This window comes from Kitasatospora sp. NPDC088160, from assembly GCF_044741445.1.
Lineage (GTDB): Bacteria > Actinomycetota > Actinomycetes > Streptomycetales > Streptomycetaceae > Kitasatospora.
Map to the genome: position 1 here is coordinate 99,400 of NZ_JBIUSS010000020.1, position 57,671 is coordinate 157,070.

The 57,671-nt window shown below is 70.1% G+C and carries 46 protein-coding genes and 2 pseudogenes (1 of these 48 running past the window's edge); 39 read left to right on the forward strand and 9 right to left on the reverse strand.

The genetic code is table 11. From position 1 onward, the window contains the following. Positions 1-344 precede the first annotated feature (344 nt). The 7 genes and pseudogenes from ACIOGZ_RS28765 to ACIOGZ_RS28795 all read left to right on the forward strand — a co-directional run bounded on the left by ACIOGZ_RS28765 (position 345) and on the right by ACIOGZ_RS28795 (position 6,678). On the forward strand, positions 345-1,514 hold the full coding sequence (locus ACIOGZ_RS28765) for a HesA/MoeB/ThiF family protein (protein ID WP_400988048.1): 1,170 nt from the start codon (positions 345-347) through the stop codon (positions 1,512-1,514). Further along, positions 1,511-2,722 (forward strand): hypothetical protein, encoded by a 1,212-nt coding sequence (locus tag ACIOGZ_RS28770; RefSeq protein ID WP_400988050.1) that lies wholly within the window; start codon positions 1,511-1,513, stop codon positions 2,720-2,722. The genes ACIOGZ_RS28765 and ACIOGZ_RS28770 overlap by 4 nt, the downstream gene beginning before the upstream one ends. Before the next feature lie 30 nt (positions 2,723-2,752). Further along, a complete protein-coding gene (locus tag ACIOGZ_RS28775; RefSeq protein WP_400988052.1) occupies positions 2,753-3,379 on the forward strand; it encodes a hypothetical protein in 627 nt (208 codons plus the stop codon). Further along, on the forward strand, positions 3,336-3,860 hold the full coding sequence (locus ACIOGZ_RS28780; protein WP_400988054.1) for a hypothetical protein: 525 nt from the start codon (positions 3,336-3,338) through the stop codon (positions 3,858-3,860). The genes ACIOGZ_RS28775 and ACIOGZ_RS28780 overlap by 44 nt, the downstream gene beginning before the upstream one ends. 153 nt (positions 3,861-4,013) lie before the next feature. Continuing rightward, positions 4,014-4,359: pseudogene (locus ACIOGZ_RS28785) on the forward strand (helix-turn-helix domain-containing protein). Positions 4,360-4,362: 3 nt separating this feature from the next. After that, positions 4,363-5,139, forward strand: coding sequence for a hypothetical protein (locus ACIOGZ_RS28790; protein ID WP_400988057.1), 777 nt, complete (start codon positions 4,363-4,365; stop codon positions 5,137-5,139). A gap of 93 nt (positions 5,140-5,232) precedes the next feature. Then, on the forward strand, positions 5,233-6,678 hold the full coding sequence (locus ACIOGZ_RS28795) for a hypothetical protein (RefSeq protein WP_400988059.1): 1,446 nt from the start codon (positions 5,233-5,235) through the stop codon (positions 6,676-6,678). Here the strand turns inward: ACIOGZ_RS28795 and ACIOGZ_RS28800 are convergent, their stop codons facing one another. From ACIOGZ_RS28800 to ACIOGZ_RS28810, 3 genes are all read right to left on the reverse strand, one after another. Next, complete coding sequence (locus tag ACIOGZ_RS28800; protein ID WP_400988061.1) at positions 6,679-7,161, reverse strand: hypothetical protein; 483 nt, start codon at positions 7,159-7,161, stop codon at positions 6,679-6,681. 1,020 nt (positions 7,162-8,181) lie between these two features. Beyond that, positions 8,182-9,435: a hypothetical protein gene (locus tag ACIOGZ_RS28805; protein ID WP_400988063.1), complete on the reverse strand. Its 1,254-nt coding sequence runs from the start codon at positions 9,433-9,435 to the stop codon at positions 8,182-8,184. A 128-nt stretch (positions 9,436-9,563) separates the two neighbouring features. Then, positions 9,564-10,799, reverse strand: coding sequence for a hypothetical protein (locus ACIOGZ_RS28810; protein ID WP_400988065.1), 1,236 nt, complete (start codon positions 10,797-10,799; stop codon positions 9,564-9,566). Positions 10,800-10,934: 135 nt separating this feature from the next. On the opposite strand from ACIOGZ_RS28810, the gene ACIOGZ_RS28815 reads away from it, so the two are divergent. Further along, positions 10,935-11,096 carry a hypothetical protein gene (locus ACIOGZ_RS28815; protein WP_400988067.1) on the forward strand — a complete coding sequence of 54 codons (162 nt, stop codon included), beginning with the start codon at positions 10,935-10,937 and terminating at the stop codon, positions 11,094-11,096. Between the two features lie 2,704 nt (positions 11,097-13,800). Here ACIOGZ_RS28815 and ACIOGZ_RS28820 read toward each other — a convergent pair. The 3 genes from ACIOGZ_RS28820 to ACIOGZ_RS28830 form a co-directional block, all read right to left on the reverse strand. Continuing rightward, complete coding sequence (locus ACIOGZ_RS28820; protein WP_400988069.1) at positions 13,801-14,871, reverse strand: hypothetical protein; 1,071 nt, start codon at positions 14,869-14,871, stop codon at positions 13,801-13,803. Positions 14,872-14,875: 4 nt separating this feature from the next. Further along, entirely contained in the window at positions 14,876-15,769 is an 894-nt protein-coding gene (locus ACIOGZ_RS28825) for an AAA family ATPase (protein ID WP_400988071.1), read from the reverse strand. A gap of 2,177 nt (positions 15,770-17,946) precedes the next feature. Then, entirely contained in the window at positions 17,947-20,658 is a 2,712-nt protein-coding gene (locus ACIOGZ_RS28830) for a protein kinase (protein ID WP_400988073.1), read from the reverse strand. A 338-nt stretch (positions 20,659-20,996) separates the two neighbouring features. On the opposite strand from ACIOGZ_RS28830, the gene ACIOGZ_RS28835 reads away from it, so the two are divergent. Further along, positions 20,997-22,223: a hypothetical protein gene (locus ACIOGZ_RS28835; RefSeq protein ID WP_400988074.1), complete on the forward strand. Its 1,227-nt coding sequence runs from the start codon at positions 20,997-20,999 to the stop codon at positions 22,221-22,223. Continuing rightward, positions 22,195-22,575, forward strand: a complete 381-nt coding sequence (locus ACIOGZ_RS28840; RefSeq protein ID WP_400988076.1) for a hypothetical protein — start codon at positions 22,195-22,197, stop codon at positions 22,573-22,575. Before ACIOGZ_RS28835 ends, ACIOGZ_RS28840 begins: the two co-directional genes overlap by 29 nt. 16 nt (positions 22,576-22,591) lie before the next feature. Here the strand turns inward: ACIOGZ_RS28840 and ACIOGZ_RS28845 are convergent, their stop codons facing one another. Beyond that, a complete protein-coding gene (locus ACIOGZ_RS28845) occupies positions 22,592-23,539 on the reverse strand; it encodes a hypothetical protein (protein ID WP_400988079.1) in 948 nt (315 codons plus the stop codon). A 768-nt stretch (positions 23,540-24,307) separates the two neighbouring features. Between ACIOGZ_RS28845 and ACIOGZ_RS28850 the strand changes: the two genes are divergently transcribed. The 5 genes from ACIOGZ_RS28850 (at position 24,308) to ACIOGZ_RS28870 (ending at position 28,634) form a co-directional block, all read left to right on the forward strand. After that, positions 24,308-25,558 carry an MFS transporter gene (locus ACIOGZ_RS28850; protein ID WP_400988081.1) on the forward strand — a complete coding sequence of 417 codons (1,251 nt, stop codon included), beginning with the start codon at positions 24,308-24,310 and terminating at the stop codon, positions 25,556-25,558. 172 nt (positions 25,559-25,730) lie between these two features. Beyond that, positions 25,731-26,429 carry an HAD hydrolase-like protein gene (locus tag ACIOGZ_RS28855; protein WP_363633029.1) on the forward strand — a complete coding sequence of 233 codons (699 nt, stop codon included), beginning with the start codon at positions 25,731-25,733 and terminating at the stop codon, positions 26,427-26,429. 93 nt (positions 26,430-26,522) lie between these two features. Next, positions 26,523-27,038, forward strand: a complete 516-nt coding sequence (locus tag ACIOGZ_RS28860; protein ID WP_363633028.1) for a hypothetical protein — start codon at positions 26,523-26,525, stop codon at positions 27,036-27,038. A gap of 388 nt (positions 27,039-27,426) precedes the next feature. Beyond that, positions 27,427-28,242, forward strand: a complete 816-nt coding sequence (locus ACIOGZ_RS28865; protein ID WP_400988083.1) for a hypothetical protein — start codon at positions 27,427-27,429, stop codon at positions 28,240-28,242. 65 nt (positions 28,243-28,307) lie between these two features. Beyond that, complete coding sequence (locus ACIOGZ_RS28870; protein ID WP_400988085.1) at positions 28,308-28,634, forward strand: cupin domain-containing protein; 327 nt, start codon at positions 28,308-28,310, stop codon at positions 28,632-28,634. A gap of 118 nt (positions 28,635-28,752) precedes the next feature. Here the strand turns inward: ACIOGZ_RS28870 and ACIOGZ_RS28875 are convergent, their stop codons facing one another. Then, positions 28,753-28,971, reverse strand: coding sequence for a hypothetical protein (locus tag ACIOGZ_RS28875; RefSeq protein WP_363633022.1), 219 nt, complete (start codon positions 28,969-28,971; stop codon positions 28,753-28,755). 48 nt (positions 28,972-29,019) lie between these two features. On the opposite strand from ACIOGZ_RS28875, the gene ACIOGZ_RS28880 reads away from it, so the two are divergent. After that, positions 29,020-30,018, forward strand: a complete 999-nt coding sequence (locus ACIOGZ_RS28880) for a DNA adenine methylase (RefSeq protein ID WP_363633020.1) — start codon at positions 29,020-29,022, stop codon at positions 30,016-30,018. Position 30,019: 1 nt separating this feature from the next. Beyond that, positions 30,020-30,956: pseudogene (locus ACIOGZ_RS28885) on the forward strand (IS481 family transposase); the annotation flags it as partial. Between the two features lie 486 nt (positions 30,957-31,442). On the opposite strand, the gene ACIOGZ_RS28890 reads toward ACIOGZ_RS28885, so the two are convergent. Continuing rightward, the gene (locus ACIOGZ_RS28890) at positions 31,443-31,853 is read right to left on the reverse strand and encodes a DUF6924 domain-containing protein (RefSeq protein ID WP_363633019.1); all 411 of its coding nucleotides are present in this window, start codon (positions 31,851-31,853) and stop codon (positions 31,443-31,445) included. Positions 31,854-32,335: 482 nt separating this feature from the next. On the opposite strand from ACIOGZ_RS28890, the gene ACIOGZ_RS28895 reads away from it, so the two are divergent. From ACIOGZ_RS28895 to ACIOGZ_RS29000, 22 genes are all read left to right on the forward strand, one after another. Next, on the forward strand, positions 32,336-33,061 hold the full coding sequence (locus ACIOGZ_RS28895; RefSeq protein ID WP_400988088.1) for a hypothetical protein: 726 nt from the start codon (positions 32,336-32,338) through the stop codon (positions 33,059-33,061). 194 nt (positions 33,062-33,255) lie between these two features. Continuing rightward, the gene (locus tag ACIOGZ_RS28900; RefSeq protein WP_363633016.1) at positions 33,256-34,527 is read left to right on the forward strand and encodes a hypothetical protein; all 1,272 of its coding nucleotides are present in this window, start codon (positions 33,256-33,258) and stop codon (positions 34,525-34,527) included. Beyond that, positions 34,524-35,540, forward strand: coding sequence for a PD-(D/E)XK nuclease family protein (locus ACIOGZ_RS28905; RefSeq protein WP_400988090.1), 1,017 nt, complete (start codon positions 34,524-34,526; stop codon positions 35,538-35,540). The genes ACIOGZ_RS28900 and ACIOGZ_RS28905 overlap by 4 nt, the downstream gene beginning before the upstream one ends. A 331-nt stretch (positions 35,541-35,871) precedes the next feature. Beyond that, positions 35,872-36,627: a hypothetical protein gene (locus ACIOGZ_RS28910; RefSeq protein ID WP_400988091.1), complete on the forward strand. Its 756-nt coding sequence runs from the start codon at positions 35,872-35,874 to the stop codon at positions 36,625-36,627. Between the two features lie 482 nt (positions 36,628-37,109). Beyond that, positions 37,110-37,580 carry a hypothetical protein gene (locus tag ACIOGZ_RS28915; RefSeq protein ID WP_363631581.1) on the forward strand — a complete coding sequence of 157 codons (471 nt, stop codon included), beginning with the start codon at positions 37,110-37,112 and terminating at the stop codon, positions 37,578-37,580. Positions 37,581-37,965: 385 nt separating this feature from the next. After that, positions 37,966-39,060, forward strand: a complete 1,095-nt coding sequence (locus ACIOGZ_RS28920; RefSeq protein WP_400988093.1) for a hypothetical protein — start codon at positions 37,966-37,968, stop codon at positions 39,058-39,060. Positions 39,061-40,657: 1,597 nt separating this feature from the next. After that, a complete protein-coding gene (locus tag ACIOGZ_RS28925) occupies positions 40,658-41,233 on the forward strand; it encodes a hypothetical protein (RefSeq protein ID WP_400988095.1) in 576 nt (191 codons plus the stop codon). A gap of 1,063 nt (positions 41,234-42,296) precedes the next feature. After that, on the forward strand, positions 42,297-43,121 hold the full coding sequence (locus ACIOGZ_RS28930) for a GGDEF domain-containing protein (RefSeq protein WP_400988097.1): 825 nt from the start codon (positions 42,297-42,299) through the stop codon (positions 43,119-43,121). Between the two features lie 545 nt (positions 43,122-43,666). Continuing rightward, complete coding sequence (locus ACIOGZ_RS28935; RefSeq protein ID WP_400988099.1) at positions 43,667-44,566, forward strand: hypothetical protein; 900 nt, start codon at positions 43,667-43,669, stop codon at positions 44,564-44,566. 267 nt (positions 44,567-44,833) lie between these two features. Next, on the forward strand, positions 44,834-45,457 hold the full coding sequence (locus ACIOGZ_RS28940) for a hypothetical protein (RefSeq protein WP_400988101.1): 624 nt from the start codon (positions 44,834-44,836) through the stop codon (positions 45,455-45,457). A gap of 636 nt (positions 45,458-46,093) precedes the next feature. Then, the gene (locus tag ACIOGZ_RS28945; protein ID WP_400988103.1) at positions 46,094-46,927 is read left to right on the forward strand and encodes a hypothetical protein; all 834 of its coding nucleotides are present in this window, start codon (positions 46,094-46,096) and stop codon (positions 46,925-46,927) included. Between the two features lie 557 nt (positions 46,928-47,484). Then, positions 47,485-49,581, forward strand: coding sequence for a hypothetical protein (locus ACIOGZ_RS28950; RefSeq protein WP_363631594.1), 2,097 nt, complete (start codon positions 47,485-47,487; stop codon positions 49,579-49,581). Positions 49,582-50,449: 868 nt separating this feature from the next. Then, positions 50,450-51,058 carry a hypothetical protein gene (locus tag ACIOGZ_RS28955; protein ID WP_363631596.1) on the forward strand — a complete coding sequence of 203 codons (609 nt, stop codon included), beginning with the start codon at positions 50,450-50,452 and terminating at the stop codon, positions 51,056-51,058. Between the two features lie 418 nt (positions 51,059-51,476). Beyond that, positions 51,477-52,229 (forward strand): hypothetical protein, encoded by a 753-nt coding sequence (locus tag ACIOGZ_RS28960; RefSeq protein ID WP_363631597.1) that lies wholly within the window; start codon positions 51,477-51,479, stop codon positions 52,227-52,229. A gap of 370 nt (positions 52,230-52,599) precedes the next feature. After that, positions 52,600-52,830, forward strand: a complete 231-nt coding sequence (locus ACIOGZ_RS28965; protein WP_400988105.1) for a hypothetical protein — start codon at positions 52,600-52,602, stop codon at positions 52,828-52,830. Positions 52,831-53,002: 172 nt separating this feature from the next. Beyond that, entirely contained in the window at positions 53,003-53,284 is a 282-nt protein-coding gene (locus ACIOGZ_RS28970; RefSeq protein WP_400988106.1) for a hypothetical protein, read from the forward strand. A gap of 1,190 nt (positions 53,285-54,474) precedes the next feature. Beyond that, positions 54,475-55,218, forward strand: a complete 744-nt coding sequence (locus tag ACIOGZ_RS28975; protein ID WP_400988108.1) for a hypothetical protein — start codon at positions 54,475-54,477, stop codon at positions 55,216-55,218. A gap of 120 nt (positions 55,219-55,338) precedes the next feature. Continuing rightward, positions 55,339-55,800 (forward strand): hypothetical protein, encoded by a 462-nt coding sequence (locus ACIOGZ_RS28980; protein WP_400988110.1) that lies wholly within the window; start codon positions 55,339-55,341, stop codon positions 55,798-55,800. 367 nt (positions 55,801-56,167) lie between these two features. Next, entirely contained in the window at positions 56,168-56,668 is a 501-nt protein-coding gene (locus tag ACIOGZ_RS28985) for a hypothetical protein (RefSeq protein ID WP_400988112.1), read from the forward strand. 43 nt (positions 56,669-56,711) lie between these two features. Then, on the forward strand, positions 56,712-56,882 hold the full coding sequence (locus ACIOGZ_RS28990; RefSeq protein ID WP_400988114.1) for a hypothetical protein: 171 nt from the start codon (positions 56,712-56,714) through the stop codon (positions 56,880-56,882). Positions 56,883-57,347: 465 nt separating this feature from the next. Next, a complete protein-coding gene (locus ACIOGZ_RS28995) occupies positions 57,348-57,485 on the forward strand; it encodes a hypothetical protein (RefSeq protein ID WP_400988115.1) in 138 nt (45 codons plus the stop codon). Between the two features lie 24 nt (positions 57,486-57,509). Next, positions 57,510-57,671, forward strand: the 5' end (the start) of a protein-coding gene (locus ACIOGZ_RS29000; protein ID WP_363631610.1) for a hypothetical protein. It continues 327 nt past the right edge of the window; only the first 162 of its 489 coding nucleotides appear in the window; it begins with the start codon at positions 57,510-57,512; the stop codon falls past the right edge of the window.

A 57,671-nucleotide genomic window follows, 5' to 3' on the forward strand; every position in this document is an offset into this window, starting at 1 on the left:
GGGGGGGGGTGGGGGGGTTGGGGGGCCGGCCTCTGGGGGTTTGGGGGGGGGGGGGGGGGGCCCCCCCGGCGGGGGGGGGGGGCCCCCCGGCGCCGGCCCCCCCCCCCCCCCCCCGCTCCGGTCGAAGCGCGCTAGCTGCGCCCCTCCCGGGTGGTCGATCAGCCCCCGCTGGGGCCGCTGACCGCGGTGGTCTTCTTCTTGTCGAGCGGCTTGATCTCGATCTTGTTCATGCCGTCCCCCAATCTCGGGTGTGATAGTCAACCGTGAACGCACGGTTGACTATCCGCCAGTAGTACATATGTGATTCGTTGAGTCAAGTGTTCATCGGGGTACGGGGGTTGTCCATGATGCGACCGAAGGTCAAACCGGAGCATTCCGGCTATCGAGCACAGGATGGGACGGTTCGGCTGGGTAGCGTCGTCTACGGCATCGGGGTCGAGATCGAGGACCCCACGGGCTGGGTCTGGTCCCTGGTGGAGGCGATGGATGGCACCCGCACGGTGACCGAGCTCGCCGACGGGGTCGCCACCACGCACCCGCAGGTGAACGCTGCCCACGTCGCCCAGGCGGTCGCGGACCTGTACGAGGCCGGCCACCTCGAGGACGCCGACGCCCCCGCACCCGCACTCACGCCGCGGCAGGTGGACCGCTACAGCCGAGGCGTTCCACTGCTGCGCTGGCTGGACCGGACGCCCCGGCGCAGCGCGTGGGAGATGCAGGAGGCGCTGGACCGTGCTCGGGTGCTGCTGGTGGGGCTGGGCGGTACGGGCGGGTACGCGGCGCAGGCGCTGGTCACCTCGGGGGTGGGACATCTGCACTGCGTGGACCCCGATGTGGTGGGCTTGTCGAACCTGAACCGGCAGCCGCTGTACCGGGAGCGGGACATCGGGCGTTTCAAGGCCGAGGTCGCCGCGGAGGACCTGGGGGCGCTGAACTCCGATGTCGAGGTCACGTGCGAGCGGCGCCTGGTGGAGGGCCCGCAGGACGTTGCGGACCTGCTCGGTGGCGGGGCGGGGCCCTACGACCTGCTGCTGATGTGTGCCGATCAGCCGCCGCAGATCCGCCGGTGGGCCAATCAGGCGTGCCTGGCCTCGGGGACCGCGTGGGTGGACGGCGGCTACCGCGGTCCGCTGGCCACGGCCGGAGTGCACGTTCCGGGGGTGGGGGGCTGCTGGGAATGCGTGCGCGACGGCGAGATCCGCCGACGGGACCTGGGCGTGGCGCCCGGGGAGGACCCGGCGGCCGCGTCACCACGCATGCCGTGGAACCCGACGACGGCCATCACCGCGGGGCTGTCCGGACTGCTGGTCGCCCACGCCGCGATCAGCCTGCTGACCGGGGCCCCGCCGTTGGAGCCCGGCTTCCTCTTCGGTGTCAACCTCGCGGCCCTGGAGGACCCGGTACTGCTGCGCTCTGCCCGGCTGCCGGACTGCCCGGCCTGCGGGGACCGGGTCAACGGGACCATGGACCGAGCCGGCGCCGGGGCGCGGGCCGTCAGCGGGACTCCCGAGTGAGCGCTGCCACCGGGCCGTCGCCCGTGACCGGCGACAGCCGGGTGCGCCTACACCCGCTGCAGACCAGGTCCGCCGGTGACACGGTGATCGTCGGCCGGATGGCCACCGGCAACCTCATCGAACTGCCACCGGTAGGCGGGCGGGTCATCGAGCTGCTCGGCCACGGCCTGACGGTCCAGGAGTGCGCCCGGCGTCTGGCCTCCGAGTCGGGCGAGGACCTCGACGTCGCCGACTTCGTCCACGCCCTGGCCGCCGTCGGCTTCGTCGACGCCGTCGACGGGGTGCCGGTGCCGGGACCGGCACCCCGGCGGCCAGCCCTGCCCTGGATCACGCCCCGGCGCGCGGCCTGGTCACTCAGCCCGGCCCTGCCCTGGACGGTGGGCCTGCTGACCGCAGCCGCGGTAGCCGTCGTGATCTGCGAGCCCGCCCTGGTCCCCGGCTACCGCGCCCTCCTGTGGAGCCCGCATGGCAGCCTGGTGCTGCTCGCCGTCTTCGGCGTCGGCTGGCCGTTGGTGCTCCTGCACGAGCTCGCGCACCTCGTCACGGCCCGCGCAACCGGCGTGCCGGCCCGGGTGGAGCTCGGCACCCGCCTGCAGTTCCTCGTCGCCCAGACCGACATGAGCGGCATCGAACTCGCCCCGCGCCGACACCGGCTGACCGCCTACTTGTCCGGCATGGCAGTGAACCTGGTCGCCGCGTGCGTGGGCGTGTTGGGGGCCGCCGCGGCCGGGCCCGGGCCCCTGCGCACGGCCCTGCAGATCCTGGTCCTCCTGTCGCTGCTGCCTCTGGCCTGGCAGTTCCTCGTGTTCATGCGCACCGACGTCTACTACGTTCTGCAGGACTTCACCGGGTCGGCCGACCTCTACGCCGAGGGCCTCGCCTACACCCGCTACGTGGCCGCACGTCTGCTCCCTCTGTCCCGGCGGGTGCCGACGGACCCCACCGCGGGCCTTGGCCCACGCCAGCGCCGTGCCGCCCGCCTCTACAGCACCGTCCTGGTGGCGGGCACGGCAGCATGCCTGACTGCCCTCGCCTTGGTGACCGCGCCAACGGACCTGGCCCTGCTGGTGCGTGCCGCCGCGCAGTTGGGACCCGGGCACGGGGCGCTCGAGCGGCTGGACGGCGCGACGGTCCTGGTGCTGCTTGGCGGCGCCCAGGCGCTGTGGGTACGGACCAAGTGGCGCCACCTGCGCCGACGGCGGCCGTAGACGGTGAGCGCGCCCACCGAGAGTCGGGCCGTGCTGCTGCTGTGCGACCCCGGCTCGCACGGGGCGGCCGGGCGGCGGCCGCCCCGTGCGAGCGCGGGGGCCCGCTGGGCCACAGCCCGCCGTCTGCTCCACGACGACACCATCCGGACCGAAGACCGCCTCGCCGGCCTGCTCTTGCTCCTCTATGCCCAATGGCCGGCAGCGATCTCCCGCCTGACCGTCGACCACATCGCGCAGGGCAACGGAGCGGTCCGCATCCGTCTCGGCGACGTCCCGGTCGAACTGCCTGAACTCGTAGCCGACTTGGCCGTTCGGCAGGTCACGGTTCGCCGCAGTCACGCCGTCCTCGCGCGCACGGATTCGCCCTGGCTGTTCCCCGGCGGCCAGCCCGGCCGCCCGATCAGCGTCTGGGCCATGGGCGAACGGCTCCGCAAACTCGGCATCAGGCTGGCCGAGACCCGCTCGACCGCCCTGTTCCAGCTCGCCACCGAGCTGCCCGCTGCGGTCCTCGCCCGGACGCTCGGCATCGACATCACCGTCGCCGTCAAATGGCAGCGAGCCGCCGCTGGCGACTGGGCCGCCTACGCCGCCGAGATCAGTAACCGCTCCAGCCGTGCTCACCAGCAAGGAGAAGAAGACCGACATGCCTCTCGATGACCAGCGCACGTGGGCCCTGCTGCGAGAACTCGATGACCCGGACCACATGGAGTTTCCACGCGGCTACGACCACGCGGCCACTCGGGCTCGGTTCGACCACCTCGCAGCCAGGCTGGATCAGCAATTCCGCTGCACCTGCTCCGTCGACCGAGGCGTCCAAGACGCCAGCCATCACGGGACGATCGTCATCCCCACCACCGCGACGGCCAGCGGCGACCACATCGCCATCTGTGTCAGCAACTTCGGAAACCTCGTTGCTGTGACCCTGGGGAACCCTGGCAGCTATGACGAGGAGGAAGAAGACACCCTCTTTGAGTCTGCCGACCGGCGCCGGATCGACGACGAACTCGAAGCGCTCGGTTACGTCACGGTCTCCGAGCACCTGCTCTGGACCCGATACGACGGGGTCAGCAGACTCGCCGCCTACTACCCTCCCGAGCACCCGCCGACCTGGTGGATCCGCTTCTTCGACTACCTGTAAGTCAACCCCAAGCAGCGCTACACGGCAGGCATTCGGACGGTTCCAATACCCGACTCCACCATTAGCTGCCGTCCAAGCGGAGCCGGAGCACGCCAACCTGGCTGCCAGCGCTCTGGCGGCACAGCGTCTCGTCATGGACAAGGGGAACCTGCGGTGAAGTGGAACCTGCGCTGGGCCGCGGCCAAGCGTGACATCTGGCGCCCGACCGACCTGCTCGCCGCGTTCAAGCAGGTCGGCTTCAACCCGTCGCTGAGCAAGGTCTCGGCGATGTGGGGATCCACGCCGATCTCGGTCCGCCTGGACGACCTCGACATGATCTGCCAGGCGCTGAACTGCACGGTGGCAGACCTGCTCGAGGCGGAACCCGTCGAGGTGCGGAGGCCCTCCGACCAGGATCTGCCGAAGGCTGTCGGTGAGTCCGGGTCGGGCGGTGGAGCGGTGCGGCCGACTCCCCGCCAGCCCCCGGGGCGACGGACTGCGGTCGCTGCCGCCGAACTGATCCATGACTGGTCTCCCCCGTCCCCGGCAGTGCCTGGAGTGCCTGAACTGGGGCCTCAACTACAGCTACTGCGACACCTGCCGCCGCTGGCGCCAGAAGCAGCCCACCACAGCCGGCTGTCGGCGCTGCCGGCGCACCGCCCGGGTCAGCACGTCCGAGCACGTCTGTCGGCCGTGCCTGCGGGCCATCCGCAGCGAGCGGGACTTCGAGTGGCTGGCGGATCCCGACGGCTGCCGACCGCGCGATCGCCAGCTCTCGCTGATCTTCCCCGGCCTAGGTGGCGAGCGCGAGGCTCAACCGCTCAGCCGTCCGGGTCGTAGCTGGGACACGGCGCGATTGATCCAGCGGCTCGGTGGAGGCCAGGAGGAGCAGGACGATCCGACGTTCAGCCCGCCGACTTCGCCGGGGCAGATGCTCCTGTTCAAGCGTCGGCGGGTGCTCGGGCACCTGGCCGAAGCACGGATCAGAGCGCGCGCTCTGGCGGACTGGGACCGGGTGGAGCCCGTTCTCGTGCAGCGGGCGGCTGACCTCGGGCACGGCGAAACGTGGGTCCGGCAGGTTGGCGGGGCGGTCAGGGTGATGCTGGCGCTCCGGGAGTCCGACGGTGGGGGCCTCATACCGGTGGAGGCCCTGGAGAGCATCTCCGCCATGCGGCAGGCGGTTGCCGAAGTCCTGCAGCAGGCCGGGATCCTGGACGTCCCGGACGGATGGACGGCGCCGCCGATGATCCGCGGAATTCGGCAGGCTCGACCGCAAAGCTTCCGGTCGTGCCAGGCCTAGGGCATCCGAAGTTTCTGCCCCGGCTGCCGAGGCTGGCGGGACAACGCCGACCAGTTCGACGTCGGCGACTGCACGCGGTGCAAGCGTGAGGGCGTGCTGCTGCGGGACGACCTCTGCCGAGGGTGCTGCCTGGACATCACCCTCAACGGCCTGCAGACGCGCCACCAGCCCTGGCGGCAGCTGATGCTCGGAGCCCCGTTCACGTTCAACACGACGGTCCACCTCGCCTACGTGCGCCACGAGGCCGGCCTGCCCGGCTTCCAGCCGCACTGGAAGCGCTCGCCGGAGCCGGAGCGGACCACCTCCGCACACCGTCTGATACCGGGCCAGGATCCGCTCTTCCCGATGGCTCGGGACTGGAGCAGGATCGCTTCCCGTCACCTGACCGAACTGCCTCTGCTGACCTCCGGCGACGAGGAGCTCGTCACCGCCCTCCTCGAGGAAGCGCAACAGCTGCGGTGGCGCGAGGGGCCCCGCGACAAGTGCGTCCGGGCCCTGCGAGTCCTCGCATCCTGGCTCGGCACCGACGCCCCGATACCCGAGGAGGACATCCGGACGCTCTCGGCCGCGACCCCCCGAAGCGGGCCGGGGCCACGTCTCGCCCAGTTCCTCGCCAGACGGGACAGGCTCATCCCGGCCCAGCGGCAGAACACCGACGCCGTCCGCGTCGAGTCCGCCATCGCGCAGTACAGCGGCAACATCGCGGACGAGCTCCGCACCTGGGTGAAGGTCCTGCGCGGGGGCGGGCGGTGGGAGCACCCGGCCACCACCTGGGCGACCATTCGCCGCTACCTGGGCAACCTGAAGCCCGTTCTCGCCGGCTGGCAGGCGGCCGGCGTGTCGAGCCTGCGTGAGATCGGCAGAGAGGAGGTGGACAACGCGCTCAAGGCTCGCAAGGGACGCACCGCCGAAGGCTTCCACAGTGCCGCGCGCAGTCTTTTCCGGGCCCTGAAGCAGGAGCGCGTGATCTTCGCGGATCCCACCCGCGGCGTCACCGTCACCGCGGTGGAGAAGGTCCCGCGCTCGATTCCGTCCGACTCGTTGAAGGGCATCATCGACCGCACGCCGATGACCGCCTACAAGCTGATCGTCGCCCTGGTCGCCGTCCACGCCCTCGGCTTGAACGAGATCACCCGGCTCCCGGCCAGCGCGCTCAACCTCTCCGACGGACGGCTGACCGTTCGGCGCCCGGGACGCAGGCACGTGGTCTACCTTGACGAACTCACCTACGAACTGGCAGCCGAGTGGATGCGCGAACGGCACCAGCTCTGGCCCATGTCGAGCAATCCGCACCTGATCGTGAACCGGTTCACCGCCATGAACACCGACGCCCCGCCCATCTCGCGCAGCACGATCAAGGACGTGTTCACCGCGCTCGGGCTGAGCGGGCAGAAGGTCCGCATCGACCGGATGCTCCACGAGGCCCAGCTCACCGCGGACCCGCTTCACCTCATCAGGCTGTTCGGGATCAGCGAGGTCACCGCAGTCAGGTACATCCACGCTGCCCACCCCGAACGCACCGGAAAGACCCTGCGCTGATCAGCGAGCCGGGAAGGAGTCCAGAGCAAGATCCCATCGGTCGGCCTCGCGAAGCAGTGCTGCAGTATCCAGCCGCATCTCCACGAAGTACTGGTAGATGTCCGCCCCGTCATCTCCCTGCTGCCATGGGGGCGCTGCCTCAAGGGAGAGGTGAACGCGAATCACTGCCCCGCTGTCGCTTCGATCAGCGAGGCTCATGGCAAGGACCGGTTCGACGAACCATGTGTCCGGAGACAGCCAGCCTTCGGCATCGGGCCCCGTCACCGCCACCGTCCCGGCGGCCACCGCCCGCAGCCACGCGGACACCTGGCGGGCTTCATGAGCCAGCAGACATGGATCAGTAAAGGACCAACTGCCCTCGGGAGTGGCCACCGACCCGCCAATGACCAGCCAGTTGTCGTCGTAGGAGTCGCCTCGGACCGCAGCAAACTGATAGCGCAACGGACGGAGCTCAACGCTGTTCGCGTGATCACTCAAAAGCACGGCCACACGATGTCACGGCCCCGCCGCTCAGTGCGGCTCATTAAATGATCACCTGGATCGGTCCGCTGTATCAGACGTCATGCCGTGCCCCGTCGAAGGCGTACGTCCGGACCGGGTCAAGGTGCAGTTCGTATGGCCCGGAGCAATCTGCAGCGAGAGTGGCGATCCGGACCCCACACGGGCAGGCTCGGTTGGGTCCTTCGGTTCCGTTCGGGCCGCAGCAACCGGTGCTGTTCTCCCACCCTGGCAGCGGCTGCAGGCCGGGGGCGTCATCAGGGTGGACAACGACCGTGTCGCGGTCGCCAGCCGAGACTACGAAGCCTTCCTCGGTGGCCATGAGCGGTCCCCGAGGATAGCCCGGTACCGGGTTGTCTTGGTCTTCCTGCCGGACGAAAGGCGCTCCCCACGGCTCGGGCTCGATCGCATAGTGACCCCGCGGCACAGTCGGAGACGCCTGGCGTGCTCCCTTGGGCCGAGCACTGTCGAGGTCCGGGACGATCGGAACGTCGGACAGCGCCGTCAAGTCCGGCGTGAGCGCGATGCCGCACTTGGAGCAGTAGAAGACCGTCATGGGACCCGTTGTAGTCGCAGATCCATAGGCTCCGCACCCCAATTCGCCTCGGCCACCCACCGTTGCCGACAGCGAACCCGTCTGCATGACGACATATCTGACGGACGACTCCCCTGCCGTCGGAGTGCCGCCCGCGCGCCAACGGCGCCACCGCCACCGGACCGGCACCGGCACCGGCACCGGCCACCACGGATACCTCCCCGGCAAGGCGACGGCCCGCCGCCGCGCGAGGGCCCGGGCGCGCCACCGTACGTTCGCCTGCCTGCGGTCCCGTGCCCCTCCACCAGGGGCGGCGACCGGCACGCCAGCCCGCACGTCCGGGTATCGGCGGGCCTCGACCCCACCAGCGCAGGGGCGCGAACCACGCCCACGACACCACCTCCTCCGGGCGGTGACCGGTGCGGCAGGAGCGCCAACACGCCACCACTGCAGCAGAGTTCGGTCCGTCATCACGCCGCCTCCCAGGACTCGGCCGACGCTTCTACCCAAACCGGCCGACCGGGATCGCTCACATCCCAGCCCGCCCACGCCGGGTCCAGCAACTCACCGGACTCCACATCCACCACTCCCTCCGGCACCAGCCGCAGCGGCGGCCGCGCCGGTGCCCGCCGCTCCTCACGCTGGCGCGCCCGCAGCTCCAGCAGCATCCGGTAGCCCTCCCGCTGCCGGGCATGGGCCTGCCGGCGCCGCTCACCCAGGCCCGCCGTACCGCGGGCCCGCGCCGCCGCCCCCAGCAGGTCCTCCTCCGCACGCACCCCGACCGGACCGGCCAGCACGGCGGGCAGGTAGACCAGACCGTCGGCCTCCACGACCAGGCCGTCCGCGCCCAGGCGGTCCAGGCGGCGGCGCACCGTGGTGCGGTGCAGGCCCAGCACCGCCGCCAGCTCCTGCGGGCTACGGCCCTCCACCGGATCCAGGCACGACAGCAACCTCGCCCCGTTCCCGCCGTGCCCGAAGTGGTGGAACGCGTCATGGGCCTGAATCCTCGCCAGCGACAAGGTGTCCCGCCCCGCCAGCTCTGCGCCGGGCCCGCCCTGCGCGGTGTGCAGGCCCGGGACACCTCCCGCCCCCCTCTCCCCGTGGGCTGGCTGGTGTCCCGGGCCTGCACGACCGCCGTCACCCGCACCCTCGGGAATCCGCAGACTCCAGGCCCCACCCACGTTCGGGCCCGCGTGAGAGGACCGCCGCACCAGCCAGCCCGCACGCTCCAGCCGCAGGTTGCTGCCCTCCACCGTCGACCGGGCGCAACCCATCAGCTCAGCCAACTGCCGAACGGAGGCGTGGTGGTCGAGCCCGCCGGCACGCTGCGCCAGGCCCAGGCGGGCCGTCAGGTTCCGCTCGTCCACCCCGCCCCGACTCGACCGCCAGAGGGTGCTCTCCACCGCGGCCCGCACCCGGGCCACCTCCACCAGCGCGTCCGCCCGGCACGTGATCGACCCCGACGACCCCACGAAGGCCCGCGCCCTCTCGAGCATCTGGCCCAGCTTGCCCTCGGCGTACCGCTCCCCCTTCGACGACCGCAACGACCGCGCCCACGCACCGCCCGCCGTCGGGCGCAGCACCAGCGCCTCCCACCACTGCGCGAACGTCCACTCCCGGCCCGGCTGGGACACCGACACCGCGAGCGCCATCGTCAGCCGGTAGCCGCTGTCGCCACCATTGCGGCCCTGGTAGCGGCCCTCGACATCGCCCTCCAGCAGCATCCGGCGCGCCCGCACCGACAACCCCGGAAGGCCCTCCACCCACGCCTGCAAGCGCCGGCTCGGACGCCGAACCCGCCCAGACGACCGGGCCGGACAACCACCGGACCAAGCGTCGCGAATCTGCCCGCTCACGCCGCCAGCACCTCCTCCGACAGCGGCCGAGCCGCCCACTGCGACAACCGATCCCGCCACCCGCCCACCGAGCGCTTCGTCGGGTCAGCAGCCGCAAGCGCGGCCCGCACCTGAGCCAGCCGTTCGTCGGCCAGCGCCCGCGCGCACCGCTCACGCGCCTGCTCGGCCACCACCCGGGCACGACCGGAGTCACCGCAGCGGGCCCGCTGCGCGGCGAACACCCGCCCGGCCTCCACCACGGCAGCCGGCGAACCCAACAGCCCCTCGAACAGCTGCCGCCGCTCACCCGCAAGCAGCTCCTCCGCGGCCTCGCGCCGCACCCACGCCCGCTCGGCCCCGAACGCGTCAGCCCCGAGCCTCCCGGCCACGGCCCCCTCCAGCCGGGCCACCAAGCGGGCCCGACACGCCTCCACCCGCCCGGCCACCAGACCCGGATCGCCCAGCTCGCCACCAGCCGCGGTCGCGAGCTGCGCCGCCTCGTCGAGGATCCGGCGCACCTGGCGCACCTGGGAGCACACCAGGCACAGCCCACCCGCCTCCGCCACCCCGCAATCCACACACGGCAGCGCCGCCAACCCGGCCTCCACCGACGCCAGTTCCTCACGCCGACGCGCCCAGGCCTCATCACGCGAAGCTCGCTCCCGCACCGCCCGCTCACGCCGAACCGCGTCCACCGCTGCCTGCCGCGCGACCTCCCGGCCCAGCCGCAGCTCCACCTCCACCCGTAGCCGCTCCGGCGCAACACCCGCCAGCTCCACAGCAACGGCCTGCGCCACCCGGTGCCGCAGCGCCCGACTGTCCGCTACCAGCAGCTCACAGCTCGGGCACACCAGCCCGGTGTCCATCCGTACCCGGTCGTCACACACCGCCGCGTAGCACTCCACCCGCTGCGGCAGGCCACGCCGCAAGAACCAGCCAACCGGCGAGAACACCGGCACACCAACCTGCGCAGCCAGCCGCCGCTCCAGCCGAGCCGCCAACACCCCGGCAGCCCGATCCACACCCACCAGACCCGCCAACAGCCTTAGCTGCTTACCGATCGCCGCCCGCACCCGTCGACGGCCGCCGTCGTGCCGAATCCGGGCCCACTCCAGCAGCACCGGAGCCAGCACGACGTCCAGACCCTGCGGCACCGAGACCCGGACCCAACGGCTGGCACTGCGCTGGACTGGCTGCTGTTCCCCGCGAAGCGGGCCACCCGGGCCACCAACGATTCCAGGCAGGACGAACATCCCGCGCCCGGTACCCCGGTCCTCGCATGCGCCCGCGCGCTCCGGCAACGGAGAGCACCCCGACGCGGCTGCGCCGGAAAAGCACAACGAACCAGCACTAGAGAGACCCTGAGTAACCACCACCGCGTGGTGGGCGTGGAGTCCCGCACTACCGGGGCGCAGCCCGAGAACAGGCCCGACTGCCGCATCAGCGGCCGGGAGGCCAGGCGCAGCAAGGTCTCCGGCCGCACCAGCGGTTTCGTGATCGCCAACCGCATCAGCGGGGCGCTGGTCGGGGGCCTCCCCGGCCGCCTCTGACCCGGCCTGCGAGGCCTCGGCATCGGTGGCAACAGCTTGAACTGCCACACCCTCAACGGCACCCCCAGTATCAGCAGTCTGTCGGTGCTGCGGCAGCGCCAGGCGAACCCCGTGAGCGCGGGCAACCGCGGGAACCAGCAACCGACCACGCCCCAGCACCCCAGAGGCCGTCTGCGTCCGGCACACCAGAACGACCCCAGCCCGTGACAGCCGGCTCAGCACCTTCGAACCACCCGACACCGAGCAGCCCAACACCCGTGCCACCGTCGCTGCACACCGTCCGCGCCCGGCCGCCACCGACCCGCCGACCAGTGCCGACCGCCCGTCCTTACGCGTCCGCAGGACCAGCAACAGCAGCGCCAGACGGTCTGTCGCTGCCCCCGCGCCCCGGCGTCCGGCCAGCATGCCGGGCTCCGTGACCGGGCCGTCCTTCGGTGCCCACCCAGGCCCGAACAAGCGCTCGCACAAGCGGAGGAGCGTCGCGAGGTCCCGGCGCAGCAGATGCAGGGGATGATCACCCGGGACCTCACGGGCGGCCCGCAGCGCCGTCAGCTTGCACACGAGGCCGGTGATCTGACCGAAGTCATCCGTCTCAGTGCGGTACTCAAGCGCGCCTGTCCGGCGCAGCGCAGGCAGAACGTTGTGCTGGATGTGGGACGCACCGAACCCGAGCCACCGTCCGAGCTCACCCTGCCGGATCCGCACATCGCAACGGAAAGCAGGAGACTTGGCGAGAAGAACGACAGCGGCCAGACGGGCCGCGTCGGAGAGGCCCGCCAACTGCTGAGTCTCCAGCAGGAAGCGGACGGCACCCCAGAGGCGCCGACGCATGGCAGGTCCGAGCAGCAGCGGATCGCTGGGTGCAGCGGTCCAGGGCGAGGTGCTGCAAGAGGTGGAAGAGGCTGGCGAAGAGGCCAAGAGGTCAGGTGTGGCCAGCTCAGATGAACTGGAAGCAGGCATGACTGAGCCAGCCCTCGAGTGGGTAGCTATGACGCGCTCCGGGCAAGAGGGGGGGATGAGGGGAGAAAGAACCAGCACCCGGACTTCTTGTCAGGCAGCGTGACCGGGTGAAGGTGTATGCAGTTGTTCTGGGTCTACCTCCCTCGCGATAGAGATCAGCCCAACTGGCCTCAGACACCTGCGGGTTGTACCGACGAGGCGGTCGCGGCGAGGGCACCTTGATTGGAGCTGGCCAGCTCTCTCAGGCCGCTGCTATGGCTTATGCACTGCTGGCGTTTTCTCGATCGCTAGGCGAATCTAGGCCCGAAAGATCAAGTGATGGCTGGGATGAGCAGTGCGGCATGTTCTTGGGTGCCAAGACCAGCGAACTGCCTGTTGACCAGGAGAGCGAAATGGAGCTCCTCCGCTGTCAGCTCCGCGTGTCGGAACTGCAGAAGCCGGCTACGAAAGCTGTGGCGGCACGCCGCAGGACGCGCGGCAAGGTCAGTCGCGCAAACTTGACTAGTGGGAGCGTGTGAGCTGCCAAGAGCTACGGCGTGCGACTCCGTCTTGAGGTGTTCATTGCTACCTAGAGCTCCGTGGTGGGATGGGACACAGGTAGCCGAGGCTCCACCTCGTGGAGACAACTCGGCTAGGGGCTCTGGTAACCTCGGATTTGGCGAGTAAGGCTACGAGCCTGCACGGGACGGCGCCCACCCTGTTTGCGGCAGTGGTGGGTGCCGTTTCTCTTTATGCTGCTATGTCCATCTGCCCCTCACCCCCGGATGTGGCAAGCCGCCTCTGCAGATTCGCATGCCAGGCCCCGATAGGAAGCACCTGGAATGGGTCGTGTGAGAGGGCTTCGTCCTCGCAGAACTCAAGAAGCTGGTAGTCGTGGGTGATGAGCTTGGCTCCAGTGGGGTGCACGACCAGACGGGATCGCACCGGGAGCGGCTCATCTGTAACTCTAAGTAGCCTTTGGGCCACTATGGCGAGAGCTTCGTAGTCCCGCCTGATCGCGGCGGTTGTGCGTTCGTCCTGCTGAGAATCGCGATTAGTAGATCGAGTTGAGCCAAGGGCGTGCGCAACCTGGGCGAGGACTACGTCGTGAGGCCGGAGCTGGCCGGCCTCGGGCAGAAGGCCGATGCGTGCCAGGTTCTTTAGCGTGCCTGGGCTAACACCTGACCACTCCGAAACCGTGCGCTGGGAGATGGTCCCGTCTGAACGCACCGGCGAACGGCGTGCCAACTGATCCTCCATTCTGGCTTGACCGGCAGACGGTTCCGAAGGCACGCCAAACCTGGGCCATGCCGATCGAGCGCGTCGGACCGTCGTACATCCTCTGACGAGGATCATACGACCCTCGGGCAGTTGAGATGCCACCACCTAACGTGGCGTGTCGCTCTATAGTCAACAATCAAGGCACCGACACGCCGCGAGAAACCTAGCCCCCATCACTCGGCCGACGAAAACGTGCAGTTCAGGGCACTTGTTGCCGCGCGGGGTGCGAGAGCGTCGGCGCGAGGCTGGTGGGCGGCCGCACGAAGTTGACCGAGCTGATGGGCAAACAGGCAAGCTGCCATAGTAGGGATGGTGCACGAGGGTCGCGCAGTCAACCCTCGGTCTGGCCTTGGTAGCGCGGCACCGTCAGTTGCTTTGGGTATGAGTCATCCTGGAAGCGGTCGGCAGAGCCTCAAGGTAGCTAGCAGTAGAAACGCGTCGAGGCGGCCCCCATCAGGGGGCCGCCTCGACGCGTGGAGAGTGACTAGAGAGTGCTGCGAGGGCTGAGGGTGCTCAGGTACGCCTCAACGATGACGTTGATCATGTAGCCGTGGAGGCCGTTGGCCTTGGCGAGTACGAGTTCGTCGAGCATCTCATCGAGCCAGTCGTTGTTGGCGACGGTGATGGTGAAGTGGTTCGGGTCCTCGAATGGGTCGTCTTCGCCAAGCAGGCGCTCACGAAACGCGTCGGCTTGCTCGATCAGGGTCGTGACATCGGCGTTCCGGCCGAACGTCAAGGCGGCGTCGACGTAGTGGCTCGGCTTGAGGTCCTTAAGGCCAAGCAGACGCTTGTCGGCGAGCTGCTGGCGTGTGAGTGCTCCGGCGAGCTCCTTGTTGAGTCGCACGTTGCGCTTGGTGCGGCTCAACCTTCCAGGTGCTGCGGACTTGGCGATTCGGTAGCTGTTTACCAGCAGAAGGTAGCCGTCAGGCAACCCATGCACCTTCTTCGCAAGCGCTGGGGGAAGGGCGTTTGGTGCTGAGACTTCGAGGGTGAAGCTGTTGCTCCTGAACGTTGAGGTGACAGCTGCGACGTTTGCTCCCGGAACCGCTGGGAGTGTGGATTCGACAGCCAAGCCTGTGGCAAGTTCAGGCTCAGCTGCAGGTACGGACGATTCGGTGACCGGGGTGGTGGGTGCCGTCACCGGTGCCGGCGCAGGCACCGGCTCAGCTGCAGGTACGGACGATTCGGTGACCGGGGTGGTGGGTGCCGTCACCGGTGCCTGGGTGAAGTTTGCGGGCTCTTCCGTGGGGCGCTGAGCGGGTGTTGGCGATGAGGTTGTTACCACAGCGGGGGCTGCACCGTGCTTCTCAGGGGCAGGCGCTTCTGTGGACACGGGAAGGCTCTCGGCCTGCTGCGCAGGGATGAGATCAGCAGGATTCGAGATTGTTTCCGATGCGAAGGTCGGAGACACCCCTTCCAGGGGTGGAGCGAGCGTGTTGTTGATAGCAGCCAGCTGACCGGACTGTGAGAGGTTGTTGAGCGCGTTGAAGGCCCCAGTGGTCTTGGCCGCAGCCCTCTTCTTCGCGGAGCGTCCAGAGGAGTTGTTGGTGGTCATGGCTCTACTCCTCTCCGCGCGTCAGGGCTTCGAGGACGTCATGGGGCACTCCGAGAGCCTCGGCGAGAACTGACGAGAAGTGCGTAAAGTCGTCGGGGAGCGTCCCCCAGGTGTCTGCGATTCCCTCAAGCATTGGGACGGTCGATTCGAGAAGCGACACGGTCTGGAGCCCGTCGGGGAACTCGGGCCGGCGCCCCTCGATCGTGTCCTCGATGAAGTCCTGTGCCTTCGAGTAACTCACACGCTTCGGGTAGGAGCGGGCGAGTAGGACATGAAGGTCGATCTCCTCGCCCATCTCCTGGAGGAGCTGGAACGTTGTGGCGAGCTGCACGATGTCCCCGACGTGCTGCTGTGTGGGCACGATCCCACGCTTCGTCAGCGCCCACGCTGCCTTGAGGACCCCCGTGTGAGTCGGGCCCACGTCAATGACGAGGTGCTTGTAGCCCTTCGCCATGAGATCTGTGACCTGCTTGGTCATGAGTGAGCCGGAGTACTGCACAACGGTCACGGACGACGGCCACGCTTGGCCCACCGCGGCCTGCCACTTCAGGCACGTCTTGTTCGTCTCGTCGGCATCCACGAGGAGGACATGCTCCCCAGTGAGCGCCAGCATCAGTGAGATGTACACCGAGAGCGTGGTCTTCATGACCCCACCCTTGGCGTTGCCTGAGGTGATCCGGACTCCACCCTCGGTGTTGATTGCGACGATCACCGCGGTGCGAAGGGGTTCCGGCAGGCCCTCGACAAGCTCGCGCACGTTGGGGTGGATGTGGTCGGGGAGCGTAAGGGACGGCCCGCTGGTTTGCGGGGACTGGTCGTCGCTTTCGAGGAAGGGGGCCTCGGCGGGGGCGGGGACGGTCGCGCCCTGGAGTGAAGCCTCGGCTGGATGCTTGCTCATGCGATGTATGCCTTTGTTCTGCGATGGGCGAGTGGCTACTTGATCTAGTGGACGGGCTGCTTGGCGCAGTACCCACTGCTGGACCTTGCGGCTCCAGCTGAAGCTCCTCATTGCGGTGAGGGTGGTGCGCGAGAGTCGTTGGCTCGATTGGTTGGCGTCGGCGCTGGCCGGGTGAGCTCAACTGTCCCTTGTTCGTGCATGCCATGTACTGACCGGCGTGATTGCAGATCAGTTGGCCCTACTTGCCTCAGCTGGCGCGCCTACGCTAGCAGAGCTACGGCCAGAGCAGCGGATGCCGGGTCCCAGTTTGCACCTTTTGTAGTGCCCGAGCTGGTTCCTTGGATCGGGAGGGACGCCCGTTTCCGATCGGGATCTGGCTGGCGCCCCCATCACCTATTCGGCAATGACGCCTCATGTTCTGCGACTCGGATGAGCCCACAGGCACTCCGCCCTTCCGTCGTGTCCCTGTGTCCCTACCTGTGTCCCTACCCGTGTCCCAGATTGTGAACATGTGAAAGCACTGATTGGCCGACACTCGAGCCAGCTGGTGGCGATCCTCCCGGATTTTCAAGACGCCATGCCGATATGGGGCTGATTCACAAAATCACTTACTGGGACACAGGCGGGGACACAGGCGGGGACACAGGGACACGACGGCCCTGATGGGGAAGCTATGTGACGGATTGCGCAGATCGCGACGGACGTTGCGAGATCGTTGGGCTGGGGCTTCGTTGGAGGCTCTGGCTTCCGGCGGGCGACACATCGAGTTGCGAATCAGATTGACCTCGAAGGCTTGACGTATAGTGATGAAGGGGCGGCCCTTGAATGCAGTGTGTAGGTACCTCTTCTCGTTGGCGTGCCATACGGGGGGATGCCGAGTGGCCTGAGATGTGCTGCTGGTGCTTGCCTCGTTCGGGTCTCGGTGGTCAGCTCACCTATGCGGGAAGCGTTGCCGAGGGCAGTGCTCCTTCCTGGGGATCCGCTAGTGCCGACGTTCGGGCTGCTGGCCATCCGGTGCCTAGCCCTGGAAGTGGCCAGGGCTAGAGTTGAGTTTGCCGCTGGTGGAGTGTGCCGGTCTGGGCTGCGTGTCGGCATGGAGTCCGGCGTTCAGTGCGAGCTGTTCACCCTGAGGTCTAAGGGCAGCAGTGCTTTAGCGAAGAGGCGCGTCGATCAGATGCTCGCCCATGGCAAGATGCCCACCGGCGGGCCGGGGCTGGGGTGAACCACCAAGAGGCGACTAGCAGGGTGTTGCGGGACCCTGATCAACCTGTTGGAGTCAATAGGACACATCGTCCGCTGTCCCCCGCTAGGGCGAGCAGCTGCAGCTGGCGTCGGCTTGCAGCGTGCGACTACGACGGGTGTCACGGTGAGTTTCACGTCGAGCTCCGGGGCCAGGGCTTTAAGGGGACGGGCTATTTAGGCGGGCGGCGGTTTCAACAGTCGCTGCGCTGTGGCCTGAGTGGCGAGGAGCGTTGTGCTGTGTGTGACCCAGAAACGGGCATCGTCATCATCGTTGGGGCAGAGGCCCACGGCGGCCTCCAGATTGTCCAGGCGGTCCTCGGCGTGACGATGGCCCACGTCGGCGTGCCCGGGCACTGGCACGGCGAGCAGGGACGCGAGATGGCCGGCGAGGCTCGCCCAGGGCGTCGGGCCGAAACCACCGGTCGCCCGATGTCCCGTCGGTGGGGGTGAGGACCACGAATACCGGGTTGGGCAGGTCCGTGAAGTCGTTGCCCTGGCGGGTCGTCTGCTGCTGACCCTCTGGAGTGTCGACTCTCAGCCCGATGACCAGCGAGGCTACGGGGCTGGTGGACGACCAGGTCGGGCCGGCTGCTGGCACCGCGGACCTGCTGGTACACGTGTGCTTTGACCAGTTGGGGATCGTCGGCCAGACCGACCAGACCCGCCAGGGCACGCAGAGACCTGAGCGGCCTAGCGCCGAGGCCATAGACCCCACTGGGTCCAGCAGGAACTTCAGGTAGTGCCCATGGTTGGTTTCCCGGCGCTGCTCCCGAAGGTTCTCCGCGCGCTCGGCCCGCGTCCGCCGAGCCTGGACCGGAGCAGGGCCGGCACCGCAGCCTCGACCTCCGTCTAGCGACTATTGCCAGCGGTGGCACCCAGGCCCCGTGCGCGGAGCTGTCGCTCTCGGGAGCGGCCTGTCGTGCCGCAGGCGGCGCTCACGCCTGGTCCTGGGTGACGTGGTGGATGGCGGAACGGATTGTCAGGTCCGTGATGTTCTCGCCGGTCAGCTGGCGATAGTGACGGGCCGACAACGGGAAGCGGCGCAGCACGCCGGCGACCCCGGCGGCGGCGTTTCCTTGGAGGGTGCGCAGCCATCGCAGGGTAGCGTCCTGTGGGGTCCACTGGTCGACGGTCTCGTCCCATGAGCACAGTGCGGTGGTGGCTTCGGTGAGCAGGTGCAGGTTGCCGACGTCGGCGGCGGTTCGTGCGGTGTCGAGGAGCCAGAGCATCACGCGGTCGATGGTGGCGAAGCTGGGCCAGGGGTCGGTGTGCCGGTGGGAGGTCATCGCCTGCAGCACGGCGCTGGCCCGGCTTGGGTTGCGTAGCAGTGGGGGGCCGGGGTGCTCGAGTTCGGTGAGGACCTCGAGGTAGAGCTGGGTGTCTGCGGGGTTTGCGGCGGCCAGGTCCAGGAGTTCATCGGCCGCGCCCGGGGTGTCGGTGTTGGCTTCGGTGAGCAGGCGTTGGGCCCGGATGGTGGGCAGTTCGCGGGCGGCGGTGGTCTCGCGTTCGACGAGGTGGAGGAACGAGGCGATGTCCTGGGGACGGTGGGTGGCGTCGAGTTGGGTGGCCTGCTGGACGATGTGGCGCCACGGCCCTGTTGCGGGGAGGAGGGGCACATTTGTGCGGGGATCCTCGCCGGTGAGGGCCCAGCCGATGACCTGGCTGAGGCCGTAGATGTCGCTGGCCGGGCCGGCGTCGTGGGCGCCGGTGGGATGGCTGAGTTCGGGTGCGGCGAAGCCCGGGCTGCCGACGCCGAAGCGGGTGCGGTCGGGGCTGGTGGTCTGTCCTCGGGGCCGGCGCACCAGGCCCCAGTCGGCGAGCCGCCAGCGCCCGTCCAGGAGAAGGATGTTGGCGGGCTTGACGTCGCGGTGGACCCAGCCGTGTGCGTGGGCGGCGGCGAGCGCGGAGGCGACGGCGTCGACCAGGACGCGCAGTTGGGCGGGGTCGCGGAGTTCTGTCCAGCGTTCCTCCGCTGTCGCTTCGGCAAGCGGCATGATGAACCAGGAGTGATCGGCCGCGGCGTCGAGGACCGGCATTACGTGCGGGTGGCCGCCCAGGCGCCGGCCGATCTCAATCTCCCTGGCCATCCGCGCCACCGCGTTGGGCACGTTGGAGCCGCGCCGCTTGAAGGCGACCTCGACTCCGGTGGGCTTGTGGGTGGCGCGGGCGACGTCGCCTTGTCCGCCGACGCCGATCAGGTTGGCTGGGCGCCGGTAGTGCCGCTTGTTCCCGGCCGCGAGTTCGGCTACCGCCCGGTACGGCTCCCTGCCCGGCCGCGGCCCGGCACCGTCCCCGCCCGCAGCGGTGGCGGGGAAGGTCGTGTCGTGGGGCAGGCCGGTCAGGCTCAGCAGCACCGGGACCTGATCGCCCGGCACGCCGGGGAGCATGCCGAGCAGCAGTGCCTCGCCGTTCCCGTCGGCGGCGAGACCCGCGGCGGTCGCCAACGGCAAGATTGCGAGGGGGTCCGGGGTGGCGGTCCTGGTGGCGGTGTTGATGTGGTGCAGGGCGAGGGCGGTTCCCGACCCGTCGGGGGAGGCGGTGACGGCGCCGGCCGGGCCGGCGGGCAGGGTGTGGGCGGGGTAGGGCGCGTGGGAGGGGATCCAGTCGGCGCGGGTGCCGGCGTCGGTGCTGACGGCGAGGTCGACCACCGCGTGATGGCCACCGGCCGCCAGGAGGAAGCGCCGTTGGCTCAGGCAGAGTGCCGAGCGAACCGCGGCGTCGAACGTGATGGGGTAGCGGGCCTGGCTGCCGGCTGCGGGCCCGATCCAGGTGAGGGCGAGTGTGCCCTTGCCAGTACCGAGGGTGGCGCCGGAGCCGGAGAGCACCCACACCTCGTCTCCGTCCCCGGCCAGCAGTCGCGCGCCCGGCGGGAACCCGCCCGCGAGCGCGGTGAGTGTGTGCTCGTGCCAGCGCAGTGCCGCGCCGCCGCGCAGCACCAGGAGGGAGCCGTCCTCACGGGGCAGGACCGGGCCGTCGCAGCCTGGCAGCGGCAGGTGCCAGCGGGTGGCGCCGGTGCGAGGGTCGACGTCGACGACCCCGTCGTCGACCGTGATCAGTACCTGCCCCTGCGCGGTCACGGCCAGGCCAGTGGGAGCGCGCCCCTCGAGGCCGCCTGCCAGCAGCGGGCGCACCTCCACGGACCCGGGCCCGCTCAGCGGGGCCGAGGTGAAGGGAACGAGGAGGTCGCGCCGTCGTGCGGTCGGTTCCATCGGTTCGGGGACGGCCGGGACGGTACGGGGCAGGAGAAGGTCGGCCAGCGCCGGGTGGAGGACACAGCGGCGGAACGCGGCCCGAATGAGGCCCGCCAGTGGCGTCACCCCGCACACGGCCGCCTCAAGGTGGGCGCGGTCCAGGACGATCACACGCTCCGCGAGGTCGCCGAGGAGCTGCGCGGCCCGGTCGGCCGCATATCTTGCCTGCGGTGCGGTACACAGCAGTACGTGGCGTACTCCAGGGGAAGCGGCGGCGGTCTCGGCGAACCGGGCACTCACCTCCTCGATGGCCCGTGGTCCGGCGCCGCTCACCAGCAGCACGTACTCACGGTCCTCGTACTCGAACGCGGCCCGCAGCCCGCCGACGGGGTCCCAGGCGACGTCGCACTCGACGTCCGAGACCTCGACCAGGCGCCGCACCACCGCCGTCAGCACACGGTGTTCCTTTCCCGCCGGTGCCGTGCGTTGCCGCCAGGCCCCGTAGGTGACTGGGAGGTCCTGTGCCGTGCCCGTGTTCATTCCCATGCCTCCCGCCCCGCCCTGCTGGTGACTCACCGGTGGCTCCCGGCACCCCAAGCCCCACATTCTGGCCCACCGGCGTGATGCGAGTCCGGATCAGGGCCATCCGCGAACGCTCAGGGCGCCGCCGCCGGTTCAACCGCGGACACACCAACGTCACAATCATCGACCCCAACGTCACCGTACCGACCGCTCCATCACTCGAAAGGGTGAACTGTGCCAATGGGCGGCACGAGCAACGGCAGGATGTCGCCATGCGATCGATGATCCCCGGGACCACCGTGCCCAACTGCTGCTCCAGGTGCGGCCGAAGCCGGGAACGGGCCGACAACCTCGCCGTGTGGAACGACGTGTGGAAGCGCGGGGTCCTGACGGGCTACATCTGCCCGGGCTGCCAGACGAGCGAGGAAGCGGTCGAAGCGGCGGTCAACGCCACCCTGGTCGACTACTCGATGGCCCGCATCGGCATGGACGGCCGTGCCCGGAGCATCATGCCGGGGACCTGGCACACCGTGTCCGCCATCCCGCACACGACGGACCTCGCGGACCCGACCGTCCATCTGATGGTGCAGCAGATCGACCGCGAGCTCCGGATCGCCGTCGCCGGCCACGGCGACGCGGACCTCGTAGCCGCGCTCGCACCCGGCATCTGCTCCTCTGTGGCACGGACCGCCCTCGAACAGGCCGGCGACCACGGCCTCCACTGGAACACCCTGCCGACGAACCAGCGCCAGCTCCTTCACATCCCCTCCCCGGAGCCCGGCCGGCCTGAAGTGGACCTGGCGGCGCTGATGCTGCGTACCCGGGCCGAGGACTGGGAGTGGGACCGCACCTACACGCGCGTCGCACCGCGCCGGCCCGTCCCGGACCTGACCGGCCTGGTTGCCACCGACATCAGCGACCTGCGCTGCAACCTCGTCGCCCCTTCCGCGTTCACCGACCAGTCCGACCTCAATCCGGCCCGGCGCCTGTCCCAGGTGGTCGCCGCGACCACGACCACCGCGGCCTACCTGGCTGTCGACCACTCCCACTTCATCCCGACCGAGCTGGCACTCGACGTCGCGACGACCGCCGCCCTGGACGCCGAGACCTTCGCGGCCCTGCGTCTGCCGGGCCCGTGGTCGATGGTCATCCACGAACCGATCCCCGTCTCCACCGTCCAAGCCGGGGACGAGGAACTCGAGGCGGTGATGGACTCCGGCGTGCTCATCGGTACGCAGCACGCCGTCCTCGGCGCGGTCCTCGCCGCGCACGACGACGGCACCCTCGACACCACGTTGGGGCTGGTGCTGACCACCCACATCGACAACCAAGGCCGACGTCTGCGGCAGCTCCAGCCCGCCGCGTTCGGGGACCATCCGGCTCCTCGCCAGCTACGCGGCCCAGCTGGCCTTCGCCAACTGGCGCGAGCCCGAAGCACCGCCGCAGCAGACCAGCGGCAAGCCGGGCTCGGTGAAGGGTCCCAAGCGCCTCGCCCGTGATCCCGCCGCCCGGTCCGGCGCCCTGCACCGCATGCGGGTCCTGGACACACACCCCCGCCCGCAGTGGTCCGGCCGCAGCGTAGCAACCCCGGCGCCGGCAGCGAGCTCACCCACCGGTACTCGCGGCGCGCCTACTGGAAGCCTGGCTCGGGTCGGCATTCGCGACGCGGCGGGCCGCAAGGTCGGCCCCGTCTACGGGATCCCGCGCGAGCGCCTTGGCGAGTACGAGGGCGTGACCTTCCGCCGTGAACGCGTCTGGGTCCGCAGCAGCACCGTGCGATCCGACCTGTCCGCCCCGCACGATCGCAGGATCTACGAGCTGGAGAACCCAGCCCGCCCCGACGTGCCGTGAACGCGCCGCTGTACGGCTACGCGGTTTGCAGGGGCGGGGGTGTGCGCGGTGCGGTGGCTAACCCGGTGTCCGGGTCGGTCGTCCAGTGGGCCAGCTGCCAGTGCTCATGCACCCACAGGACGACCTGGCGCCTGGCGCCCGAGGCCGGGCGGACCAGGCGCCACTGCGAGCGGCCGCCGCCACGGGAGAGCGCGAGGACGTCCCGGCCGACGGCCAGCGGGGCCAGCAGGTTGGCGTGCTCGGTACGCAGGTGCACATCCGCCGTTCCCTGCGGGGCATCCGGCGGGGCAGGGACACGCGAGGCGATTACTCGGTAGGGCAGGCCGCCCCGGTCGGTGCCCGCGCGGGTCACCGTGCCATGCACCGCGACGGGGAGCCCGTCGGAGCCAGCGGCCCGTCCGTACAGGCCGGCCAGGGAGTCCGGATCGGGTCCGTAGCAGAAGTCGCTCCAGGCGACGGTCCGCTGCTGGTAGCGCAGCTCGAACAGGGCGAGCAGATCGCTGCGATGGAGCTGTACGAGCTGGGCGACCTTCGCCGCTGCGGTGACAGCTGTGGTCAGCGAAGGCCGACAGGTGTGAATGCGCAGCGCCGCCCCCGCACCCTCCTCGGGGCCCGGCCCGGGCAACGGGTCACCAGGCTTTGCCGGGATCTGGTCGGGGTCGGGCAGGACCAGGCAGCCTGCCGCCGGGCAGGGACTGCACGAGATTCTCGGAGTCCCTGGCGATGTGGGCGAGCCAGCGCGCCCCTGTGGTTGGCGCCGCGCAGGGTCGATGGGCTGGAAGTACATGAAGCCCCAGCCGGTCGTGTCCTCGGGCATTGGGGAGCGGTTCTTCAGCGAGGGCATCCAGACCTCCAGCGACGGCAGGTCCTTGGTGGCGATCCGCACCTCGTAGCCCTTGCGGGGCCGCTTGGAGTAAGCGTTGGCCAGCGGGAACCGGTAGGCCGTCACGATCTCGGACGGCACCTGCAGCACCGCCAGGTCGGCGGCGTTGAGCCCAGGAACCCAGACAGCGGCGTGGGCAGGGCCTGCTCGAACTCGGCTTCCCCACTTGAGGTTCGGCCCTGGCACCCACACCATCTGACTCGGCAAGCGCCCGCACCCCGTCCCGCTGGACCCTGGACGGTGCTGCAGCGATGCCTCACCCACCGGGCAGCCTGGCCGACGGACAACCCCCACGGCGTCATCACCAAAGGCGCGGGATCAGGCGGCGGGGCTGCCAGGGATCCGTCAGTCGACGCAGCTGGGGCCTGCGCGGCATGGCCTGACGGGCTTGTGGGATTCCGCTGGGCGGGAACTCGACCGGCCACTTCCCGTAATACGGGTTTCTCTGCCTACTTTCGTCCCTCCGGAATGCACCCGGTGGCGCCAGTAGCTAGCGTCCTCGACGAAGCGCAAATTCTTCGGCGTCCGGCCCCGCGGAATCGCCCCGCTGGGCCGGGCCGACCAATTGCTGCTCTGACGCGAGGAGGGGTTGTCCGTCGTGGACTGGCTTCATTTCAAGACAGCCGAGTTCGCCGCGCAGGAGCGCATCCGCGAGGCGGAGCGCGCACGGCTGGCCGCGGAGGCGTGGCGAGGGCGACGCCGCCAGCGGATGATGAAGCGGTCCTGGCGACGCTCAAGGCCACCCCGCACACTGCCTAGTCCAGTTCGCGCCAGGCCCTTTTCCCGTCTCCCGAAACTTTGAGGGCCGGAGTAAACGACGCCTCGCAAAATCCGGCCCCAGGGACAACTATGTCTACAAACCTTTGGCCCGAGAAGGGCGATCCTATTCAAGCCGATCCGCCCGCTGGACTTCGTGCGGTGCTGGCGGTCCCGCATGTTCCGCACCTGCTCCTCACTTCGCTCATCGGCCGGCTGCCGGTGGCCTCCGCGCCCCTGGCGATCCTGCTCTGCGTGGTCGCGGGAGGAGGCGGCTACCTGTGGGCCAGCGTGGTCGCGGGCCTCTACGGCCTCGCGGCGACGATCGGCCAGCCTTTGCTCGGCCGACTGGTGGACCGTCAGGGCCATCGCTTTGCGTTGGTAGCCGCCGCGCTCACCTCCGCGGTGGCCATGATCTCCCTGGCCGTGCTCGACCCCCACCAGCGACTGCTCACGGTGATGGCGGCCGTCGCCGCCGGGTTCGCCACACCACCCCTGGAGGGGGCCCTGCGTGCACTGTGGTCGGACACCGTCCCGCAGCGCCTGCAGCCCGCCGCGTTCTCCCTCGACGTCGCCGCACAGTCGCTGCTCTTCGCACTCGGCCCGCTCCTGGTGAGCGCGACCGTGTCACTGTCAGGCCCTGGGACGGCGCTGACGCTGATCGCTGCTCTCGGAGTCGCGGGGACGTGGGCGATGACCACGTCGAGGCTTTCCCGAACCTGGCAGGCGTGTCCGGCCGGAGCGGCGAACTGGAGCGGTCCGCTGCGCTCTCGGGAGCTGAGGGGCATGGCCGCTGTCCTCCTGCTGGTCGGCGTGGCGTTGGGTGCTCAGGGGGTCGCGGGGACGGCCTGGGCCGACCGCCTGGGCGTGAGGACCAGCGCGGGCGTTCTCCTCGGAGCGTTCAGTGCAGGCAGCTGCCTTGGGGGTCTGGTATTCAGCCGAAGGCGTGAGAGCAGGATCGGGGAGCGGACCCTGGTCGGGCTGGCGGGCGGATTCGCCCTCGGATGGGCCCCACTGGTGGCCGCACCGTCCAGCCTGGGGTTGATGGCCCTGTTCGCCCTTGTGCCCGGTCTCTTCCTCAGCCCGTTGCTGGGCACGGTCTTCGAGCGCGTCGGGAGGTGCGCCGACCCGGCTTGCCTGACAGAGACGTTCAGCTGGCTCGTGGCAGCGGTGGGCATCGGCGGTGCGATCGGCACGGCTCTCGCCGGCCCGCTGGCCGACCGCCACGGAGCCTTCGCCTCCTATGCGCTGGCCTTGCTCGCGGCAGTGTCCGGACTCGCCCGCCTCGCTCTCCACCTCGCCGGTGCTGCACGTCCCGTGCGGAACGTCGCCCGACCCGCTTGATCATCAGATTGGAGAGATGTTGGCCAGCACGGAACACTGCAGTCGGCAGCCGTCCGACCTGCGGACTGTGTCCAGCCGACTGCACTCTTCCGCGCGGCACTGAACTACCTACTGCACTGTTCCCTGCGGTACTGCACTCTTTGGTGCCGCTCGACAAGGAGAACCCGCACACATGACCATCCGAAGGCATTGCGTCTGGGACTGGAACGGCACAATCCTCGACGATAACCAGGCCCGCCTGATCGCCGTGAACGAATCCCTGGCCAGGCTCCAGGCCGCGCTGATCGATATGGAACAGTACCGTGACACCTACTGCGTGCCGGTCCCCGACTTCTATGCACGGATCCTCGGCCGACAGCTGAGCGTCGCCGAATGGCGCGCCGCCGATGACACCTACCAGGCCAGCTACCGGCACCACCTACCGCGCGCCAGCCGGCTCACGAACGGGGCCCGCGCCGCGCTGCTGTCGTGGATCGCCCGCGGCGGCACCCAGTCCCTGCTGTCGCTGCACACGCACGAACACCTCCTCACGGAACTCTCCCACCACGGCGTCGGCACACTCTTCCGTCTCACCGAGGGCCGCCGGGGCCCCACCGGCGGGACCAAGGTCGCGGCCATGCGGAGGCACGTGCAAAACCTCGGCCTGCCGACACGGGAGATCGTCGCCATCGGCGACGCCGCCGACGACGCCCTGGCCGCCGAACAGGCCGGTATCGCCATCGTCCTGTACGCAGGGGGATCCCACTCACGCGCCGCACTCGTCGCGACCGGCGCACCAGTGGCTGACACTCTCGCGGAGGCGATCGCCCTCGCCGCGGCCCGGTACCCGGCGCGGACCCCGCCGATGACCAAGGTCGGCGCCGCCGCCTGAGGCAGGACGGGCCGACCGGCGCCCGAACGTCTACGGCCCGCCGCAGCCTCAGCTCCAGCCCCCACTCGGACCGATACCTCGAAGGACGGAAACATGACCATCACCGCCTCCCTGCGATCCTTCGCGACCACGACCACTCGCAGGCTTGCCGTCGGCACGGCCGTCCTGGCGGTCGCCGGCACCAGCCTGATCACCAGCGCCGGAGGTGCCCAGGCCAATCCGATCGTCGGCGACAACCCCACCTGGATCAACGGGTGGAGCACCTACAGCGACCCGTACCGTTGCAGCACCGGAAGCGACTCGGCGACCTTCTGGTGCCTCTACTACAACTCCGGAGCCGAGGGCGCCGTCTACAAGTCCAACTACCAATACGACCGCATGAACGCGCCCTACGCCGTCTTCCAGAGCGACAGGTACGGATCGCGGGGCGCCGGCCAGCGCACGTGGCACAACGCGGCCAGCGTCGAGAACCCCACGAGCTGCAACCTCGGCGTCTCCACCCAGGCACCGATGCTGGGGGACACGAACTGGGTGCCGCCGATGCGAGGTGGCAACCTCACCAACGCCGTCAAGAACAAGAACGAAGCCGCCGGAGTGTACTGCGACTAGCGTCCGCGTCCCGACGGGCGCCCCGCGGGGAGCCGGGACGCCAGGACGCTCCGGGCCCCAGCACCCGATCCGCACCGCGACTCCGCCGAGGACCGGCAACCGTCCCACCCCAGGATGGTCCTCGGCGGCACCGCTCCCACCGTGCCGGAGAACTGTGAAAACCCATCAGCGAACCACCGCGGTCGTGCCGGCCACGTGCCTGAGCGCACGCGGCCCGTGGACTGGCCCAGTCCTGCGAAGGACGACGGCAACTACGCTCGTACTCGTCGTACTCGTTATGCTCGCGGGCTGTACAAGCACGAGCCCGGGCCCAGCCCCGTCCGGCCCCGTTCCAACACCACAGGCCACCAACGGAGTCAACGGCCTGCACCTGCCGATCGAGACCTACATGCTGACGCCACGACAGTCGGCCGACAACGACTGGGTGCGCAAGGCCGCCACCAGCGCGTGCATGAGACGTTTCGACCAGGACTACCCGGTCCCCCCGCAGCCGGCCGCCGACAGCACCGCACAGCAGACGTACAGCGTCCTGATACGCCGCTACGGCCTCGCTGACCTGCAGACGGCCAGGACCTGGGGATACCACCTCCCCCGCAGCGACTCCGGCGACGCAAACGCGGCCACCCAGCCGATCACACTCGGGCAGATGAGCGAAAGCGCCAGGACCGTCCTGACCGCCGTCGACCCCAGGACCGGAGCCAAAGTGGCCGAGTTCGCGGGCAAGGCACTGCCCGAACGAGGCTGCCAGGCCGAGCTCGAGCGGCTGATGCCCACCGCTGCTGGCGGCCCCGGTGGGCCCGCCAGCGGGGGAGAGGGGATCGTCACCGACATCAAGGCCCAGACGTTCGCGGAATCCCGAACCGACGCCAACGTGGTGGCTGCCAACGCCGCGTGGTCCTCCTGCATGAAGTCCCGCGGCTACGACATCAGCGACCCCCTCCACCCGGCGGCGAATCTGTCCTCGGTCGACGACCCGGCGCCCAGCGCCGAGGAGATCGACCAGGCCCAGGCCGACGTCGCCTGCAAGCACGACACCAACCTGATCGGTATCTGGTTCGCGGCCGAGTCCGACCGCCAGAACACACTGATCAACCGTCACGCTGACGATCTCGCCAAGGTCAAACGGGCGCTCGACACCGAAGTCGCCCAGCTCACCGTACTGCGCCACCGCGACTGGCACGCCGGCCCCCCGCCCGCATCCTGACCGGTTGCCGCCGAACGGAATCACCGTCATCACCGTCCCATCCATTCCTGTTCGCCGGAGGCGACATGAGATTCGACATCACACACCGCGACAACCTGGAACTGGTCTCCATCGCGCCCGGCATCACCGCCCGGCGATTTCCCTCCGGCCCGGACGGAGCGGCCGTCCTCCAGGTCGACTTCACCGCCGGAGCGAAGTGGCCCAGCCTCGACGTCCACGACCATCCCGAGATCATCTTCGTTCAGTCCGGCAACTTCCACGACGGCACCCGGATTCACGGCGAGGGCACCTACATCTACGGACACCCCGGCAGCGAGCACTACCCCCAGAGCGCCACCGGCTGCCGCCTGCTGGTCATCCTCCCGAACGGCGACGCGGCCGCCGCCGCATGAACACCCTGGGCCCGCCCACGACCTGTCACACAGACCGACGATGACCCGCACCGCCCGCACCTTGCGGGACGGGAACGACTAGGTGTGCCGTCTCATGAGGTTGGTGCCGCCGTAGCGATCAGCCGGTGGTCGGCGGCGCCTCCTCGGTGGCCGCCGGACTGGGGGTGCTGTTCGGTCTGCCGGGAAGTTCGTTGGTGTCTGCGACGAGCCAGTGCAGGAATCCGATGATGTGCGCGTTCATGTCCGATCCGACGCCGGCGACGGCCGTCTTGGCACGCTCGTGTAGGTCGGGGTCGGGCCGGTAGACCGCGGCGGGGTTCCTGTGCTGGCTTGGCATGGAATCAGCATGTCATGGTGGCTAGCCACCTAGAGCAGGGGGAATGCGATGCGACCACCGATGGCGTACTACGGGGGCAAGACGACGACGGCCTCCCGGATCACGGAACTGCTGCCCGAGCACGGCCACTACGTCGAGCCATTCGCCGGCTCGCTCGCGGTACTGCTGGCGAAAGCGCCGAGCCGGATGGAGACGGTCAACGACTTGGACGGCGACCTGATGGTCTTCTGGCGCGTTCTGCGCGACCACCCGGCCGACCTCGCCCGGGTCTGCGCGCTGACCCCGCACTCCCGCGCCGAACACGCCGCGTCGTACGGCGACCTGTCCGGCCTGGACGACCTGGAGCGGGCCCGCCTGGTGTGGGTGCGCCTGACCCAGGGGCGCACCGGGACGATGCGCAAGACCGGCTGGCGCCACTACGTGGACGCCGGCACCTCCAGCTCCTCGATGCCGCGCTACCTCGCCGGCTACCTGGAGCGGATGCTCCCGGCCGCCGAGCGCCTGGCGGGCGTCTCGTTGGAGTGCCGCCCCGCGCTGGACCTGATCGCCCCCTATGGGCGCCACCGCTCCACCCTGCTGTACGTCGACCCGCCGTACCTGGGCAGCACCCGCGACCGCAACTACCGGCACGAGATGACTGGCGAGGGTCCTCACCGCGAGCTCGCCGAGGCCCTGCACGGCTGCCGCGCCACCGTGGTCCTGTCCGGCTACGCGAGCGAGCTCTACGACACCGACCTGTACGCCTCCTGGCACCGCTACACCCTGGAGACCGGCACCAGCCAGGGCGGCCAGTGGTCCGCCCGAACCGAAGTCATCTGGTCGAACCGGCCACTGCGGACCGACACCCCGCTCCCGCTCGACCTGGGTAACGAAACCTCCGCCGAAGGCACCCCGAAAACGGCGGCCCGTAACGAAACGCCGTGCGAAGCCGAGGACTGCGGACTGCCGGTCCGTCAGCCCACCACCGACCGACGGCGTCGCTTCTGCTCGACGGCCTGCCACGTCGGCAACCACCGCAGCACCACGGCGGCCACACCGGCCGCCTGACCTGCCATCAGCGCCAGGTGTCAGTGCCGGCCGGCCCATCGCCCGCGTTGCCACCGAAGCCGGCATCTCCCGGCGCTGCCTGGCCAAGTGGTACGCCCGCTGGCAAGCACACGGCGAGGACGGACTGCTCGACCGCTCCTCCCGCCCCGCAGCCAGCCCCGCCCGCACACCCGACGACATCGCCGGACCTGGTCGAGGCCCTGCGTCGCCAGACCAAGTACGGGCCCGCCCGCCTGGCCGCCGACATGGAACGCCTGCACGGCGTCACCCTCGCCCCGACCACCGTGCACCGCATCCTCGTCCGCCGCGGACTCAACCGCTTGCGCGACCTTGACCCGCCCACCGGCGGGAACCTTCGCCAGGTCATCCGTTACGAGCACGACAAGCCCGGCGACTTGATCCACGTTGACATCAAGAAGCTCGGGCGCATCCCGGACGGCGTCGGCTGGCGGATGCACGGCGTCGGCACCGACGCCGCCCGTGCCTCCAAGCGCACCGGTCCGGGGGCCGGGAAGGTCGGTTACACCTACCTGCACTCCGCGCTCGACGACCGCTCCCGCCTCGCCTACACCGACGCCCTGGAGGACGAACGAGCCATCACGGCGGCCGCGTTCTGGCACCGCGCGGTGGCGTTCTTCGCCGAGCACGGCATCAACCCGATCCGGCGCGTCCTCACCGACAACGGCGCCTGCTACCGCTCCCAGCTCTGGGCCGACGCGCTCACCGCCACCGGCACCACACACAAGCGCACCCGGCCGTACACCCCGCGAACCAACGGGAAGGTCGAGCGGTACAACGGCACCCTCGTCCGCGAGTGGGCGTACGTCCGCGACTACACCTCCGAGCACGAGCGCCGCGCGGCGCTCACCGACTTCCTCAACTACTACAACCACGAGCAGCCGCACTCAGCCCTCGGCGGCCGGCCGCCGGTCAGCCGCACCGCCGGCAGCGACTACCGCGTCACCGCCGACCAACCGCCCGCGCCGCTGCCGGTCTTCCCGCAGCAGATCACGTTCGAGGACGCCGTGGAACCAACGTCCTGAGACACCACGACTAGGGACAGGCCTGTTCCCGGACCCGACGGCCGCCAGCGGAGCCCGGCCGCCAGCTGGGGTCTCGCGGATCGACACGGCCACCATCGCAAAGACCCTGAACGATCTGAGCGGCCCGGTACCCCGGCGGACCGCGACCGACGAAGGACCAGGCCGTGCCCAGGCACCATGCTGGGCACGGCTTCGTCGTAAGAGGACACCCGGCGATGTCCACAGCCCTGCGGCCCCGCACACCTACCCGCCGGCGCAACGCTAGCGCCCGCCACCGCGACGCCTGGGCTGCCGAGCGCCGCGAACGCTCCCGCATCCGCTGCGACCGGCATCCGCCGGGGCGGACGCGCCATCCATCACTGACCCAGCGTGACGCCAAGGTCAGAATCCTCGGAACACCCCGTCATCATCGGCAGCTTGAGTGAACTCCGCGAAGTCCATATTGGAGATCGACAGGTTGTTCTCGATGCTCCACAGTTGCCGTGCCACGACGCGGATACGATGTCCGCGGTCCGCGCGCAGATTCACCACGAGCAGGGGTTGTTCCTCTGAGGCCAGGGCCACCGTGTCTGCCAGGACGAGGAGTGGGTGCCGGTAGCCGACGGGCAGGAGTGCCAGTACTTCCTCAGCAGCCGCACCCGCGAACTGGCGGGAGTCGACGAGTTGGACGGACGCCAAGAAGCCGTTCTCGCCGGGTGGGGACAGGGTCCTTCTCAGGGCCTCCCATGCGGCGCCACTGGAGAAGTCGGTACGCACAACCAGCGCATCCGAACCGCAGGGCAGCTCAGTCATGCGCAGACACTACCTCCAGCCGGGCGAGTTCAAGCGGTCACTGCACAGGGCCCGGGCGATCGCATCCTCCTGTTTGCCGCAAGGACCGGATGCCGTGTGTGCGCGTCGAAGTTGGTCGGAGCGGCGGGCCGTGCACAGCACGGTCGGCCCCCGGCCCAGGGCACTACCGGAGATTCCGTCGAACCTGTGGACGGGGGCGGGCACCCCGCGGCCGTGGCCCGCACAGCGTTCGCGGCGTACTCCCAGGGCAGGCAGCGTAATGCCCCTGAGATCAGACACGCGTATCCACACGCTCCGACCTGTGACGCCTCGGCGCTCACCCGGTTCGCGCATCGCCTTCGGACATGGGCGACCCCCCCTTGACTCGCTCCCGCAGCTGGCTAGATTCCCCTCGCGCCGCATCCGAGCCGCCAGCGTTCGGGCAGTGCGGCACGTTCCGTTGCGCACACGGTCTCGACGAGGCCACTACCGAATGAGGACCCATGAACAGCATCACGAGCCGAACGGCGGAGACCTACCTGGACAGCGTCGACGGCGCCCTGACGGCCGAGGGCCTGCGCCCTGCGGAGTTCACTGTGGACGACACCGACGAGCTCGCCGACGACAGCCTGACCGCGCTCCCCGGCGCGGTCCTGACCTGGCCGGCCGGCCATTCCAAGCTCGACCCCGAGCGCTTTCCCCACGGGGCCGTCGCCACCTGGAGCGCCATGGCGGGGTGGCAGGCCGCGGCATTGCGCCCCGACGGCACCAGCGACACACCCACCGGCCTTCCCCTGACCGCACTGGGCGAGCCGAACCGCGTCGTCGAAGTCATTACCCACGTACTGCTCGGCCGCAGTGCACCCGAGGGTGTCGACGGCTCCGAGCGGGCGCCGGCCGAGGCCGTGAAGTTCGGCCAGCCCCCCGGCGGCAGCGACCCGTCGGTCGACGGCGACGGACCCGCGTCCGACCCCGCACTGGCCACCCTCCGAGCCGAGATCTGGGGCCACTTCCACGGCGACCCCCAGGGCCGGGCCCAGGACGGCCGCTTCGCCTCCAGACTCTCCTTCCCCCTCGCCGGCGGAGGGCACTCCTGGAGCCAGCACGGCGTCCAGATCACCTACGGCGACACCTCCACCATCGCCGACCTCGACGGGTACAGCGACATCCTCGAGGACATCGCTAGCCAGTGCCCGGTGATCGAAGGGCCACTGGTCCTCAGCCTGTGACCGGCGCCGCGCCCTGATCCACGGCACATGCGCGCCTCCACAGCTGTACCCGGACGTCGAACGCCCCCTTGCGAGAACGGCGCCACCCGCCCCGGTCCGCCGAGCAAGGGGGACTTGACCTTCCGTTCCACCCAACGCCCCCGCTGGCCCCCGGGCACCGTCCGCCCCCGCACTCGCACGAGAAAGATATTGTCATGAGCGCAACACTCGCGGCGTCGCCGTTCCCCGCTGTATCCGACGTCGCCGACCTCTTCAACGACGACCCGCAGTTCGCGCGCATGATTCGCCGCGCCGAACTGCTCTCACACGCCCGAGCCCTGCCTCGCTGGCTCAAGGGCAACGCCGTCGACCTCGTGCTCGTCCTGCTGGCCGGACAGGACCTCGGCCTGAGCACCTGGGAAGCCATCAACAGCTTCTACCCCGACGACAGCCAGGACAGCGGCCTGGCCCTCTACGCCTCCGCACAGCGCGCCCTCCTGCACCGCGCCGGCTGGGACTGGCGGATCGTCGAGGCCACCGAGGAACGCTGCACCGTCGCTGTCACCGACCCGGACAAGCCCGGTCAGGGTGAGCTCTTCGCGACCTACACGATGCACGACGCCGTCGTCGCCGAGCTGACCAGCGGCCCGAACGCCGACTTCTGGCGCCGTTTCCCCAAGCAAATGCTCTACGCCCGCGTGACCACACTGATCGTCAACGCCCACGCCGCGCACGTCGTACGGGGAACTCCCCGCGGCTGGGGCACCCTCCTCACCGCCGACCCCGCACCACTGCCCATGGTCGCCCCCGGCCCCGACTCGCCGTCCAGCTCGCGCATCCCGGCCAGCACAACCACCACAGCACAGCCCTTCCAGGACCCGCCCCCCAGGCCCGACCTCGGCAATGAGACCCCGATCCCCGGCCCCGCCATCCCGCACACCCCCGAACCCGACCATCCCGCACCCGACGACCGGGCCACCACCGGCCAGCACGACCGACCAGCCCCGGAACCCCTCGCCCCGGCCCCACCCGCAGAGCCGACAACACCCCCGCAACCGGCCACAGGCCCACTCCAGGAACCCTCCGATCCCACCCCCGACCACCCCGACACGGGCCAGCCCGACGCCCCGGATCCCCGCACAACCGCCTGGGCCGTCCTACGCCGCCAGGCCGCGGTGCTCCGGCCGAACGGCGTCTACCAGATCCTCATGGGCAACGAGACCAGGACCAGGAAGGAAAAGGAGAGCGGCAGGCTCACCGACGACGACGAACAACTCCTCCACGAAGCGCAAAGGACCCTCGGCAACTCCCCACACGCGATCTACCGGCATCTGCGCAAACCCGACGCACCCTCCACCACCGAGCCCGACCACAGCCCGCCGACCCCGCTCCAAACCGCATCCCGGCCCCCCATGCCCAACCTCTGTAACTGCGAGAACACCACCACCAACACGCACCGCAGCGACTGCCCGGACACCACACCGTGAACCGCACCCAACTCGAAATCCAGCGCCGCCAACTGGAAGACGGACTCGCGGCGATGTTCCGCGACGCCACCGCCGCCAACCACCACGACCCCGGCACCCTGTCCATCTCCGGCCTCGGCGGATGCACTCGCCGCGCCGCCCACCAACTCGCCCACCACACCCCCACCGACGACCACTCCCACCACGAACAGCGCGCCACCCACCTCGGCCAGGCCATCCACGACTGGGCACTGCCCCGCCTCGCCGCCCAACTCGCACACAAGCTCACCCTCATCGAGTACGACGTCGTCCTCCCGGTACGAGGCCTGCAGATCCCCGGCAGGCTCGACCTCCTCACCCTCGCCATCGGCGGCGGCCTCCTCGTCGACCTCAAAACCCACGGCTACGACCAAGGCGACGACGGCGACGAACCCTCACGCACCCGCCTCCTACAGCTCTACGGCTACGCCACGGCACTGCGCCGCGCGGGATACCTGGTCCAGACAGTGGCGGTGATCCCGATGTCCCGCATCCACGGCGGAACCCCGGGAGTGTGGATCGGCGAGTTCGGGCCCAAACAGGAGGCCCTGGTCGACGCCCGCGTCCGGGACCTGCTGCGCCACGCCCAGGCGCCGGCTTTCGCGCCGCGCGACGGCCACCGGGGTCCGGGCCTGGACCTCGTCTGCGACTCCTGCCAGTACAGGTCGATGTGCTGGCCGGGCGCCGAGCCGGCGCAGGCCGAGGAGGTGCGCACCGACGCCGACGTCGTCGCGCACGCCCTCGGTTACGCGGAGGCCGCCGCACAGGAGAAGGCGTGGAAGAACGAGAAGAAGTACCACGCCGCGGCACTGGGCCGGAGGTCGGGCCGGTACCAGGCCAACGGGTTCGAAGTAGAGGTCAAGATCCACCCCGGAGGCGAGCGCCTGGACCAGCCCGCTGCGAAGGAGCTTCTGAAGACCAACAACCTGCCCGTCCCGACAACGAGGGACAGTGAGACCCGTCGCGCACTCGTCCACCGCAGGCCGCCCTCCTGAGCCCCACACTGCCCGCACGCACGCACCACCGCGAGGGCCTGCGGCCACACCCGCCCCGCCCGGAGCCTGGCGAGGCGCAGGCTGCCCGAGCCCCCGGCCCGCCGCGAGCGGGTCGGGTGCGGCGCATCAGCTGGCACCGACCCGCGCCCGGCCCGTCCCGCCGCGGCGGCGGTCCACCTCGCTCCCCGGCCGGAGCGCCCGCTGGGGGTATTGCCGCCTTCGCGGCACCATCCGCCGCCTCGCGTAGGGGAGTTGACCGGCCACCTGGAGGGCCTAACTTCACCGCCACCGCCACCGCTACGAAGTGGCGGGCGATGAAAGGCGCTGCTCTTTGGATCCGCAGTATCAGCACGTCGTGCAATTCAGCGGAGGAATCGCATCCTTCGCTACCGCCGTTCGCGTAGTGAAACGGCACGGTCCCGAAAGGACCACGCTCCTGATAGCCGACACAAATGCCGAGGACGAGGATCTTTGGCGGTTCGCGCAAGATGCCAGCCGGATTCTCGACATTCCGCTGGTGCGGGTCGCGGACGGCCGCGACCCGTTCCAGGTCTTCCATGACGAGAAGTTCCTCGGGAACAGCCGGTTCACCCCGTGCACCCGCGTCCTGAAGATCATCCCGTGCCTCAGGTGGCTCACCGAGAACGCTGATCCCGAGCAGACGACGCTCTACATCGGCATCGACGCCAGCACGCACGACCGCCGGCGCATCCCGCCGATCGCCACCAACTGGCGACCCTGGCGCACTGCCTTCCCCCTGTGCGAAGAAGGAGAGCCGGCGCTCACCAAGGAAGAACTTCTCGACGAAGCCAGAAGAATGGGGATCGAGCCGCCCCGGCTGTACGAAATGGGCTATACCCATAATAATTGTGGGGGAGCGTGCGTGCGCGCTGGAAAGGCTCAGTGGATTTTGACTCTCAAGACCTTCCCCGAGCGATACGCGATGGCCGAGGCGCAGGAGGAGGAATTCCGAAGGAAGAACGGGGACTATGCCATCTTGAAGGAGCAGAGAAACAGGGTGGTCTACCCGCTGACCCTCAGGGAGCTCCGAGAGCGCGAGCAGGCCCGCCAGGGTGCCAACTCCTGACCGCACCCACCCTGCGCCCCCGCCGCTGCAAGCGGCCCAGCCGCCGCGCCGACCAAGTCCCCGGTCGGTGCGGCGCGCCCCTTGCCCGGCCTTGATCGAACCAGGGTGACGGCGCCGGAGCCGGTGGCATCGGGGTTGGCCGGCTCCACGCCGTCGCTTCGGTGCGACCAGCAATCCGGAAGCCCCGCAACCGCCCCGGCATGACCCGCTGAGGCCGCCCGCTCGCGGCGTTCAACGGTTCAGGTCGGCCGGACCGCTCCCGCACGTCACCGGGCCCGCCGGCGTGACCGGCCGGCCTGGCCGGGACACGCCCTCGGCGGTTCGGAAAACAACCCGGCAACCCCCTTGAATCGCCCAGCCACGCCGCTAAGTTGACGCCGTCGGCCGACCTGGATGAGGCGTACTTCTCTCCCGCGACCGAGACCTGCCGTGCGTGCGATCCGCCGCAAGCGGCCCCCCTACTCTCCACCCGGAGCTACCCCATGCCCCGATTCCTTCGCCTCCTCTCTGCCCGTGCACGCGCCCCGCACCCCGACCGGCCGCAGAACCCGCCCACCGACGACCGGCCCCGTCGCTACACCGCTACCGTCCTGCTCAACGTGACCACTGGCCCGCGCGGCGAGGCCCTCCACCTCTTCGGCTACCAGCACGGCCAGCCGCTCGCTCTGGTGGAGGTCCTCGGCGACGGTCCACTGGTCCTGACCGTCGACACGAGCACCATCGACGCGGCGGCCAACTCCGTATTTATCATCGGCAACGGTTCCTTCGCCGACTCGCTCGGCCGAAGCTGGCCTGGCGGCGTCCGGTGGGTGTCCATCGGCGATGTCCTGCAGATCACTGATCCCGGCGGCGACGTCCACTACCTGGCTGTCGCCTCCGACACGCTCGATCCCGTCGACGCCCCGACCAACCTCGTGCCGCTGCTCGGCAGCACCGCCACGAGCCACCCGTAGACGCGACCGCCGCGGACTCACACCGGCCGCCCGATTGTCCTGGCGGCCGGTGTCTTCAGCCGGGCCCGAAGGAACCCCAGCACCGTCCCCGGGCCACAGCGACATCGCTCTGCCCCGGGCCCGACTGGCCGCAAGCGCGAAGACCAGCCCCGTGTGGTGACAACGCAAGCTCCTTCCCGCCGCTCGCAGGCGGGCGGAGGACCACGTCGAGTCCCTCCGCCCGTCGGCGGCCGATGTCCCATCGGCCCGGTCCAAGGCCGGTGCAGACACCGGCTGCGGGGGTCGGCTCATGACCTCCTCTCCAAACACCCCTTCCCCGTCCGCCGCAACGCATCGGTAGGCGTGGCGGCGGCGCCACCCACCGCCCTGACACTCAGGAGAACTCATGACCATGCCATCGCGTCGCCCGCACGCAGCCCGCGGATGCCTGCCCGAGCACGCCGATGTGGCCACCGTCCGATCCGTGCTCGACATCCTGGCCGGTGCCCGGATCCCCCGTGCCGACCTCGCCTCTGAGGAGGACCACCAGGCCGACGGCACCGGCTGCGGGGCCGGCGCCGTTGTGACCCCGAACGACCACCGCGCAGGGGTGACGGTGCAGTGGTACGAGGACGGAACCACCGATGAGGCCGGTCTCCCGACCCGCCGCGTGCCGACCGTCCGCGGCATGCGAAACCGTGCTCTCGACGAATGCGCCAGTCTGCTGATGGGCTTCGGCTACTCGGTGACCTCCTCGGCCTCGCCGCGGACCCGCACGAGGCGGGTGCAGTCCCTGCTCGTCTGCGGCGAACCGAGTGAACTGGCCACGACGGTGGCGCACGCCCTCGCCGCCCACGGCTTCGCGCCGGTCGGGGTGTTGCCGCTCTACTGGGACAGGCCGGACTGGTACCAGCTCGCGAGCGGGTCGGAAACCCTCAGTCTGAGCCTCTCCCACGCGACACCGGTGGAACGAGTTCGGGACGCGGTCGCCGCGCTTCGCGTGCGAGGCCTGAACGCCAACGAGGACCAACCCAGGCCGTACGGCAATGGCTACGGCATCCTGGTGCGCAAGGACAAGCGGCCCACCGGGGAACGCGACGGACTGCTCCCGGACACCCCCGAGTGTCGGGCGGCACGGGAGGTGCTGTGGCTTCGCGGCTTCTCCCGTGAGAACACCGAGCACGGGACGATCGGGCACCGGGTCTATCCGCAGCTGACCTCCGACCTGCGGAGCACCAGCACCGTTGGCAGCACCCCGGCCTTCGCACTCCCCGCACTGCACGACAAGGTGAGTGTCACCGCGCCGGACACCGCCTACGCGGAAGGGCGCGGCCGAGAACTGGCAACGGCACTGTCGGCCGCGCACGAAGAAGCGTTCACAGCGGTTGGCTGGCGGGTGGTCCGAGAAGACCCGATCACCATCACCGTGTGCCGGCGGCCCGCGTCCGAGGACGCGACCGAGCCGGACACGACACCCGCGGACGCTGAACCCGCGGCCTGACGGTTGCCCACCCGGGCACGCGTGCGCCGGGATCGGAACGGGCAGGCCCCCTTTGCGGTGCGCCACGCCGACAGCAGCGCACAACGGCTCAGCGCCACCTGCGGCCCAGCCGCGGAGGCCCTCCGGCCCAACGCAGTACCACCCTCTGCCGACCCCCGGCGCCCCGGACCGGACCCGGGGCGCCGGAGCGGTCGGTGCCCGCCCAGCGGCGAGCGGTCGGCCCGCGCCCGGGCCTCGACTTCATGCAAGCCCCGCAATCTGGGCACTCGCCGCGCTTGATCGGACGTGGCGTATGGCTACCTTCCGGTTGGGGGAGCGCCCCGGCGGCTGCACGACCAGCGAAGTCCCGCCGGGTCGCGCCGACCGGGCACCACACTCACCGTGCGCGGCCGAACGCCGTTGCCGACGTGCGTGCTGACCCTCACCCACATCCCCGCTTCGAACGGAGAGCCATGACCGCCCCACAGAACACCCCGGGATCCGCACCGCAGCCATGCTGCTTTCGGCGGCAACCTGCCTGTACTGCCTCTGCTTTAGCGACGTCCCGGAACCCGCGACGCACCTCCTGACCCACCACCCCCGCGGCGAGGTACTGACGGTGTGCGGCCCGTGCGCAGAAGATCCCTGGGTCCACAACGCACTCGAGGAGATTGCGCTGGCTGCCGCCGCCCCATTCCGTCTCACGGGCTGACCGCAGGCGCCCCCCGGGCGCAGCCGCCGCAAGCCAGCGGCGCCGCTCCTCGGCGTCGGACTGGGCGTTCGGCCCCCCCGAGCGGGGGGCACGCGGTCCCGCCACCCGCCGTCCATCAACGAGGGCAGTCTGCCATCACGCCCGTCCCGTAGCCGCTTCGGGACGGGCTCTTGGCGTGGTGTCGAACGGCGTGGCCGACTCCCTTGGGGGAGGCAGTTCAAAGATGCAAGTGTTGGTGACTTCGCTATCCGCCGACCGGGGGCGGACACAGTGCCCACCGTCCTGGGCAGCGGCGTCGGTGGAACGGGACTGGACAGCCCGGCCCGCCAGCGGCAACAGCGGTGCGCTACCACGGAGGTCGACTGCCGAGTCCGCGCGAGGACATACGGACGGCATACTTCCCAGCCCCGCTTCTGGAGGTTGACCGGAGAGCTGTCACGCCTAGCGTGCCCACAGGCGCCGGCTCGGTTCCGACCTTCTGATGCTCCTCGCCGACAGGCGCGCGAGCCATCCCAGCACGACCGCGCCCCGGCGCCCTCGCCCGACCTGCGGTCGACGCCGGGTCGACCGCCAATACCCCCTCAGGGAGCCAACCAGCCATGACCGATCCAATGAAGGCCGCGCGCAACCCTGTGGACCGGCTCGCAGGCCTCGCCGGCCGCTTGGGCGTCGACGCGCCACATCGCTGACGAGATCCACGAAGCTCTTGCCGCCTTTCACCTCGCCGACCAACACCTGGACGACGCAGAGGCTGAAGCGACACCCCTCACCGTCCGCTGGGGCGGGGAGGAGACGTGGAAGGAGCCCGGCCCGGACGGCACCACTGCGTGCGTTCCGCTCACCGGTCCCGGCGGAGTCCCCCTGGTCCTGCGCCTCGACGGTGAGGCACCGGAGGTTCTCGCCGGCATGCTCACTCTCGGAGACCTGCCGGTGGAGTTCGAAGACGAACCCGCCCGCACCGACCCTTGCCAGGCCACGGGCAGGGGAGGCCAGCACGACTACGACGTCACTGAGACGGCTTCCGTGCGCGGAGCCAGCCTTCTGGAGGCCGCCCGCGTGGCGGCCGAGGCGAGGCCGTGCTCCCACCCGCGCGACGTAGACGACCTCGGCATCGACGACCCCGCCACGGGTTCCACCACCATGGTCGACCTGGCCGCCGGCACCGGCCGGGCGGGCCCCCGGTCGCCGGACGTGGACGTGCTGCTGGTCGACCACCACCACGACGGGACCGAGATCCACGTCTTCGTCGACGGCGTCGAGACAGATCCCGAGGACTCCACCTCCGGTGCCGCCTTCCACATCGTCGACCCCGGCTGTGAGGAGGACACCCCCGACCACGAATGGTTCCTCGCCCAGGTCACCCACCAACCGCGCACGCCGGCCGCCGTACGGGCCTTCCTCGGCACTGTGGCCAGGCGCTACCACCGCTGCGATGAGGCCTGCAGGCCCCAGCCCGGTATCAGGAGCGGGGCTGACCAGTGAGCACGACCCACTGATCACACCTCACCCGGGTATCCCCGCCCAGAGGCAGGCCGGCGATACCCGCCCCAGAGCCCACGGCTCCGGTACCCGGCGGCCTGCGGGACGGGACCCACTCGCCGGGACGTCGTCGGCGCCCGCGCGGTGCTGGCCGACTCAAGCACCGTCGCAGCCGCGCCCACCGGCGCACCGCCGCAGCCCGCCCCCGGTCCAGCAGTGCTTGGGATACGGGGTCTGGCTCTTGCGGGACACCTACCGGGACGCCCGCTGCCTTGCCCACGGGCACGGACACCGTGCTGGCTACCGGCGTGCCACACAGTCCGCCGCCCGCCGCCCGTTCGTCGAGCAGCAACTCGACCAGGGCACCGCCTCGGCCGAGCCGACGAAGGACGGCACCTGGTCCTCGGACGACATAGCCACCACGAGCGGTCCGGCCGCACACAGGCGGCCGGACCACTCGTGCTACCGCGATCCGCCCTCCCGCGCAGCCGCTCCACCGCGTCGCCCCACTGTTGAACCCCCAGCGCTATAGCCGGCCCCGCCTCTGCCCGCCACCTTGGCGCGATTCCGGGGGAACCGCGCCGCTGGCTCACCCCCATCCCGTGGAGAGCGGCCGGCCGCGACACCGTTCGGCAGTCCGTCCGCAACCCAACCGGCGGCAGCGGTGGTCGCGTGCCGACCAAGGGACGGCCCACCCGTCCACTCACCAGGATGGGGACGGGAAGCGGTCGGCCGGGCGGCCGCCGCCGCTGCCGCTGCCGTTCTGCAACCAGAGCCAGGCCGGTCGGGGGTTGATTCCCGAAATCGCGCGCCTACGTTCCGGGGTGGCCCGAGTACGGCCTTCAATCCCGCATCCAACGTCACCCCCCGCCCGCGCCGTCCCACCCCTGCCCGGGTGGATCTGGCTAGCCCCAGGGCGGTGCGCAGGGGAGATGCCGGGGGGGGCAAGGCACCCGGGCCTGCCCCGGGGCCCCACAGCCCCGGAGTGTGGTTGTTCATCTGGCCAGACGGTGACCACACCCCGGGACGGGGTCCCCAACTCCGCTACAGGAGAGGTGGATCCACCATGGCACACGCGAGTCCGCGAATTCCAGCAGTACCCCGACGAGCCACCCCACAAGGCGATACCACGCCCGCCCGTCGGACCAGGTCCGCCGTCCCACCCGCACAGGCCGGTCCCAGCGGCCACGACCAGGCCTCACCCGGCGCCGAGGGGAAGGCGTCCTCGACGGCAGCGGCCCGGGCCCTGGCCCTGGCCCGAACCCCGGCGACTGTACGGATCGCCGTCCTACGTGACACCGTCCGACGGCTCCTGGAGACGAACCGGCGGCTGCGGCAGCAGCTGGCCGCGAGCGAGGACCGGGTGCGGGCGCTGACCGAGGAACGAGGCCACCTGCTCACCGAGTTGGCAGACGCCCGCATCGACCCGCTCAGCGGCCTGGCAGTTCGCCGGGCCTTCACTCGCAACGCCACCGAACTGCTGCGCGCCACCGGCCACAGGTACTGCCTGCTCCTGCTCGACCTCGACGAGTTCAAGCCGGTGAACGACCAGTTCGGACATGCGGCCGGTGACGCCGTCCTGACAGAGGTCGGAGCACGCATCACCCGATGGCTGGGACCGACAGAAACCGCCGCACGATCCGGCGGCGACGAGTTCGTCGTCATGGCCGCGCAGGACGCCCGCCTGCCAGCTCGCATTCGGGCCCTGCGCGAGGCGATCGCCGAACCCGTCGCCTACCAGGATCTGCACCTGACCGTCGGAGTGACGGTGGGATCGGCCGAGGTGACAGACGGCTTGTCCAAAGCGCTCGGCGAGGCCGACCAGGCGATGTACAAGGCCAAGGGCTCCGGTCGGCGGGGACGCTCCGCCATCACACCCGGCCACGCGTAGCGGCCCTCCCGCCCGGTACCTCACACGAGGTGCCGGGCAGCCGCGTCCGGCCCCGGCGCCGGACTGACCCCGTGCACGACGCCGGGGGTTGCGCACGCGGAGACCGGCTGCGCCCATCGGACCCAGACATCTCGGCCGATGGCCGCCCGGGCCGGGGCGGAAGCCCAGGCCGGAGCAGACCGGACTGGATCAGTTGACCGGCTGTCCGGAGTGGCTACCTTCTACCTTGCGGCCGGCGGTCGCAGCCGAGCGCCCGGCCTCGTGTGCGGGTGGTACGGGACCTTCGCGCCCGACACCCTGCTGAATGAGTCGCAAGACGCCGACGCCGCCCCGTCTCTCGGTGTCACCACACCGAGGCCCGCGGCGGCCCGTCGGCCGCGGGGCCGAACCCCGACCGCGCTCCGTCCGCCATTCACACCGCGCTGCTGCCCACCCGGGCTCCCGGCGTGTTCGCCTCTCAAGCCGCCACCCCCTAGGGACAGGCGGGGACGGCCGAACCCGCAGCGACGGAAGGCCAACCAACCCTCTACCAAGGAGGTTTCCGCATGCTCTGGGACCTTGTCCCCGGCCAGCGACTCGACCGCTCCGACGTGCACGCCCGCTTCGGCGGCCTCGCCCGAGGACGCATAAGCCCCTCACGTGCCAGCGAGAACATCCTGCTGTTCACCACCCCGACCACCATCGCCAGCGCCTTCGACGGCTGGACCGGCGACCGCGTCCTGTTCGGAGGGACAGGCGGCTCCAACGGTGGGGACCAGAGCCTGACCTACGGCAACGCGACTATCCTCCGGCACGAGGAGGAACAGCGCGCACTGCGCCTGTTCCTCCAGCAGGACAACGGCATCGTCGAATACGTCGGCGCGTACCGCCTCGACCCACTCCTGCCCTTCGTACACGCCGACGCCCCCGCAGACCTTCGCCGCTCGCTGGAGGTGAGGCGCGTCGTCATCTTCCGGCTGATCCCGGTCGACGACCCGCCGAAAGGCCTGCCAATCGCGTCCCCCACCTCCAGCGAGCGTGAGATCCACAAGACCGAGCCAGGAGTCCGCAGCAGCCCATTCGACGGAGAGCCGAGCCCGGCCCAACAAACGGCCGCCAAGCTGCTGCTGCGATACGCAGCATTCGCACGCTGGTCCCGTCAAGCAGAGGTCACCGGATACCGGATCAAGACCCGCGCCAGCCTTACCGATCTGCACGTCGACCTGTTCGACGTCACCCACAACGAAGTGCTGGTGGTACTGCCCAGCTGCGCCCGCCCGGGCATCTGGGAGGCGTTGGGAAGGTTGCACGACCAGGCCCGGTTCTTCACACCCTTGCCCCGCCGTGTGCTGCTCCTGCCCGATGAACCCGACGCCGACCTAACCGAACTGCTCCTGGTCCAGCACGTCACCGCCGTGTGGCCCTCCGGCCCGCGTGAGTTCTCCCGCACCAGCTCCATGCTCTGATCGCCCCGCCCCGCCGTTCGGCATAGGCGGGGCGCCAGCATGTTCGGGGCCCGCCACCCGCCTCTGCGGGTCGAACAGAGTTGCGCCCCACAGCGCGTAGAGACTGCCAGCAGCTGCCGCACACACAACTGCAGGTTGACCGGCTCGACGCCGTGTCTACCGTCCACCCCGGCAAGCACACCGGCCGGACCCGCCCCCGTAGCGGAGCACATTGCCTGTGCCACCCGGGCGGGCCCCGAATCTGACAAACGAGGAGGTCACCCGACCATGACCCCGTTCGCCGCGCACGTCCGCGCGCTGCTTACCGACGAGACCACCGCCGACATCGGCGCCGTCCTCATCGAACTGGAGAAGACAGTCCAGCAGGCCACTCCGTTGGAGGCCATCGGACCACTGAACGAGAGCGACGTGCTGCCGCGGTTGATGCGCATCTGTCGCCCCGACCCCGAGACACACCGCTTCCAGGGCATACAGCCCGGCGCTGAACTCACAGCTGTCGGAGACCTCGAACTCCCCGGACGGATCCCGGGCAGCGGTATCTCATTCCCGGACGACATGCTGGCCTATGCCCGCTCCCTCGCCGACAACGTGCGGACCCCGCGCTTGGACAGCCTCGACGCGGTCGAGGGTACGACGGTCGGAGTACTCCTCATCGTTGGCTGTCTGATCGTCGGGCCGGTCGGGAGAAATCGTCAGCGTGCCCTGTTCGCTGTCCTGGCAGACGGCACGGTGTTCTCCATCGTTCGTACCCAGGGGCAGAATGCGCTCTGGAAGGGCAGGCACCACATAGCCACCAGCCGACACGACCTTCTGTCGGCTCTGTGGCGTATCGGACAGGCAGTGCGGGTCTTCCCGACCGTCACACCGCTTCCGCCTGCTCACTTCTGGTAGAAGGAACTCTTCGTTGATCAATCTCGGCCGCGGTCTGTAGAGACCGCGGCCGACGACCGTTTCCTCGCCGAACTGCATCCGAGCCCGGTCTGTCGGCAGCCTCATCACCCAGGGTTGACCGCTCTCGCACTGGCCTTGGAGGCAGCGATCGCCGCTCTCGTTGCGTACCGGGACGTTGCCCTGACAGCGGGCGCCTCGGTCGGCACGGCCCCGCCTTCGAACCGCAGGACGTGCCGGAGACACTGGGCGCGGCGGACGCCATCCTCTACGAGATCAAGGGCCGACAGCCGCCGGGGATGCGACGCGGCCGATCACAGGGCACGGTCGAGGGGACCGCACTCCCGCGTACCACCGCCCGGGCGGGGTCCCGAAGCGGACAGGGGCCCCGCCCGGACGGGCAGAGCCAGGCAACGACGCGGGCCGCTGCCTGCCGGCGCGCCAACGCCGGAACCGGATAGTGGACTTGACCGGCTACGCCCGGCGCCTACGGTTCCTCCCATCCGTCCGGCCACCCCAGGTCGCACGGCGCCACGCACCGGGTCCCGCCGATGGGCAGCCCGGCCAGCCCGGCGACACCACAACCGTCCGCTTCCGGACGGTGTGTGCGGCCCAAGCCACGAGCCCTGGAGACCCCCGATGCTCAACGACCTAGCCCTCAGCGTCACCGAACTCCTTCCCAAGCCCGCAACGCAACCACGCTCCTGGACCCTCGAAGCGGAGCCGTGCGTCCTCTTCAACAGCAGCCCGGCGGCGGCGCTGACCGACGGTGCCCGCCGAGTCCTGATCGGCCAGGACTCACCGGACACGCTGATCGTGGCCGGCCACTACGGCCACGCAGTGCCTTTCCCGATCGGCGACTATGAATTCGTGCGCGTCGATCAGGCCGCCCCTCAGCGCATCGCCTCCGCGATCCTGCGTACGATCCTTCCCGACCTCGACCAGCACGCCGCCCGGACCGAAGGCAGCGGACGCCGCCTGCTGCGGCGCATGCGAGCCCAGCACACGCTCGTCCTGGCCGTACCCGAGGGCGCGATTGCCTCCGCCGTTTGCGAAGGCCAAAGCCTCTGCTGGACCCCCAGCCCGGGAACAGCAGCGAAGGCCACCGTGAACGAGCGCGGTGACATGGTGACCATCACCGCCGGGCTGACCCTCGCTACGGTCGAACGAGCCCTTCCCGTAGTCCTCCCGCACGGGCCCAGCCCCTGGACCACGCTCAACTCGGTCTACGGCCCCGTGGCCCGGCGGCTGATCGCCGCCCACCACGGCCTGCGCACCCACAAGAACGAGGACCGCCCGGGTACGGACATCATCGACACCACCGAGCTCGGCTACACCGCGGTGGACCGCCCTCTGTCCGTCGCCCTGAAGCTGCCCGTCCCACAGCGGGCTACTCCTACCGCCCGTGTCACGCTGACCACGACGACCGGCCTGGATCTGGCAACCGCCCTCATCCCCAAGCTCTCCCACTGACCCAATGGCCCGCCTTCCGCGCGGGCGCCAACTGGGTCTGGAGCCGGCTCCACACGCTGAGAACCTTTCCGGTCCGCTACGCCATGGCCGGGTCCGAGGAGGAGGTCATCCGGGCCGAGCGCGGGGATTAATCGATCCTCAAAGAACAGCGCAACAAAGTGGTCCACCGCCTGACGCTTCGAGGGCGGGGCCTGAGCCTGCGCGAAGAGGAAGCCCGAAACAACCAGGACGAATAACGGGACAACGCCGCAGCCGCCCCATCCCATACGGGACAGGGGCGGCTCGGCCGTTTTCCTGACCGCAACCCATAGGGGCGCATCCGTCGACGATCCCACGCCATGCGCGACCACACACATTCGGACCGGAAGACCAGGGGGAGAACCCCCACGGCCCTGGCCCGGCACAGGGAAGGGCCCGCAAAATGCCTACAGGAGAGGCCTCTCCGAAGGGGATTTCTCCCGGTTTAAGCACGACTTGACTGGCCCTTTCGAGGCCGTACCTTCACCTCCATCGAAAGCGACCCAAGAAGGAGTCGCTAAAGATGGAGAGAGAAATACATGAGCATCCCGAAGAATCATCGCGACCTCGGGCAGGGAACCGTCGTCCCATTCCCCATCTCGCCGGAATACGTGAAGGGATGGACCACCCCGAGGGCGATCGTCGAACTGATCGCCAACGCCCTCGACGAGGACCCCAATGCGACCGTCCACTGGGCCGACGGGAACCTCACCATCGAGGACAACGGCCCCGGAATCGCCCAGGACGCATTCCTCCTCGGAGCCTCCAAGAAGACCGCCAACCAGATCGGCCAGTTCGGCGAAGGCAAGAAGCTCGCCGCGCTCGTCCTGGCACGCGACCCGGCCATCGGCGAGATCTGGTTCGACACCGTCGGCTACACCTTCACCCCGACCATCGAGAACCGCAGCCTCCTGGACGGCATCGTCCCGACCCGGAACGGCACGGCATCCGCAACCCTGGTCTACACCCTCTACCCCTTGGACCGGACCGCCGGGACAAAGATCACCATCCAGTGCCCCCAAGAGGTCGCGGACGAGGCCATCGCACGCGTCCTGTACCTCACGGAACCCGACTACACCCCGCCCGCAGGCAAGGCCCGCATCCTGCTCGGCGGGGTCCCCGGACGGATCTACATCGGCGGAGTCCTCGTCACGGACGACCCACGGCTCTCCGTCAGCTACGACCTCCCTCTGGCCCTCGCCAAGGGGGACCAGAACCGGGACCGAACCTTCATCGACGGCCGGGCACTGGAACGGCACCTCACTGGCGCCCTCGCCAGCTGCGCCGAACCGGGCGTCATCGAGCACTTCGTGAGCAGGGCCCTCGCCAAGGAGCCCATCGCCGCCCAAGAGCAGTACTTCGCCGCCGTCCACGACTACGACGTCCGACTCGCTTTCCGGCGGATCGCCGAGCAGGTCCTCCCAGCCGGAAAGCGGGTGTACTACCAGGGCAAGAACGAAGGAGTCGAGGGCATCGAAACCGACGCCTGGCTTCTGGACAGCGGTGTACACCTCGTGGAGACCGATCTGCCCAGGTGGCAGCACGAAGAACTCATGAGGCTTCTCGGGGTCGAGCGCAGGCACACGGCAGAGCACAGGGAGGCCGACCGGCAAGAGCGCACGACCATATGGGTCAACCACAAGGACCTCTCCGAAGCACAGCGTCAGAACCTGGACGACGCCGCAATGCTGCTCCGCTCAACCCTGGGGGAAGAAAGCGTCGGAAGGGTCCGGGCCTATACCGAGAGCCGCCTGGTCGGCTACGGCACCCTCGGAATCTACGACCACAAGGCCGATACCATCGGCTTCCACCTCGACACACTGAGCAGCCGAGACACGACCATCAGCACCGCCATCCGTATGGCGGGCCACCGCAAGGCCTATCTCCAGAAGACCCGCCACACCGAAGGCGCCCACGGATTCACGGAGGCCCTCACGGAGATAGCCGTCACCTTCCTTGAGGCGTATCTGGCTCTGGCAGCCGACTCGACTGTCAGTCGCCAGCCCGCCGCCGACGGAACCCAGCAGGGAACAACCCTTCCCGCCGACACCGGGTCCACCAGTCACAAGTCCCCCACCAAGTACACCAAGCCGAACCGCAACGAAATCGCACGGGCGAGGCACCTCCGTGACGCGCCGCCGGTGCGCCGCCGCCTCGCCGAACTGCTCCACCAACGCATGAACGAGGTCCAGACCGCGACCGAAACCAAGAGCATCGTCCGCATCCTCCAGACCGTTGCCCTGACCAAGGCCTACTGGGACGTGCTCGACAGCCCCCACCCCGTGGGCTGGCGCCGCCGCCAAGGCATTAGCTGCGTGATCGACTATGACAAGATCACCGCCATCGCCGACCTCGTGGGGGTCAACCCCGCCGTGATCTTCCTCGCCCACATGGCAGAGGAAGGCCCCACCTACAACCGGCGCGGCAACGACCACAGCCAGAAGCCGTGGTCCGGCCGCCTCCAGGGACCGGTCACCCGAGCCATCTCTGACCTCCAAGCAGCCGGAGGCATCTACGCCGAACAGATCCCCAGCATCCAGGCCATGGCCAACGGACAGACCCCCTACGACAACGAAGGACAGTGGCTGAAGCCGCTTCACACCCTGCTCAAGGCCGAAGAGGAACGACTCGGTTAAAGCACCAGTGCCGCCCGGCTCACCACATGGAGAACCGGGCGGCACACCCATCTCTACCCGCCAAGCAGGAACACGGTCCGGACGGCAGCGCATTCGCCTGCGACGTTTTCCGGTCCGACGAGGAGTTGGGCTGCCCGTCTGGGAACTCCAGCGTGAGGAGCACAGACTGCACGTCCCCCGCGACTGACACCCGTGTCGTGCGGGCCGCAGGATGCAGAGGGGAATCCTGCCGGGGGTTGACCGGCCGGGCGCCAGGCCTACCTTCCCTCTCGCACCGCACCGCCTGCTGTACCGGCAGCCGGGCCGTGCGATCGGGTGCCCGCCCCCGGCCCTGTCCCGCTCACTCCTGGCCGGCGGCGTGCACCCCGGGTACCGACGCCCGCCCGGCACTCCCGGGCCCGCACCCGAGCCGCCCGCACGCCTCGACTCGGTGCGGGCACCCACCTGCCGCCCACCTGCGTGCACTGTTCCGCCGACCGCGCCCGCCTCACCGCCCTCCACCTGCACGCCCTGAACGGTCTCGCAAACCAGCGCGGTTGGGGTGTTGACCGGTTCGATCCCGTGGCTACTTTCCTCCCCGGGAGAGCGCCCCGGCCCGGCTGCTGTGCTGTACACCACCGCCCCGGCCGCGCCCTGGCCGGTTTGCCAACTCGTGCCTACCGTCCCACGGCCCCGGTCCGCTACGCCGCCCCAGTCCGTGTCCCGTCTGACAACTGACCATGCCGGGCGGGCGGTACCCAGGCCTGGCCAGCCCACCTCATCGTCCCGAATCCCCTGCACGCCGCGCCTTCCGAGTGCGCGTCACCATCCGAGCGCCGCTCGCAGCCACACGTCCGGCACTACCCCAGACCAGCCACCAGGAGAAGAGATGTCCGACACCACCACGAAGCTCACTGAGAAGATCAAAGCGCTGAGTGCGTTGATCGACCATCCGCGCACCGGAGAAGGGGAACGAGACACGGCCCGCCGGATGCTCGCCCGGGCACTGACCAAGGCGCAGAGGGACGGCGTTGACGTCGGCGAGAGGGAGTCACGTGATCACCGGGTGTACGGCGAGAAGTACCACCAGGTACGGACACTCGGCCTGGTGGCGATCGCCAAGCTGATGCGTGAGGACGTGAAGCTGGCCCGAAGGCTCGGCCGACTTCCGGCGACCACACCGGGCGCGCTCGCCCTGGTCGACGGGCTCGGTGCCCTCCCACCTGAGGTGAAGGTCTCGATTCGCAGCGAGTACTACTCCGGCGGAGGCTCGATCCACATCCGGGTCAAGGCCATCCCCTGCGGTTGGGGGTTCGTTCAGGGGACGCGTCACGGCCGGGAGGTAATGGTTCCCTCGCCCATATTCCAGGCCGCTCTAGATGACCTGAAGGCGATCCACGCCGCCTACAACTATGACGGCAGCGACCTGACAACGGACCACTTCGACCGCAACTACCTTGGCATCGTCGACTACGAGCGTCCGACGGAACGTGCCTGACAGCCACCGCCCACACTTGAACGCACCGCCGCTGCGTCCCGTGCCCAGTCGGTGCCCGGCACAGGCGGCCACCGTCTGCCGCGCGGCCGAGGCGTTGCCGCTGTACCCCGGCCCGCCTGCCCCGTGCCTGGGGGCGTGCCGCCGTGCGCATGCTGTTCCCCGGCTCCCGGCAACCAGAGGGGCGGGTCCAGCGCGGGGTGAGTGCCCGCGTCCGGCTGTCCGACCCCCACGCAACCCGCTTGGCGCCCGGCTCGGTCGGATGTTGACCGGCCCTGTCCCGCGGCTACCTTCCAACCCGGGAGAGCCCCGGCGCTGCGCCGCGCCGCCGGCCGCTTTCCTACGCCTGCCCCCGGGTAGGCGGGCCCGTTCGATCCGTTCCGGGCCCTCAGAGCCGTCCACCAACTCACCGGAGCACACCATGGACCCCACCGCTACCGCACACGCTCTCGCGACCGCTCTCTCCCAGCACGGCATCCCCGCCGAGAGGACCGACCTCTCCGGTGACCGTGCCGTCGCGGTCGAGCTCACCATCCGTACCAGCCCCGCAGGATCCCGTGACTACCACGTCCTCTACCTCGAACCCGACGACCAGGGCGACACCGTGCTGTGGCAGCTCACCACCGCCCACGGCGAGATCACCATCAACGGCACCGGCGCCTGGCACATCCCCGACGCCCCGCTGCTGACGACCGAGTACCGCCACCAGCACACCGTCACCGCCCTGTCCGGCTGGATGAAGGAGCGCGGCGCCCGTCCCGGCGCCCCCGCGCTCCCCCCGACCGAGGTCCTCCTCAGCCTCGAACTGCAAGGGTGGGAACTGGGGCTTCTGCGTCTCACCGCCGCCTACGCCGAGGCACTGATCAGCGGTCAGGCGACGGCCGACACCACGCCCGCCGACCTCGCCGCCCTCCACCCCGAACTCACCGCCCGGTACGACAACCCGAACCTGGATGGATGGCACCTCGCAGGGGACGCCATACGCGCGCTCGCGGACGGCCGCGTCACCGAGGACACGTCCGCCGCCAGTGACCACATCGACGTCACCCCCGACCTGGTCAACAGGTACGGTCCGCGCGCCCTCGCCCGACTTCGGCAAGGCTTCGACGGCGACGTCCTCGCCGCCGCCCGCTTCTTCCTCGCCGCCAACACCCCTATCTCAGATACCCCCTGACCCCGCTGACTCTCCGGGGCCGCGCGGAGCAACACCGCGTGGCCCCGTCCGGGCTGGTCCGCAGACGCGGCCAGCAGGAACAGACCCGTAGCAGGCCCGCAGCGCTGTCCGCCCGTTGCGGCCGGGGGTTGACTGGTTGTCCGCCGGTTCTATGGTTCGTCGTGCTCCCAGCCGGCCACTGTCGAGGGCTGATGCGCTCTGGTGGTGCGGGTCCCCCGCCCCGGTCCCTCCGCGCCCCCGGGGGCGGGTGGCACACCGGCGGCCGGGACCCCGTACCCCCATTCGCAGGGTCCCGGCTGCTGGGGCGGGTCGTCAAGGGCGGGAGTTCCCCGATCGTCAGACACACAGCGAGAGAGAAGAGAGACACCACATGGGCGTCACACTCGGAAAGAATCAGCGCGCGGTGCTGGAAAGCATGGCCGCCCCGGACCACTCCGACACCTGGTACCCAGGCTGTGGGTGGATATGGGGCAATCGCTCCGAAACCGAGCGAATCATGGTTGCTCTCGAACGACGCGGCCTCCTCGACCGTGTATCCGTCACCGATCGCGTGACCGGATGGCGGATCAACACCACCGGCAAAGCCGAGGCCGCCCGGTGATCAAGCGATGAGGCCACGCGATCCAGATTCAGTTCGAGGTCGGTCCCCGCCGTGTGACGGCGCCGCATCTCTTCGCTGTGGCCGACGGCTTCCTCGCCGTCGGCACCGGCACCGTCCTCATCGCCCGCCATCCACACGGCCGCACCCAGCAGCCACCCGAGACAATAGACCCGTGCGCCAGACCGCCGAGACCAGCGGCCTTGTTCACGCGACCCGGAGGTACCACATGATCAAGCGCCACCAGGTCTACCGCGACTGCGACCCCCGCAGCAGCGTCACCATCCGCATCCTCCGCTACACCCCCGGCGACGTGCGGGCCCTGGTCGTCGACGCCATCACCGGCAAGCGCCAGCGCCAGATTCTCGCCAGCCGCCTCCACGCCAGCGCTGTCACCGCAACCGGGCAACCCCGCCGCAGCGGCTACGTGCTCGTCCAGGACGCCGGGGAGCCGTAGCCGTGACCGCCTACGCCCGCCCTGCACCGCTCTCTCCCTCGCCGAGATCGACCGGCTCGGCGCCGTCCTCGATGGAGCCCGTAGCACCGCGCTCACCGAGGCCGCCGAGCTGATCGAAGCGTTCCCCGCCGACTACGAACTCGTCGAGGCCAACCGCCTGATCGACTAGATCATCCGCACACGGCGGAACCTTCGTCTCGGCTGAACACCACCGCCCGGCCGCGCACGACTCGTCCGGCTGGGCCACCACACCACTGCCCGACCTCGCACCGCGCGCTCCGCCCGCCTCCCCCGGCCAGGACATGGAACCGGCCACGCCGCTGCTGATGCCCCGGCCGGCCCCCCTCCAGGCCTGGTGCCGGCTGTGTCGCCGTTGCGTTTCCGGCGGTCCTGGCCGGCATCCCAGGGCCGCCTGGCGGTGTGTGCTCTCCCCTCCTGGTGCGGCCGGGTGGGGGGCCGGGGTACCTTCCCTCCCCTGTTCCTCGCCTCCTTCCCTCGGAGGCGGGAGGCGGGAGGCGGGTTGCAGGTGCCGTTGCCGCCCTGTCCTGCCCCACCCGCCGGCCAGGGGCCCGTGTGGCGGCACGCCGACCGGGGGCCCTTCCTTGCCCTGACGGTACCCCGGCCAGCACCCCCGAAGGCCGCTCGGCCGGGTGACCACAGCACCCGGTCCCGCCTGGCCGATGGGATGCGGTCCGTGCGGTCCGCTCCGCCAGCCGGGCATCCCACCCGCCCGAGCATTCTGCCCCGGGAACCGGCAGGGCGGTGCCCGCCCCGACCCTGCTCCGGGTGCAGGGGTGTCGCTGGTCGGTGTCCGGCAACCAGGAGGGGGAGGCCCGGTGCGGGGCGGGTGCGCCGCGTCCGGCCGCCCGTTCAAACCCACCCCTCGCCCGGACTGAACGGGCCTGTCACCCACTGGGGTTGGGGTGTTGACCGGCTCCGTCTCGTGGCTACTTTCCTTCCCAGACAGAGCACCCGGCAGCCCGGCGCCCAGCCGTGCCGTACCCGCCCCGGTCCGGGTACGGGCCAACACCGACGGCCTGGACCCCCCTTTCACCCCGAGCGGGGTCCCGGCCGTTCCGCGCACACCACGCACCTGCCTCTCCGTCCCCGTGTCGGGGCCTCTGTCCCGTGCACCCCCGTGCCTTGACCCAGTCGCCCGCGCCACCGACCAGTGAAGGAACCACCAGCCGATGACCGCCCGCCGCCACCTGTCCGATCTCGCGTACGAGCCCGAGTCGGGCGCCGCCGTCTACGAGGCCGTCGCTGCCTGCACCGATTTCTTGAACCAGTGGAGCGAGTACGGTTTTTGCGATCCTCGCACCCTGGCGCTTTACGCCTACCGCGCCGCGGCCGAGGAAGCGTTCGAGGACACCCTCGCCCTTCTGGCCCCCCGCCCCCCCGAGCAGACGGCCGAGTCCCTGGGGCGCGGTTCCCGCATCCGCCACGCCGTTCAGGTCCGGGGCTGGACGCTCGCTCTCACCGCCGCCTCCAGCCACCTGCACGCCACCCTCACCCGCCCCCACCTCCCGGGCCCCGGCCGGTGGCGCGGCCCCGAGCCCGCCCTCGAACTCACCGTCAACGCGCGCCTCACCGACCCCCACACCCCCACCCCGGACCCGGTCCACGCCCACGACCCGCTGCGCCAGCGGGCACTGCGCCTGTGGCAGCGCTGGGCCCACCGCCACCCCGCGGCCCGCTACCAGCCCGGCGGCCTCACCCGGCCCGGCGTCCTCACCGCCGGTCCGTGGCTGATCGCCGTCCACCGCCTGAGCGTGATCGTGGAGCGCCTGCCCGAGTTCGACTGCCCCTGGCACGAGCCCTTCGACGACGGGCCCCACTGCTACCCCGAAGGGTGCACCTGCCCCCGGATCCGGCCCCGGCTGGAGGCCTCCTTGACCCGGCCCGAGCGCCACCCCGAGGAAGCTCCGTTCTGACCGGCCCCACGCCCCGCAACCCCGGGCGGCACCGTGCCCCCCGCCCCGTCCGGCCGGGGTGGGGCGCGGTGCCGCCCCGGCGGTCCACACACACCGACCAACACCATCATGGAGCACCCCATGACCACCGTCACCGTCACCGGTTACCGGCTCACCAGCGCCGCCCGCACGCTCATCTTCGACGACCTCAACTACGATCCCGTGCGTGACGCCCTCACCGACCTGATCAGCGGCGGCCACACCGGCGAGGTGTACCTCTGGGAGAGCGTCGACACGGGCAAGCCAGACCCCTCCATCCCCGGCCGCACCATCACGGACTGGCGCCTGATCACCATCCGCAATCCCGCTCCCCAGCGCTTGCGGCCCGCGCACCGCGCCGACTGCGACGACGACGAGCTCTGCGCGTGCGAGCCGACCGTGCCCGTCCCGCTGCCCGCGTGGTGCAACCTCTTCGCCGGACTCACCCTCAGCCCCCTGTTCCACCTCCACCCCGCCGACCGCGCCCGCCTCACCGCTCTCCAGTGGCCCGCCCCCAAGGACGCCGAAGGGTGGACCTACCCCGACGGCACCACCGCCGGCTGAACACCCCGGCCCGCCGCTCGCCGTCGCGGCCCGGGGTTGACCGGCGCTCAGCCGTTCCTACCGCGCGCCCGCGCGCCCTGCTCCGGGTCACGCGGGCTTTCCCGGCGCGGCATCGGCCGCTGCCGGCCCAGGGAACTGCCGCGACCCTCCCTACCGGCGCCCGGGGTTGACTGGTCGTCTGCCGTTCCTATGGTGTGTCTTGTTCCCGCCCGGCTGCTGTCGAGTGCTGCTGCGCTCCGGTGGTGCGGGATTTCGTCGGCGCCTCCCCACCCCCGTCCACGGGGGTGGGGCTTCCGGCCCGGTTCACCGGCCACCATTCGCCGCGCCTCAGAACCCCGGGGTGCTCACCTGCAAAGGATGTCATGGTATGCATCTGATCGAATTGTTCCCCGTGGTCGTCGCCAGGACCGGCAGCATCCGGTGCAGTTTGCGTCGATCCCCCGGCCTGTGTGTCGCCCGTGCGGGCGACGTCAAAGCCGGGGACCTGGTCATCGCCGCCGCCATCGCCCCGCGGCGCGGGCGCACCCTGCTGCGCACCGACTACTTCACAGGTGGCCCGCACGCCGCCAACCCCAGGACCTGCACCGTAACCGACGATCCCGCCGACGGCCTGGTCATCCTCAGCGACAGCACACCGGCGACCAGCATTCCCCGGCCCGCCGACGCCTTGGTGCTGATTCTGCCCTTCCGGGGCAACCGGACCATGGAGTGGGCCCAGGCCAAGGCGCTGGCGATGGGCGAGCCTCTTCCCGCCCGGCCCCTCGATACCTGGTCTCCCGCCAGCATCCGGAACTACCTGGAGACCGGTGACTACCTCGTTGCCGAAGCCGTCGACACCGACCGTCCCCTGGTGGAGGGCCCGCGATGAACGTGCTGGCCGCCCTGCTGCTGACCGTAGGGCTGTCGGGATCGTGGCGGCCACGGCCGTGCTGCCCACGCTCATCAGGCACCAGCCCCTCCTGCTGATCGCGTTCGACGCCCAGCCGGTCCTGATAGGGCTGCTGTTGTCAGCCCTGGTGGTGTTCTGGCCAGCCCTCCTCGGCGCGGCTTTCCTCAGCATCGTCGCTGACCGTCTCCGATGACCCGGCCGGGACACCCCCGGGCCCTGGGCACTGCCCCGCTCCCACCCAAGAAGTGTGCCGTCCTGCTGCGCCCCGTCCTGCCGTTGTTGCGGCCGGGCGGGGCGCAGTCGTCTGTCCGGCCTGCCCGATTGCCGAGTCCGTCGTGGTAGCCCGGTTCTTCAGGTTCTGTCGTTGCCCGGGCCCGGTGTCGGTCCGATCGCGTCACCGTCACGCGCCCGGCGTCCTGATCCCAACCCGGATGTCCGCTCGCCCGGTTGGGCTTTGTTGGCCGGCTCGCTCATGCGCCTACCTTGCGGCGTCATGGGACCGGCCAGCCACTGACCCCGCCCGCGTCGCCGGTACTGCCGCTGCGCTCCGGGCCGGGCCTGCCAGCTCTGGTCCCGGGGGCTGGAGGGGTTGACCGGCCGTCTGCCGCTCCTACTGTGCGTCCTGTTCCCACCCGGCGGCCGTTGGCCCGTCCCGGCCGTGTTGGGATTCCCCGGCGCCTCCCCGCCCCCTGGGGGCGGGGTCTGGGCCGCCACCGACAGCAGGCACTGGGCGGCCGTCACCGCCGTCGCCGGCCTGATCCGGCTCGGCGAACTCATCCTCGACGACCTGCTCTGACCCGTCCCTCCCGAAGGAGCCCCGATGCGCAAGCCCCATTCCCTGACCAGGGCCTGCCCGCACCGCTGGTGCCGCCCCCTGCACCGCGTCCTCACCACCGAAGGCATCGTCCTCATCGTGGCGATATCCATCCACCAACTGGCCTACCTGGCCTACATGCTGGTGCTCATCGTCCTCGTGAACTCC

What these genes read in the sequence shown, in the direction of transcription:
- ACIOGZ_RS28925 (WP_400988095.1), top strand. Translation starts at nt 40,658, where the DNA reads ATGCTCACTCTCGGAGACCTGCCGGTGGAGTTCGAAGACGAACCCGCC.
- ACIOGZ_RS28955 (WP_363631596.1), top strand. Translation starts at nt 50,450, where the DNA reads ATGTCCGACACCACCACGAAGCTCACTGAGAAGATCAAAGCGCTGAGT.
- ACIOGZ_RS28865 (WP_400988083.1), top strand. Translation starts at nt 27,427, where the DNA reads ATGCTGACGCCACGACAGTCGGCCGACAACGACTGGGTGCGCAAGGCC.
- ACIOGZ_RS28900 (WP_363633016.1), top strand. Translation starts at nt 33,256, where the DNA reads ATGAGCGCAACACTCGCGGCGTCGCCGTTCCCCGCTGTATCCGACGTC.
- ACIOGZ_RS28825 (WP_400988071.1), bottom strand. Translation starts at nt 15,769, where the DNA reads ATGAGCAAGCATCCAGCCGAGGCTTCACTCCAGGGCGCGACCGTCCCC.
- ACIOGZ_RS28935 (WP_400988099.1), top strand. Translation starts at nt 43,667, where the DNA reads ATGCTCTGGGACCTTGTCCCCGGCCAGCGACTCGACCGCTCCGACGTG.
- ACIOGZ_RS28920 (WP_400988093.1), top strand. Translation starts at nt 37,966, where the DNA reads ATGACCATGCCATCGCGTCGCCCGCACGCAGCCCGCGGATGCCTGCCC.
- ACIOGZ_RS28930 (WP_400988097.1), top strand. Translation starts at nt 42,297, where the DNA reads ATGGCACACGCGAGTCCGCGAATTCCAGCAGTACCCCGACGAGCCACC.
- ACIOGZ_RS28960 (WP_363631597.1), top strand. Translation starts at nt 51,477, where the DNA reads ATGGACCCCACCGCTACCGCACACGCTCTCGCGACCGCTCTCTCCCAG.
- ACIOGZ_RS28850 (WP_400988081.1), top strand. Translation starts at nt 24,308, where the DNA reads ATGTCTACAAACCTTTGGCCCGAGAAGGGCGATCCTATTCAAGCCGAT.
- ACIOGZ_RS28875 (WP_363633022.1), bottom strand. Translation starts at nt 28,971, where the DNA reads ATGCCAAGCCAGCACAGGAACCCCGCCGCGGTCTACCGGCCCGACCCC.
- ACIOGZ_RS28835 (WP_400988074.1), top strand. Translation starts at nt 20,997, where the DNA reads ATGCGATCGATGATCCCCGGGACCACCGTGCCCAACTGCTGCTCCAGG.
- ACIOGZ_RS28810 (WP_400988065.1), bottom strand. Translation starts at nt 10,799, where the DNA reads ATGTTCGTCCTGCCTGGAATCGTTGGTGGCCCGGGTGGCCCGCTTCGC.
- ACIOGZ_RS28880 (WP_363633020.1), top strand. Translation starts at nt 29,020, where the DNA reads ATGCGACCACCGATGGCGTACTACGGGGGCAAGACGACGACGGCCTCC.
- ACIOGZ_RS28975 (WP_400988108.1), top strand. Translation starts at nt 54,475, where the DNA reads ATGACCGCCCGCCGCCACCTGTCCGATCTCGCGTACGAGCCCGAGTCG.
- ACIOGZ_RS28965 (WP_400988105.1), top strand. Translation starts at nt 52,600, where the DNA reads ATGGGCGTCACACTCGGAAAGAATCAGCGCGCGGTGCTGGAAAGCATG.
- ACIOGZ_RS28820 (WP_400988069.1), bottom strand. Translation starts at nt 14,871, where the DNA reads ATGACCACCAACAACTCCTCTGGACGCTCCGCGAAGAAGAGGGCTGCG.
- ACIOGZ_RS28950 (WP_363631594.1), top strand. Translation starts at nt 47,485, where the DNA reads ATGAGCATCCCGAAGAATCATCGCGACCTCGGGCAGGGAACCGTCGTC.
- ACIOGZ_RS28870 (WP_400988085.1), top strand. Translation starts at nt 28,308, where the DNA reads ATGAGATTCGACATCACACACCGCGACAACCTGGAACTGGTCTCCATC.
- ACIOGZ_RS28765 (WP_400988048.1), top strand. Translation starts at nt 345, where the DNA reads ATGATGCGACCGAAGGTCAAACCGGAGCATTCCGGCTATCGAGCACAG.
- ACIOGZ_RS28890 (WP_363633019.1), bottom strand. Translation starts at nt 31,853, where the DNA reads ATGACTGAGCTGCCCTGCGGTTCGGATGCGCTGGTTGTGCGTACCGAC.
- ACIOGZ_RS28860 (WP_363633028.1), top strand. Translation starts at nt 26,523, where the DNA reads ATGACCATCACCGCCTCCCTGCGATCCTTCGCGACCACGACCACTCGC.
- ACIOGZ_RS28805 (WP_400988063.1), bottom strand. Translation starts at nt 9,435, where the DNA reads ATGCTGCTGGAGGGCGATGTCGAGGGCCGCTACCAGGGCCGCAATGGT.
- ACIOGZ_RS28940 (WP_400988101.1), top strand. Translation starts at nt 44,834, where the DNA reads ATGACCCCGTTCGCCGCGCACGTCCGCGCGCTGCTTACCGACGAGACC.
- ACIOGZ_RS28895 (WP_400988088.1), top strand. Translation starts at nt 32,336, where the DNA reads ATGAACAGCATCACGAGCCGAACGGCGGAGACCTACCTGGACAGCGTC.
- ACIOGZ_RS28985 (WP_400988112.1), top strand. Translation starts at nt 56,168, where the DNA reads ATGCATCTGATCGAATTGTTCCCCGTGGTCGTCGCCAGGACCGGCAGC.
- ACIOGZ_RS28980 (WP_400988110.1), top strand. Translation starts at nt 55,339, where the DNA reads ATGACCACCGTCACCGTCACCGGTTACCGGCTCACCAGCGCCGCCCGC.
- ACIOGZ_RS28945 (WP_400988103.1), top strand. Translation starts at nt 46,094, where the DNA reads ATGCTCAACGACCTAGCCCTCAGCGTCACCGAACTCCTTCCCAAGCCC.
- ACIOGZ_RS28855 (WP_363633029.1), top strand. Translation starts at nt 25,731, where the DNA reads ATGACCATCCGAAGGCATTGCGTCTGGGACTGGAACGGCACAATCCTC.
- ACIOGZ_RS28915 (WP_363631581.1), top strand. Translation starts at nt 37,110, where the DNA reads ATGCCCCGATTCCTTCGCCTCCTCTCTGCCCGTGCACGCGCCCCGCAC.
- ACIOGZ_RS28790 (WP_400988057.1), top strand. Translation starts at nt 4,363, where the DNA reads ATGACTGGTCTCCCCCGTCCCCGGCAGTGCCTGGAGTGCCTGAACTGG.